A 57,671-nucleotide genomic window follows, 5' to 3' on the forward strand; every position below is an offset into this window, starting at 1 on the left:
AATCAATGGAGACATCACTACAACCATATCAGACCACATAGTTCACTGGGTTATATGTCACCAGTGGCATTTAAAAACAAAGCAGCATAGGATGAAAAATCTCATCGAGGAAATGGTTCTAATGATGGGGAAAGGTCAGATACTCTCCTTGTACTATTAGCATTTGAAATGGGAATTGTGGGCCTGCTCGACATCCATCTGTCTGGTTAATTTAAGGTTTTAACCTACTAACCAAATCAAAACAACTGCCGTTTATTTAATCAAGATACGGCACGGGCCAATCCTCCCCTCTGTGAAGCCGAGCATTGGAAGGTTTAATCGAATAAGGTCGAAGCCTGTTTGAGGCCTGAAAGGCCGAGTTCTGCAGCCCTCGATTAAAGCTGAAACGCACAGGGAACCGGGCTAAGCCCGGCAAGCAGTGGGGCTGCAGGGGATTGATAAGGGGAGATCAGCCTCTCCCCTTATCTCGTCTTTTGACGAAAGGAAATAAACCTAGAAGTAATCTGCCTGTCCGCATAGAATCTACCTCGATCGAGAACTAATGAGGCACACAAGATCACTCATATAAGCAAATCTTATTCTTATCCAAATCCCTGATATACGCCGAATACCTCCCCGAACGCACACAAGGCTCACCTTCACTAACGCCCCCCAATTCAAGGCCCAATTTATACAATCGATCCACTTCTTGAGCAGAGCCAACGTTAAAGCCCAGCATCGTACCATTGCCATTTGATGCCTCTTCCCCATCAAAAGGCTCAGCCACAGCAAACATAAAATCGTCTTTCGCCCACAGAGTCATGCGACCTTCAGTGTGAATCTTGTTTAACCCACAACCTTCAAAAAATGTGTCATAGAAAGTGACGGCTTTTTGTTTGTTATTTGTACCAAATACAAAGTAATTCATTTTCATCGGAAATTGCTTCCATCTATAAAAGTTAAATACAACATCCACCAACTGAATTCTAAAAGCGATTAGCGTGACTATTGCAGATAAGTAAAGCGGATACAAAGTCATAACTGTTCATAGCCATTTGTTCAGCGCCATGATGTTTCAGCCTATGTATTTGTGACACAATCAAGCTAACAAACTAACAGCTCAGGTCGCCCGCTAACTTGTTCTAAATATTCATATAAACCCAATGATCTCAAAACTATATATTCTCAGCCTGGTTACTCTGTTTGCTATTGCCGGCTGCTCGGCGAACCAAAGCCTTTATTATCAAGGTAAAGCAGCTTATGACGAAGGTGAATTCGACCTTGCTGCCCAACTATGGCAAGAGTCACTGTCAAACCCGAAGTCTCTCAACGCGTTAGGCCAGCTTGCTGAACATGGAGTTGGTGCTACTCCATTAGATACTAAGCGCGCTTCAACCTTGTATATGCAAGCAACCAGACAAGGTATTCATGAAGCCGCCTCAAATCTGGGTACCCTACTAGTAAACGAGGGTTACCAGAAAGACGGAATTCTATGGTTAAGATATGCCGCGCGCTGGGGCATAAGATCAGCACAGATAAAGCTTTATAACCTTAGGCAATCCATACCCTATACAGACCTGTCAGCGGCAGCGATGGCTTATGATGAGCTTCCCTACGATGAGATGAAACAGAAGCGTAAAGCGTTTATTGAACAAAGCTATGACAACTTTATCCAGTCTCTAAGCGAATCAAAGGAACGGCTCTCTTTATCTGATTAAGCTGTTACGTGAAAGGGCTAACCTTTCCAAGTAACAGATGTTAATTAGCGTTTAGATCCAAAACCTAGCCAAACTGCCACTCAGTCGATAAGCCTGGAATATCCGTATTAAACGCCTCCGGCGGCATCCTCGATGAAAGCATTTCAGCAAAGATTTTCCAAACCTCAGCTACGGGTACGCTTCCTTCCAACCGTTCCTGCAACTCAAACGAATCACCCACCTTCAACTGCCCCTCTTCGATCACACGGTAATACCAACCGCTGATCGCCTGTGACATCAGTACCGGTGCCATATGACCATTGCCGAATCTGTGGTTTACCTTCCAGCAAGGTCTACGGGGTTGCGATACCTGTACCAGCGCTTCTCCTATTTTTAGAATGTCACCAATATGCACCTGCTGGTCATCAATACCAGTACTCGAGATATTCTCTCCGATGCTACCGGGTAAAAATTCGCTTTCTAAATGACCGAATGCTTGCTTAAGGATGGCGTAGTTATCAGCAGGAAAATGGTACAGCGCTTTCTCTGGCCCACCGTGGACACGGCGATCAACCTGCATATCCCCTTCCAACCCAGTTTTGGATAGAAAACAGCTATCGACTGGTTCTTTGAAAATACCCGTCGGCGTATCATCCGGTCCGATAGGTTTCGGCTGACCGATATAGATACCTTCGATACTTCCCGTGTAACCCTGCATAACTTTGCTCCATCTTTAAATAACATATAAGCAAACGCCCAATGAAATTAAGCATAGCCAAGGATCACAAAAAACAGACTGGTTAATTAATAGCAGGAAGCTAATCAAAACGGTGTAAGCCTAGGGGACTAAGCAGATCGAGGCTCAATCCGAGTTCCACCAAGTAAAATAATCCCGTCGACTAAGAGAATTCCACTCAGTAAAGCTTTTCAGTCTACCCTTAAGGATAAGTATGGCGATTGAGGGCTGATATATGCTGAAGCATGTTAAGGCAGAACTCGAAGACCCGATTCTTAAAGTCATGGCAAGTTTCAAAGCCTCTCCAGCTAAGAACAAACATGATTTAGGTATCGGTGTATATCGTGATAGTAGCGGAGCAACACCAATCTTTAAGGCCGTAAAAGAGGCTGAGCTAATTCTGCAAAAGAATGAGAAGAGTAAAGCTTACCTTGGCCCTATAGGTGATGTTGAATTCAACCGATTGCTACGTCAGATGCTCTTTTCCGGTACGCCTCTGTTAGATTCTGATTCGATACAGTCTATCCAAACGCCAGGAGGAACTGGGGCACTGCGTATTGCTGGGGAGCTATTAAACCGTGCAATTCCCGGCGCAAAACTCTGGTTGTCAGACCCTGCTTGGTCCACCCATAAACCTATCTTCACCGGTGCCGGGTTAACAACAGCGACTTATCGCTACTTTGATGCTCATAGCAAACAACTCGACTTTACGAGACTGTGTGATGATCTGAACTCAATTCCCGAGGGTGATGTAGTTCTACTGCAGAGCTGTGGTCATAACCCCAGCGGATGTAACCTGACGAAGGAACAGTGGTATCAAGTTTCTCAGCTGATGGCTGAGCGTAAACTGCTCCCTCTTCTAGATCTGGCATATCACGGTTGGGATCAGGGACTGGATGGTGATCTGGTATCACTCACCGCCATTGAGTCGTGCCACGATGAATGGATGCTCTGCTACTCCGCCTCTAAAACCTTCAGTCTGTATAACGATCGCACCGGGGCTTTGATAGTTCGCAGCGTTAACGCAGATGTGTCTATACAGGTGCTTAACCTGACTCTGAATTTGGTATGCGCTAATTACTACATGCCCCCTGCTCATGGTGCGTCTGTAGTTCGCACGATTCTCTCAAGTGCAGAATTAACCGATATGTGGCAGCAAGAACTGGACGCTGCGCGTTCTCGTGTAGAAGAGTGTCGCCAGCGCTTTATTCAGGCACTACAAGCAAAAGGATCTGAGGCTTATGATTTTCTTAAAGGACAGCGTGGGCTTTTCGTTTATCTTGGATTAGATGAGAAACAGCTGGATTGGCTGAGGCAGGAACATGCTCTGTATTTTGGCCCAGGGGGACGCTTGAATATTGCTGGGCTGAATCGTCAGAATTTACCCCAGATCTGTGATGCACTTCTGGATCTGGAACAGATTGATGCCCGCTCATTGAAATAGATAGAAACCTGCCGCATGAAGGGGAGTCATACGGCAGGCCAAAAGTAGCTAGCTATTTAGCAGAGCCTTTAGCGGGTTTAGAAAGAGCCCTCAGCGCTTCTAAAAAGAATAGTTAGCGATCAAACGTACCTCATTGATATCGTCATACGCATCCGCGTTTACATTGGAAAGGCGCATATGTAGATTCAATCCCTGCAGAGAACCACTCTGTAGCTGATAAACAACATCAACGTTAGTCTCTGCTTCATCAACAGTGTTGCCACTGTCAGTGTAATCACCCCAGGTGTGACGCGCCATCAGAGATAAGCCTTTAACACTGCTGACAGCATAATCAGCCCGTAGCTGCCAGGAGTCTTCATCCTGACGGTTGAAATCCATAATCTGTACCGAGTGGCTAGTTTGCAACACGTTGTCATCATCGCCACCCCAAGTGAAATCATACCCAGTGTCGCCTGAAATAGTTTGATAAGCAGCAGACAGTTTCAAGTTATCGAACTGATATGAAGCAGCCAGATTAGTCAGATTAGAATCAAATGCGGCATTTGTCCCCTCACCTTCACCATTGTAGTGGGTCAGGCTCAGTGCAACGTTTTCGTTAACCTGGAAACCCGCATTGAGGAAAGCCTGCTGCTTGTAACCATCCGCATCACCATAGGCTGCAGCCAAAGTTAAACCGTTTTCCAAAGCCAGATCACCACCCACAATCACAATGCCGTAATCATCACCATTGGCATCGGTATATTTCGTAAAGGATGTATCTGTTTTAGATGAAGCACGATCAGTATACAGTGCGTAAACCTGACCTTTCTCGAACTGATTAGTCAGTTGAATCGCCTGTGTAGAAGAAGGCGTTGCTCGACTATCGGAATCACTCAGCAGCACGGTGCCAATCACCCAACGGCCTACACGAATAGAGATTGAATCGTTGAAGCTATAATCCGCATAGATCTGACCCAGCTTGGCATAGCTGTTACCATCATCTGAATCCAACAGACCTGTCAGGTGAGCATCACCATCATCAGTCAGTTTTAGGTTAGCAAATAGGGATGCGCCCAGATTCAGGTTGTCAGTTGCCTGCCCTACGTAATCAACACGCAAAGCCTGTGTTAGTGCTTCACGGCTTGCTGCACTGCCTTCGCTGAAATCACGGTTGAAGTAGAAGGTACGCAGATCAACATTCACATCAGCCAGAACCGCAGGGGCTTAGGTCAGTAAAGTTGTTGCCGCAAGAGTTAACGCAAGAGGTTTTAAAGTAGTTTTTAGCATCGTTATATTTAGACCTACTTAATCATTTAGTTATTTTTATATTTGAAACAGTGGCTACTGTTTCCATTTCGAGAGCACAAAGCTCCCCTTCATTCTCAATGAGAACAAAACTTAAAATGGGAAAAAGGCGGGGTAGAGCTACCCCGCAAAAGCGTCCAACAGATGTTGGATGCACACCAATAAAAATCTTGCATTACGCCCTAGATGTCCCATAGCGGTGTTAAATCCCTTCTCTAAATGCTCGTTTACGTACAGTAAACTGTGCTTTCTCGAATGAATTTGCCTTGCTCTGAAACATCTATCCTCGTAATGCCAAGCTCTTTAAAAGGGTGCAGTCTGCCAGTGGCTGACAGACTGCGGAGAAGATGTGAGAAATGGGATTCACATCTCCCAGGGAACGTTCGACTTTAAGAATCAGCGAACAAACCTGAGTGAATTCACTGACTCCCTTTTAACTAGTCCCGGTAAGCATCAATGCCTGGGCAGGAACAGATAAAATTACGATCCCCGTAAACGTTGTCGATGCGGTTAGTCGCAGGCCAGAACTTGTTCAGGCGGGTTGCCTCATTCGGGAATACGGCTTCTTCGCGACTGTATGGACGATCCCATTCAGCGCTCATCACATCAGCTTGCGTGTGTGGCGCATTGCACAGCGGGTTGTTGTCCGCAGGCCATACACCAGATTGAACTTTGTTGATCTCTTCGCGGATCTGCACCATCGCATCGACAAAGCGATCAATCTCTGTTTTCGATTCAGATTCGGTTGGTTCGATCATCAACGTGCCAGCCACTGGGAATGACATAGTCGGCGCGTGGAAACCATAATCCATCAGACGCTTAGCGATATCTTCCTCAGATACCCCGCTCTCCTCTTTCACCGGACGGATATCAACAATGCACTCATGGGCAACTTTGTCATTGCGTCCGCGATAGAGAACCGGATAGTGCTCAGCCAATTTGTCTGTCATGTAATTGGCATTCAGGATCGCCAGCTCAGTAGAGCGTTTCAGACCGGACTTACCCAGCATTTTGATGTATGCCCAGGTGATTGGCAGGATCGCACCGCTACCGTATGGCGCTGCTGAAACCGCACCGTTGTCACCGCTGACAACACCCGTTGCGCTGACTTTATGGCCCGGCAGGTAAGGAGCCAGGTGACTTTTAACACCAATCGGCCCTACACCTGGACCACCGCCGCCGTGCGGGATAGCGAAGGTTTTATGCAGGTTAAGGTGGGAAACATCGGAACCGATCAAACCTGGTTTCGAGATACCTACCTGGGCATTCATGTTGGCACCGTCCATATAAACCTGACCACCGTTTTTATGGATGATGCTGCAGATCTCTACGATCTCTTCTTCGTAAACACCATGAGTAGATGGGTAAGTGATCATCAACGCAGATAGATCATCTTTGTGCAGAGTTGCCTTAGCGCGCAGATCAGCTACATCAACGTTACCGTTTTCGTCACACTCTACGATTACCACTTTCATACCCATCATCGCTGCGGATGCAGGGTTAGTACCGTGTGCAGAGGATGGGATCAGACAGATATCGCGATGACCTTCACCGTTGGCTTCCTGATACTTACGGATCGCTAGCAGACCTGCATATTCGCCCTGTGCACCAGAGTTAGGCTGCATGGATACGTTGTCATATCCGGTGATTTCGACCAGAGCCGCTTCCAGCTCGTTGATCATCTCCAGATAACCTTGGGTCTGGTTTTCTGGTGCAAACGGATGGATGTTTGCAAATTCAGGCCAGGTAACCGGGATCATCTCTGCCGTAGCATTTAGCTTCATAGTGCAAGAACCCAGAGGGATCATGCCGTGAACCAACGAGTAGTCTTTGTTTTCCAATTTCTTCAGGTAACGCAGCATATCGGTTTCGCTGTGATAGCTGTTGAAAGTCGGGTGAGTCAGAATTGCATCTTCACGGCGCTGTGCAGCGCTAATACCTGTGTCAGCTCCTGATGAGATAGCTGTATCCAATTCAGTAATAGACAGGCCATGACCTTGACCCAAAATCACGTCAAACAGCTGTGCTACATCGTCAGCAGAAGTGGTTTCATCCAGGGAGATACCCAACTTGTTATCACCTACTAGACGGAGATTACAGCCAGCATCCAGTGCGCGCTGGTAGATCTCATCACGCCCTTCAACAAAAGACAGAGTCAGGGTATCGAAGTAGGTATCGTTTAGCTGAACACCCTTCTCTTTCAAACCATTTGCCAAAATAGAAGTCAGACGGTGTACACGCTCTGCGATTGTTTTCAGGCCTTCTGGGCCGTGATAAACCGCATAGAAAGATGCCATATTTGCCAGCAGAGCCTGTGCTGTACAGATATTCGATGTCGCCTTTTCACGACGAATATGCTGCTCACGGGTCTGCATCGCCATACGCAGCGCTTGATTACCATTAGCATCGATAGAAACACCAATGATTCGACCCGGAACTGAACGCTTCAGCTTTTCAGAGGAAGCGAAGAACGCAGCGTGTGGGCCACCAAAGCCCATCGGCACACCAAATCGCTGAGAGGAACCTAGTACAACGTCTGCCCCCATTTCACCAGGTGATTTCAGCAGTACCAGTGCCAGAGGATCTGCAGCGACAGATACCATCGCTTTCAGATCTTTAGCTTTTCCGATCAGCGACTGGATATCTTTAATATCCCCGTAACTGCCAGGGTACTGCAACTGAACACCAAACGGATCAGCTGATTCAAGATCTGTTTCCGGGTTACCTACGACTACTTCGTAACCGAAATATTCTGCACGAGTTTTAATGACATCAATCGTCTGCGGGTGAACATCATCAGCTACAAAATAGATATTGCTCTTCTTACGGTTGGAACGTTTACACAACGTCATCGCTTCTGCAGCGGCCGTTGCTTCATCCAGCAGAGAAGCATTTGCCAGTTCCATACCGGTCAGGTCCATCACCATCTGCTGATAGTTCAGCAGTGCTTCCAGACGACCTTGTGCAATCTCTGGCTGGTACGGAGTGTAAGCGGTGTACCATGCTGGGTTTTCCAGCACATTACGCAGGATTACGTTTGGCACCAGGGTATTGCTATAACCCATCCCGATATAGGATTTATTGACAACATTCTTTGCTGCCAGCTGTTTCAGGTATGCCAGTGTGTCAGCTTCAGTGACACTGTCATCCATGTCCAGCGCATCATCCAGACGGATGGAATCAGGAACCGTTTGAGTTATCAGTTCGTTCAGAGAATTAAAGCCCAAAGAGGACAGCATCTCTTTAGTCTGTGCCGAATCCGGGCCAACATGACGACGGGTAAAATCAGTCGTCTGTTCTAGATCACTCAAAGTGCGAGTTTCTACTGTCATAACAATAACCTGTTGTAATTCTTATTATCGAAAGCCATGTGGCTCTGCGATGAGATATTGGGGTGCGAAGCGGTCCTGCACTACCGCTTCGCCTACGGAATCTGAGAATTAATCCTGCAGACTCCTTTGCAAAAACCGATTGGGGACAGTGGAAATCAGATAGCAGGTTGATTAGTCCTACAAGTCTGGCTCCCAGATCAATCAGCCTTCTTCTGCAATCGTTGCTGCGTAAGCATCTGCATTCAGCAGTTTGCTCAGCTCAGATGAATCAGACAGTTTGATCTTAACGATCCAACCATCTGTGTAAGGCTCGCCATTCAGAGTCTCTGGTTCATCTTCCAGCGCTTCGTTTACTTCCAGTACTTCACCAGAAACTGGAGAGTAGATATCAGAAGCGGCTTTTACAGATTCAACCAGGGAGAACTCTTCTCCGGTTTCAACTTCGCGACCAATCTCAGGTAGCTCAACAAAAACCACATCACCCAGTAGCTCCTGTGCGTGGTCAGAGATACCCAGAGTGATAGTGCCGTCACCGTTATCCAGAACCCATTCGTGGCTTGGAGTAAAAAGGTAGTTAGATGGAATGCTCATAATCTTTTTTCCTATAACTTTTGGTTTTTCGGTATAGAGTAATTAACGATATAAAGGGAATTTCTTGCACAGCTCTTCAACTTGAGCACGTACTTCAGCTTCCACTTTTGAGTTGTCATCTGGGTTAGCTACCAAGCCATCCAGTACATCACTGATCAGGTTACCGATCAGTTTGAATTCTTCAGGACCAAAACCGCGGCTAGTGCCTGCTGGTGTGCCCAGGCGGATACCGGACGTCACCATCGGTTTTTCAGGGTCAAACGGGATACCGTTTTTGTTACATGTGATACCAGCACGCTCTAGCGCTTCATCTGCTGCATTACCTTTAAGCCCTTTAGGGCGCAGATCTACCAGCATCAGGTGAGTATCAGTTCCACCAGTTACGATGTCGCAACCACGCTCAACCATGACACCCGCCAATACGCGTGCGTTTTCAACAACACGATCAATGTAAGCTTTGAACTCAGGCTGCAACGCTTCACCGAAAGCAACTGCTTTAGCAGCGATAACGTGCATCAATGGACCACCCTGCAGACCAGGGAATACGGCAGAGTTGATCTTCTTACCCAGATCCAGATCGTTAGACAGGATCATGCCGCCACGAGGGCCACGTAGAGTTTTGTGGGTTGTAGTTGTTACAACATGAGCATGCGGCAGTGGTGATGGGTGCGCACCGGTCGCAACCAGACCTGCAATATGAGCCATATCCACAAACAGGTAGGCACCCACTTTGTCAGCGATCTCACGGAAACGTGCAAAGTCGATCTGACGCGGAATAGCTGAGCCGCCAGCGATGATCATTATTGGCTGGCACTCTACTGCCAACTTCTCAACTTCATCGTAATCGATACGGCTATCTTCACGGGATACACCGTACTGCACAGCGTTAAACCATTTGCCAGATAGTGCCGGACGCGCACCGTGAGTCAGGTGACCACCTGCATCCAGAGACATACCCATTACGGTGTCACCCGGCTGCAGCAAAGCCAGCATTACAGCACCGTTTGCCTGCGCACCTGAGTGGGGCTGTACGTTAACGAACTCACAACCGAACAGCTGCTTCGCACGTTCAATTGCAAGACCTTCCGCTTTATCGACATACTCACAACCACCGTAGTAACGGCGGCCAGGGTAACCTTCAGCGTACTTGTTAGTCAGAACAGTACCCTGCGCCTGCATAACCGCTTTGGATACGATATTTTCAGAAGCGATCAGCTCAATGCCCATCTCCTGACGATCAAACTCTTCATCTACTGCGGCAAGCAGCTCTGCATCCCGTTCAGCCAGATTTTGAGTAAAAAAAGCTTCGCAAACAGTGTCGTTGCGATACAGATCACTGTGACTCATGATTTTATTCTCGTATTTTTGTTTTAGTAGGGCCTGTTCACACTATTTTTGTTGCCGATGTTGTGACTAAAAAGCCTCCAATTTAGGCGCGAGGAACGCTGTTTGGTCATTCCAAATGAGAGACGAGCAACGACAAGTGGTGGCTTTTTAGCCTCAACCCGAAGGGCTGGGGCCATTTTTGCACCCAACTGCGTTCTCAGTCGTTCATGTAGAATCACTACATATCTCTCCTTCCGCCTTGCTGGTCACAAAAATAGCCACCAGCAGCGATAACAAAATTAGTATGAATAGGCCCTTGATTCAGCGGCCGCGGTTAACATGCAACCACGTTAACGGCCAACCCACCTTGAGAGGTTTCTTTATATTTGTCCTGCATATCAAGACCGGTCTGTCGCATGGTCTCGATTACAGAATCCAGAGGAACGTGGTGTTCACCATCGCCACGCAATGCCAGACGTGCCGCGTTAATCGCCTTAACTGTGCCCATGGTATTTCGTTCGATACATGGCACCTGCACCAGTCCACCAATCGGATCACAAGTCAGGCCCAGGTTATGCTCCATTCCAATTTCAGCAGCATTTTCTATCTGCTGATTGGTCCCACCCATCACTGCACACAAAGCACCAGCAGCCATGGAACAAGCAACACCGATTTCGCCCTGGCAGCCCACTTCAGCTGCAGAGATCGATGCGTTCTTTTTATAGAGCATGCCGATAGCAGCGGAGGTCGCCAGGAAATCAAAAATACCCTGCTTGTTGGAACCAGGAACGAAACGGTCGTAATAAGCCAAAACTGCAGGAATAACACCTGCTGCACCATTAGTTGGCGCTGTGACAACACGTCCACCTGCAGCGTTCTCTTCATTAACTGCAATGGCAAACAGGTTGACCCAGTCCATGACTGTCAGTTGATCTTTAAGGGCAGCTTCAGGGCTTGATTTCAGCTCTTCATAAAGCTCATGGGCACGACGTTTAACATGCAGACCGCCCGGTAATTCACCCTCTTCTCTGCAACCACGTTTGATGCAGTTGTCCATCACCTGCCAGATGTTCCAGAGTTTCTCCTCCAGCACATTCTGCTCATGCCAAGTCAGCTCATTTGCCAGAACGATCTCGGCAATACTTCTGCCCTCTTTCTCACAGATATCCAGAAGCTCTGCACCGTTATCAAAGTGGAAAGGCAGTTTGAACTCAGGCTCAAGATCAGCTTTATCCTGACCCGCTTCAGCATCACTTAGGACAAAACCACCACCAACAGAGTAGAAAATATTGTCATGCAGAATAATTCCAGCCTGATCGTAGGCTTTGAAATGCATACCATTGGGATGTTTTGGTAGGGACTGACCGAAATTGAATGGAAGATCAGTCTCCGGGTTGAACCTGATCAGGTGATCACCTGCAAGATTCAGCTGACAGCTAGTTCTGATCTCTTCTACATAGTGAGGGACTTTATCTGGATCAACCAGATCTGGCTTCTCACCTAACAGGCCAACCATTACCGCTACATCAGTGGCATGGCCTTTACCGGTCATCGCCAATGAACCGAATAAACCTACGTGTACTGAAGCGACAGCTTCAAGCTGCTCGCGCTCACGTAGCTCGTCCAGAAAACGATTAGCCGCCACAACAGGTCCCACTGTGTGAGAACTTGAAGGGCCTATGCCGATCTTGTAGAGATCAAAAATACTTAATGGCATGTTACCATCTCCGCAGCGGTTCAACCGCTCTTTTTATTTTAGTCGTTCTTCTTAGCCGGTGAGTTACTGCCTAATAGTTATGACAGTCTCTACCCAAGAAAATTCTGTGTTTCCTATCCGAGAAATCGAACAGTTTTTGAACTATTTCTCGTCAATCTGGTTTCAGACTAGCAGTGCTTTTTCTTATAATCAACAAAAAGTTTCCTATTGGAAACACGGTTTTTTACTTTAAATCCTCCTTTTAGAGTAAAAAACTCTCTGTATTCAGATTGTTAATTTTGCTTAGCCTACCATCTCAAATTTTTCTCAAGTTATATAAGCTACTGTTTATAAACAATTTTAATAAATAACCCTCACTTTCTTGACCCTATACCTAAATTTTTCGTTGCATTAAATTTCCTTTTGAACTAGCTTTGTTTCCTATTGGAAACTTTATTCCCAAGTAACTCTTTGCTCCATTTATCTCAACTTATGAGACCTTAAGCAGCAACGAAGTCACTTAATAAACATAAAGAAGCTTTAAGAAAGCAGAAAGTTCCAATCAACCTGTCTGGTCGATTACCAAGTGCAAGCGGACAAACAGGTGCCAAGAGAAAGCAAATAAAAATAACAACCCTTGATGGAGTCGGTTTATGGAAACATTAACCTCTATAATTGGCGCAATTAACGGAGTCGTATGGGGCCCGTTGATGCTCGTTCTTATTCTCGGTGTAGGTCTATTCCTAATGCTGGGATTACGTCTAATGCCTCTTTTAAAATTAGGCACAGGCTTTAAGCTTCTGTTCGAAGGCCGTAACACCAGGAAGGGTGAAGAAAAAGATGGTGAGATCTCACCATTCCAGGCTTTGATGACAGCTCTCTCCGCTACCGTAGGTACAGGTAACATCGCTGGTGTTGCAACCGCTGTATTCCTGGGTGGCCCCGGTGCCCTATTCTGGATGTGGTGTACCGCTCTGGTAGGTATGGCTACCAAATTCTCCGAAGCCGTTCTGGCAGTTAAATACCGTGAAGTTGATGAAGAAGGTAACCACGTTGGTGGTCCGATGTATTACATCAAAAACGGTCTGGGTGCTAAATGGGCATGGCTGGGCACCGCCTTTGCGATCTTTGGCGCAATCGCTGCGTTCGGTATCGGCAACACGGTACAGTCCAACTCTGTTGCCGATGTGCTTCACTCCAATTTTGGTCTGGATGTATGGGTAACCGGCCTGATCCTGATGGTTCTGGTTGGCGCAGTACTGATTGGAGGTATTAAACGTATCGGTGCTGTTGCCGGTTCTCTTGTTCCTCTGATGGCTATTGCTTATTTGGGTGCAGGTCTGGTCGTACTGGCTATTAATGCTGACGCAATCCCAGCAGCACTTGATCTAGTCTTCACACACGCCTTCTCTCCTGCTGCCGCTGAAGGTGGTTTCGCAGGCGCTGCTGTATGGGCGGCTATCCGCTTTGGTGTAGCACGTGGCGTATTCTCCAACGAAGCAGGTCTGGGTTCTGCACCAATCGCTCACGCAGCATCGCAGACTAAGAACCCTGTTCGTCAGGGCCTGATCGCTATGTTGGGTACATTCATCGATACCATCATTATCTGTTCTATCACAGGTCTGGTAATCATTACTTCCGGTGCTTGGACATCAGGTGAGTCCGGTGCAGCGCTAACTTCTGCGGCATTCGCTCAAGCTCTGCCTGGTGTAGGTAACTATCTGGTTGCTATCTCACTTGCGGTCTTCGCCTTCACAACCATCATCGGTTGGTCTTTCTACGGCGAACGTTGCGTTGAGTTCCTGTTAGGTGTCAAAGCGATCAAACCTTACCGTCTGCTTTGGATCGTTGCTGTGCCTGTTGGCGCAACGACAGGTCTGGATTTCATCTGGCTTGTTGCAGATACCCTGAATGCAATGATGGCTATTCCTAACCTGATTGCTCTGGCTCTGCTTAGCCCTGTTGTATTCCGTCTGACTAAAGAGTACTTCGCTCGTAACGGTGGTCCGGCAGAAACAACAACTAATCAGGAAGCTTAAACGCTTCCCCCTGCTGTCGTGCCATCACGGCTGGTCCGACAGCTCTCTACTCCCATACTGTTTTTCGAAAAGGTTCCGGCTGCACCCTGAGCTTTTTCCACAAACTGTATTTTGAACAACAACGCCATCAGCAATGGCGCAAGAAATAAGAATAATGGAGAAAACGATGTCAGAACTGAGCAAAACACCTCTATTCGATCTGCATGTGGAACTGGGTGGCAAGATGGTCCCATTCGCAGGGTTTGAAATGCCGGTTCAGTATCCGTTGGGTGTAAAGAAAGAGCACCTGCATACACGCGATCAGGCTGGCCTGTTTGATGTATCCCACATGGGCCAGGTAATTCTGCGCGGCGAGAACGCAGCAGCAGAACTGGAGAAACTGGTACCAGTAGACATTATCGATCTACCAGCAGGAAAACAGCGCTACGCCCTATTCACTAATGAAGACGGCGGAATTATGGATGACCTGATGGTTACTAACTACGGCGATCATCTGTACGTGGTGGTTAACGCAGCATGTAAAGAGCAGGACATCGCGCATATGCGTGCCAATCTGGGTGAAGGCGTTGAACTGGAAGTCTTGGAAGATCGTGCACTAGTTGCACTGCAGGGACCAACAGCCGCACAGGCACTTTCCCGTATCTGCCCAGAAGTAAATGAGCTGGTATTTATGGATTCCCGTCACATCACAATCGACGGTGTTGATTGTTTCGTAAGCCGTTCTGGTTACACAGGTGAAGATGGCTATGAGATCTCTATCCCTGCAGCCGAAGCAGAGCGTCTGTGTCGTTTGTTCCTGGAACAGCCAGAAGTGGAATTTATCGGCCTGGGTGCGCGTGACTCTCTACGCCTTGAATCAGGTCTGTGTCTGTATGGTCACGATCTGGACCAGAGCACGACACCTATTGAAAGTAGCCTGATCTGGGCAATCAGTAAGAACCGTCGCGCTGATGGTGAACGTGCCGGTGGTTTCCCTGGCGCGGAAAAGATTCTTGATCAGATCGCTAACAAGAACTACGAGCGTAAACGTGTAGGTCTTCTTGCGTCCGGCAAAGCACCAATCCGAGAAGGTGCAGAACTGGTTAATGCCGATGGTGTAAAAGTCGGCACTGTTACCAGCGGCAGCTTCGGTCCAACCGTAGGCAAACCTGTGGCAATGGGTTATGTGGAAACTGAGTACTCCGCTCTGGAAACTGAGTTGTTTGCACTGGTTCGTGGCAAACAGATGCCAATGGTTGTTTCCCGCGCTCCATTTATTGAGCAGCGTTACTACCGCGGTTAACTCTTAATTATTTACGAATTGTCTCTACGTCGATAAGGCAGTTGGAGACCGTTTCTATCAGTAGGATCAACGGTCTCCCTTTTTAACTTGAGGTACGGATTATGGAACTGATTCCACTTACTCCACTAAAAGAACTCAAAGGTGAATCAAAGATGTCCCGGTTACGGCATAAGCCAGACCCGGAACGTGAACGCCTGCGTAAACCGGAATGGATCCGTATCGATGCTCGCTCAAACGCCAATGTTAAGAAGGTTAAACAGCAGCTACGTGATCTGAAACTACATACAGTGTGTGAAGAAGCTTCCTGCCCTAACCTAGCAGAATGTTTCAGCCACAAAACAGCAACACTGATGATCATGGGTGCAATCTGCACTCGCCGTTGTCCGTTCTGTGACGTAGCTCACGGTCGCCCGATGCCTTTAGACCCAGATGAACCAAAGAATGTGGCCTCTACCATCAAAAAACTGGGGCTTAAGTATGTGGTCATCACCTCGGTAGATCGTGATGACCTGCGTGATGGTGGCGCTTCCCATTTTGCCGAAGTTGTAAAAGAAGCACGTCTGATCAGCGATTCGTTAAAAGTTGAGATTCTGGTTCCGGATTTCCGAGGAAAAATGGACCCGGCACTGGAAGCACTTTCACAACAGATTCCCGATGTGTTGAACCACAATCTGGAAACTGTACCGCGTCTATATGAAAGCGTGCGTCCTGGGGCGGATTACCACTGGTCTTTGAACCTTCTCTATCAGTTCAAACGACTGCATCCTGGGGTTGATACTAAATCTGGCCTGATGGTTGGTTTAGGTGAGACCAAAGAAGAGATCATTGAGGTAATGAAAGACCTCCAGGCTAACGGCGTTGATATGCTGACCATCGGTCAGTATCTGCAACCAAGTAAACATCACCTGGCAGTTGAACGCTATGTAACGCCGGAAGAGTTTAAAGAGTACGAAGAGATCGGCTACGAACTCGGTTTTAAGAATGTAGCCAGCGGCCCGATGGTTCGCTCTTCATACCACGCTGACCTGCAAGCCAAAAATCTGGCAAGTAATTAATCTGTAATGGAGTTGACGTTATGACGATTGAGCAGCACACCCTACAGACAAACGACTTTGAGAATTACGGCACATTGGTACATCTGAATGTGCAGGCGGCGGTCGATAACGATCGCCGTATCAACAGTATTATCGTACGAGAACGTCCTTTCATCGGTGATCTGGCTCTGGATGCGGAGCCAGATAAACAGTTGCTGATAGCACTGGGTGAAGTGATGAGCGTTTCTCAACCACTGACGGTAAACCGCATTTCCTGCATGGGGCGATTGGCGATCCTATGGGTTAATGAGAACAGCTGGTTGGTATTGCCCGCAGCGGGAGCACATGAATCAGTGACTCAGGCACTGTATGAAACTTTCGGTAGCGACCTTACTTTAGATGAGCCCGAATCAGGACAGCTATCGGCGCAGCTAACACCTGCAGCAATTAACTATCTGCTCAGCAGTTCCAACACCCGTCGGTTCAGTGAATTGAACGTATCGGAAGAGGTCCTTTCTAAAGGAGTAAATATCCTGACACTAAAAGAGACGCAGGATTACGACATTCTAGTACGCAAAAGCTGTGCAGAAAGCCTGTGGGAATGGCTGCAACAGAACACTCAATCTCAACACTCTTTAAAGCATTAAGGAACCCTAAGCGATGTCGGTTTATACCTCAGTTAGTTTTTCTGAACTGGAAACATACCTGCAGCATTACTCTGTAGGTAATCTGGTCAGATTTGAGGGAATCTCTGCTGGGGTAGAGAACAGCAATTTTTTTGTCTATACCGACACAGGCAAATTTGTACTGACTCTGGTTGAGTCTGTTGAAGAAGAGAAACTACCGTTTATTCTTAATCTGGTTGATCACCTGGCAGCAAATGACCTGCCCTGCGCCCAACCGATCCATCTAAATGATGGACAACTATTTGGCCTACTTAACCAGAAGCCAGCTGTTTTGATGAACTGCCTGGAAGGAGAACCACTCGGAACACCAAATAAAAATCAGGCTGCAGTTATTGGCCAGACACTGGCACAATTCCACCATCTCTCTTCCTCGATGGAGATGGAGCACTATACCCATATTCCGCAGTGGTGTTCTGAACTCGCAGCCAGGCTATTCCCCAAACTCTGCAAAGAGAAGCAAACACTACTCCAACACGCGCTAATGGAAGCCGGTGATATCGACTGGACTACGCTCCCCAGTGGACCAGTCCATGCAGACCTGTTCCCAGATAATGCCATGTTCGTTGAAGATAAGTTGTCCGGCTTGATCGACTTTTACCATGCCTGCAGCACACCCTACTTATATGACTTGAGCGTTACCCTTAACGCATGGTGTTTTGAAGAACAAACATCCGAGTTTGATAACCAGAAAGCGCAAACACTCCTCAGCCACTATCAGGAGATCCGCCCTTTAGATCCGATGGAAGCCGATCTATTGCCAGTAATGATGCGTACGGCTGCATTGCGCTTCTGGTTATCACGTTTACGGGATTTTCATTTTCCAGCCACCGGTGAACAGGTAACTCAAAAGAACCCTGTCGGCAAAGAAAACCTGCTTAAGGCCTTACAAAACATAGAGTTAATTAAATAGTTACGCACTAAAACAATGCATAATCAGCTCTAAATAAAAATAAGTAATTTCCCTAAAAGAAATTAATATAAAGAAAAAATTACTCTAATTTTCATGCACCAAATTGGACTTGCTGTTCTGCATCACAGCTACAGCCCTGATGAATTCTAGATTTACCTACTTGAACCGTTCTCAATTTTCGCTAATGCAACATGAATAAAATTTCATGAGTGATTGTTCATAGTGAATTTTTATCGTTCTTTCGTATTAGATAAACGTTCAACACTCTCCTACACTCATCTCTACCGGTGAAGATAGCGCACCGGAAATGCCAGCACACGCAAGAAAACATAAAGATAAAAATAAGCCTAAATGGCACGAGGAAGAGAGATGTTAACGTACGAAGAATGCTTAGAGCTAAGTGATCTTACAGCAGACGAAGTTGACGCAATTGCCGAACATGAACACATGGACCCAATGATAGCAATGGCCTTGGGTCACTATATGATCACCCATGAGGGCGAACAGAAGATTAAAAAGATCATCATGGATGATATTGAGAAAGCGCAGCGTGATCGAAACTACGCCCACGCTGAAATGTTGCAGAAAGTTCTCCAGCACTTTATTGCAACACACCCTGAACATAATACCCGTCGAGCTGCTGCTTAAGTTCATAGCCTTAACAGCAGTGAGGTAACCGTCCCCCCCTTCAATACCGGTAGCGGGTGCGTTTGCACCCCAAGCCGGTGTGTTTTTTGATAGCCATCAACTTCTGTACAGCCGATTGATGCTAGACTTCTAGCAAATTCTGTATCCCACTTGATTTAAGTTTATTCATGCCCGGCATTCGCCCAAATCCAGCTAAACGAGCTGTTCCAAAGGATCATCAAGATAGCTATATCTATCAGATCCGTAACAGCCTCTATATTAACCTGACAGATCGCTGCACTCTTGCCTGCCAGTTCTGTCCGAAACATAACGGCTCAACTGAAGTTAAGGGACATGAACTGTTTCTTAGTAAAAGACCCGAACCTAAGCAGATCATTCAGGAAATTGGCGATCCTACCTGCTACGATGAGATTGTCTTCTGCGGTTATGGCGAACCTACTATCCGCCTGAAAGCACTGTTAGAGATCGCTAGTTGGGTAAAACAACAAGGTGGTAAAACCCGTATCAATACAGATGGCCTGGGCAGTCTCTTCCACAAGCGAGATATAGTGCCTGAACTGGCTGAATGTATTGACGCTCTCTCCGTATCCCTGAATGCTCAAAACGAAGAGGTATACCAGCGACACTGCTTACCAAGTCTGCCGAACTCTTACGAAGCGGTGAAAGCGTTTATCAGTAGCGCCAGTAAGATGATTCCAGAAGTACATGTCTCAGCTATCAATGGCCTTGAGGATGTAGATGTAATTCAGTGCAAGGAGATTACTGAGCAGTGTGGTGCAACTTTCCGCCAAAGGGAGTTGGATGTAGTCGGTTAATCTACGCTTTAATTTGCTCAGCATAGATATCACTACATAGATAGCACTGCACAGCGGGGCTCATCACTCATTCAACAAACCTTAAACTCGTGATTTGCCCCACTATTCCATTATGCGTTAGGTGAATGGCTAGTTTTGTTGCGGAACATTTCTAAGATCCAGTGTATACGGATATTCATTAGAGAAAACCTCATCACACAACGGAGCAGGTTTAGCTGGCCTATCATCTGGTGAGAACTCCCTAATCACCCGAGCACCGGTAGTCGCATCAAAGTCTCCAGGCGTATGCCCGAATTCATCGTAACGCGATACTCTGCGTGCTTCCGCTTCATGGCTATTCACTGGATAGGTATCATAACTACGTCCACCCTGATGGCTGACATGGTAGGTGCAGCCTCCAATGCTCTGCCCGTTCCAGGTATCGACTAAATCAAAGGTCAGAGGCGTATGTATTCCTATCGTTGGATGCAGCGCTGAAGGAGGCTGCCATGCCCGGTACCGGACACCCGCAACATATTCACCATTACGCCCTGTTTTACGCAGTGGGATTCGGTGACCGTTACATGTCACCATATAACGACCTTCATCCAGCCCGGTAAGCTTAATCTGCAAACGTTCTACAGAAGAATCCACATACCGCGAAGTACCAAAGCTACCAATCTCTTCACCCAGTACATGCCAGGGTTCAATAGCCCAGCGCAGTTCCATATTCACATTATCGATCTGAACACGGCCATAATGCGGATAGCGGAACTCCTCAAAAGGCGCCAACCAGTCTAACTGGAAAGGAATACCATGTTCCTGAAGGTCCTTCACGACAGTTTTAAGATCCGCCCAGGCATAATGGGGCAGCATAAATTTATCGTGTAGTTCGGTTCCCCAGCGGGCCAAAGGTTTTTGGTAAGGCTCATCCCAGAAACGAGCGATCAAACTACGAATAAGCAGTGCCTGTACCAACGCCATACGCGAGTGTGGCGGCATTTCAAAACCACGGAATTCAAGCAACCCCTGGCGCCCACTCGCACTACCCGGCGCATAGAGTTTATCAATACAGAACTCAGCTCGATGTGTATTGCCTGTCATATCAACCAACAGGTTTCGAAGAATCCGATCAACCAACCAGGGTTGATCGATAATCCCCTCAGGCATCTGCTTAAAGGCAATTTCGAGTTCATAAAGCATCTCATCTCGAGCTTCATCAACTCGTGGGGCCTGACTGGTTGGGCCAATAAACATACCGGAGAATACATACGACAAACCTGGATGATGTTGCCAGTAAGTTATCAGGCTACGTAACAGATCAGGGCGGCGCAGGAGAGGACTGTCAGCCGGAGTATTTGCACCGATAGTTATATGATTGCCCCCACCCGTGCCAGTATGACGGCCGTCCAACATAAATTTTTCTGTTCCAAGACGACATTCGTGGGCAGATTGGTAAAGACGAGTGGTGTTATCCACCAGCTCACTCCAACTCTCAGAAGGGTGTATATTTACCTCAATTACCCCAGGATCTGGTGTTACCAGTAATTTTTTAAGTCTGCTGTCTTTAGGTGGCTCGTACCCTTCCAACACTACCGGCATATCAAGATCTGCAGCAGTTTTTTCGATCGTGGCAATCAGTTGTAAGAAATGCTCGAGATAAGTGATGGGCGGCAGGAACAGATACAATTTACCATCACGAGGTTCAACACAGAGAGCAGTACGAATGACTTCTGCTCGATGGCTACTCATCTCATCCGATGGTTTCATTTCACTGAGCTGATCTGTTGCCTCAGTGAAATAGTCCGGTTTTGGTAATGGCCGGGAAAACTCAAACGGGTCGGCTTCTACCTGTGGTTCACGTTCCTCAGGAACCTGATAAGGTAGCGAATCAAGCGGCAGACGGAAACCCATAGGCGAGTCCCCCGGGATCAGCACCACCTGCTCACGCTTCATAGGCCACGGAGAGGAATACCACTCAGAGCAGCCAAAATCCCACGCAAGAGGCAGAATAAATCCACTCGCACTGGTAAGACCACGTTGCAGCAGTTTAGCTATTCGCTTGCGCTCCAGATCGCTATCCAGATCCGCCTTTAAAGGATCGACATTGCCGGGCAGGCTCTGTTCCTTCCAGAGAAAATACAGGGCATCTTCATAGGCAGGCAGTACAAATTCTTCATCAAGCTGAAGGTTCTTACTTAGCTGAGTAATGAACTTTTCTGCATCATCAAGGCCGTGTCCATAATCTTTATCTACCCTCGCCAACAACGAAGGCTTATTCCAAAGAGGTTCGCCATCTTCACGCCAGAAGCAACCAAGTGCCCAACGGGGAATCTCTTCCCCCGGGTACCACTTACCCTGACCATAATGCAGTAATCCACCTGGGGCATATTCTTCTCTAAGACGAAGCAGAAGATCCTTAGCCAGCTTTAACTTATCTGCCCCCAGAGCTTCAGTGTTCCACTGCTCTGATTCCATATCATCAACCGAGACAAAGGTGGGTTCCCCCCCCATAGTCAGGCGGACATCCTGCTCACTCAACTTCTGATCCACAGCATCACCCAGTTGCATAATCTCTTGCCATTGCTGATCACTGTAGGGCTTGGTCACCCGCGGATCTTCATGGATACGAGTGACTTTATTTTCGTGCTCAAATTCGACTTCGCATGGGCTGGTAGCGCCTGTGACCGGGGCTGCAGATACAGGGTCAGGAGTACAAGCAAGGGGAATATGGCCTTCACCAGCAAACAAACCGGATGTTGGATCAAGACCAATCCAACCGGCCCCAGGGATATAAACCTCACACCAGGCGTGTAGGTCAGTAAAGTCCTCTTCTGCACCTACAGGTCCCTCAAGAGGCTTCACATCGGGCTTTAACTGGACCAGATAACCTGATGTAAAACGGGCAGCCAGCCCTAGTTTTCGTAGAATCTGCACCAGCAACCAGGCAGTATCTCGACAGGAACCCTTTTTGATAGATAAGGTTTTCTCACAGGTTTGAACACCAGGCTCCATGCGGATGCCGTACTCAATCTGCTTTTCCAGCTTTTGGTTTAGCTCGACAAGAAAGTCATTAATGGGCCTTGGTTTCTTGTCGATCTTACCTAACCACTTTTTCAGCAAGGGGCCTTGTTCTGTACACTTGAGATAAGGCAGTAATTCTTTTTTAAGCTGAGCATCATATTTAAATGGGAATTTCTCAGCGTATTCCTCAACAAAGAAATCGAAAGGGTTTATCACAGTCATATCTGCAATCACTTCGACTTCGATACTAAGTTCATCTGTTTTCTCAGGGAAAACGAGTCTAGCCTGATAATTACCAAACGGGTCCTGCTGCCAGTTCAGGAAGTGCTTCTCAGGCGTTATTTTCAGTGAGTATCCATGAATATGGGTACGAGAATGCGGCGCTGGCCTTAAACGCAAAACATGCGGGAAAAGGCTCGTTCTGCGATCAAACTTATATTTGGTCTTATGATTTAAGGCTACCCTTATTGCCATTCCTTATGCTCCTAAGCTGTGCGCAGAGATTGTCGGGTTAGAATTCCTGAACTAAAAAAAATGAACCAATGACTGAATTGAACCCACCTTGGCTATTTTTTAATCGATCAGATAAATCTGTTTATCCCATTGTGATCAGAGTTAAAGCTCTTTTTTGTTGCGCTTTATCTAAAGACAGCAAGCTTTAAGCCAATTCATATTCCCCTGCTATATCCCTAGCAAATAAGAACCAGACTTAAATGCCATAGCTACAGGGCACCAGAGCAGACTAAGCCCACCTTTTTCATTTAATGGCCTGATATTTGCTGAGGTCTATATAAGTCAAAAATGAATAGAAACAACGGTCAAAAAATGGCCATGAGCACCAAGGTATGGCGGTCGTAGAGCCTTGAGTGCACTTGCTGCACCGCAATAGTGCGCATGTAAAAGGTCAGATCTTAGGAAGTAATGGGTATGAAGAATATTTGGGATGGGTATGAGGCGGAAGCGCATTTCGATGAGCTGATATCTGCAAAAGGGGATGCTCGTCAAGCCGCAGAAAAATTGGTTCGACATGTCTCTGAAATGGAACAGGGGGAACTGGATAAACGCCGCCAAATGGCAGAAGCGACTATTCAGGAGATGGGGATTTCATTCACGGTTTACACCGAAGAAGGCAATATCGACAGGGCCTGGCCATTCGATATTATCCCCCGAACAATTCCTTCTGATGAATGGAAACAGGCAGAGAAAGGCCTTAAGCAAAGGCTGCGCGCGCTGAATATGTTTATAGATGATCTCTACCACGATCAAAACATTATTCGCGATGGCGTTGTCCCTGAACATGTGATCAAAGAATCACCCAACTATCTACCCGAGTGCAAAGGCGTAAGCCCAGCTTATGGCGTGTGGGCGCATATCTGTGGTACTGACCTGGTCAGAGATGGAAATGGCAAATTCTTTGTTCTCGAGGACAACCTACGCGTACCGTCTGGCGTATCTTATATGCTCGAAAACCGAGCGATCACCAAGCGGGTATTACCGGAGATATTTGAAAAAGAGAATATCCTGCCACTGGATGATTACTGCGCGCAGCTTTTCGATATGCTGGCTTCTCTCTCCCCTCGAAAAGTCGAAGAGCCGGAGATAGTGGTCTTAACCCCTGGTATTTTTAACTCGGCTTATTTTGAACATGCGTTTCTAGCCCAGCAGATGGGAGCCGAGCTTGTAGAAGGCAGCGACCTGTTTGTAGAAGATGATTGCGTCTACATGAAGACAATAGCAGGTCCGGAACGCGTGGATGTCATCTACCGTAGAATTGATGACGCATTTATCGATCCGGAGGTTTTCCGAGAAGATTCTGCTTTAGGTGTTCCCGGCCTGATAGGTGCGTGGAAAAAAGGCAATGTTGCTATCGCTAATGCACCAGGCGCCGGTGTTGCTGATGATAAGGTTGTTTATGCCTATGTCCCAGAAATCATCAAATATTATCTGAATGAGGAACCGATTCTTTCCAATGTGGACACTTATCTGTGTGAAGTTCCTGAGCAAAGAGAATACGTGCTAGCCAATCTGGATAAACTGGTTGTAAAACCTGCCAATGAATCTGGTGGTTATGGGATGTTAGTGGGACCGCATTCAACCAAAAAGGATCAGGCAAAATTTGCTCAACTCATTCAGGAAAACCCTCGAAATTATATCGCCCAACCCACGCTAAACCTGTCTACAGCCCCAACATTGATCGGGCCACAAAACCTTGAACCCCGACATCTGGATCTGCGTCCTTTTATTCTTCAAGGCAAAGACTCTTATGTAACAACCGGCGGATTAACCCGCGTCGCAATGAAAAAAGGCTCACTGGTGGTGAACTCATCACAGGGTGGCGGAAGTAAAGACACCTGGATCGTAGATACGGAGGCTGAATAATGATGTTATCTCGCGTAGCTGAAAGAATTTACTGGGGCGCTCGATATCTGGAGCGAGTCGAGAATATTGCTCGTTTAGTCAGTGTCTATGACAACCTACTTTTCGATCTGCCGAAAAAAACCAATATCAGTTGGTACAACCTGATCCGCATAAACAGTAATGCTGAAACCTTTAGCGAACGTTATAAGGTCCAGAATGAACACAACGTGGTTAAGTTTCTGTTAGCAGATGATACGAACCCTGGTTCACTACTCTCTTCGCTTAAACAAGTGAAAGAGAACATCCGAACCACAAGGGATGTTGTACCGCAGGATACTTGGGAACAGATTAATGAGCTGGACCTATATGCACGAAATCACATTCAACAAGGCATCAGTCGTACCAACAGGCACCAGTTCCTGAACACTATTATTCAGCGTTGCCAGGAGATTACCGGCCTGTTTGAAGGTGCTATGAGTCGCGATGCAACATGGCAGTTTGTCGTGCTGGGTAGAAATATCGAGCGGGCAGATATGACCACACGCATTCTCGATGCTGGCGCGTCAATCATGCTGCAGCCTGACGAAAGCATACAGGCCAATCTGGCCCAAGTTGTTTGGGGTAACGTACTACGTTCTGTAAGCGGTTATATGAACTATCGCCGTGGAGTAAGGACAGCCGTACAATCGAAAAAAGTTGCCCGGTTCCTCCTTGAGGATCCCCACTTCCCTCGAACACTGAGGTTCTGCATCGAAGAGATGAGTACCGCTGCTGAAAAACTTCCTAGATCAACCAATGTTTTACGTGGCATCGAAACGGTCAAACAACTCCACTACCCGTTGGATAATGGGGAACAGTTGAACGAGTCATTCCGGGATTACCTAAATGATCTACAGATCTGTGTTTCTGAACTTCATAACGATTTCAGTGACAATTGGTTTGCATTCAACCCGAGCGTTTCTGCTGCTGCACTAACCACAGGTAAAGTCAGCGATATCCAGATGGCACGACAGGGATAGAATAAATGCCCAAAGCCGCATTTAAGCGGCTTTTTTTATTCATATGCCTGTAGCTGTATAGAAGGCAGACTTTCTTTAAACAGCCGCTATAATGTGCGCAATCCAAGTCAGCTAATGAGTCCGTCAGTGCAAAATCAATCACAAACCATAGTGGAAGAGCAATCGAGCGGCTATTCAGTCCCCGATGGCCACTATAACGAGGCGTTTGATCTCAATCAGCCACGTTCGCATTGGCAGTATCTGCTCGACAGCATTCAAGCGTTGGGCAATGACGGCCTTCAGGATCGTTACAAAAAAGCAGCTCGAATTCTGCGTGATGATGGCGCCACATATAATCTGGCCAGCAGCCCGTTAGAAAGAAAGACCTGGGAACTAGATCCTATCCCGATGCTCATCCCCAGTGAAGAATGGGGAATCATCGAAGCAGGTCTGACAGAGCGCGCTGAACTACTGAATCTCATTCTTAAAGATATCTACGGCCCAAGGGAGCTGATTCGTCAGTCGATCATTCCGCCAGAAATAATCTATAACCACCCTGGTTTTTTACGTCAGTGCCAAGGGATAACCCTACCCGGTGAACATCAGTTAACGCTGCATGCTGCTGATATGGTGCGTGACTCAGATGGCCGGATAGTGATTATTGGTGATCGTACTCAATCCCCTAGCGGGGCTGGTTATGCGTTGGAAAACCGTACGGTACTGTCACGTGTTCTACCCAGTCTGTTTCGTGATAGTCAGGTACACCGGCTATCGCTGTTTTTTCAATCTCTGAGAAATACGCTTTCCTCGTTAGCAGAGGATAAAACAGACGACCCTTTAATCGTTATTCTTACACCAGGCGCATACAGCGAAACCTACTTCGAACACACATATCTATCAAACTACCTTGGTTATCCCCTTGTACAGGGTAGCGACCTTATCGTGCGAGATGGCTCGGTGTGGCTTAAATCCCTGAATGGTTTAAGCAAAGTGGACGTCATTCTTAGGCGTGTTGACGATATCTACTGCGACCCGGTTGAGCTGAAATCCGATTCATATTTGGGGATACCTGGCCTAGTCGAAGTGATCCGTGCTGGCAATGTAGTAGTCAGTAATCCTCTCGGATCCGGTATTCTGGAAACGCCAGCGTTGCTGAAATATATGCCTCAGATAAGCCAGCATTTCCTTGGCAGAGAGCTAAAACTTCCATCAGTCTCTACCTGGTGGTGTGGTGATAAAGATGATCTTAGTTTTATTAAGGCAAATCTTGATTCATTAATCATCAAACCCGCTATGCGTCAGCAAGATAATCCAAGTGTTTACGGACATCTGCTGACAGAGGAAAGTAAAGCTGAAGTGTTGGCGCGTATTGAGGCAACCCCGCATGATTTTGTAGCTCAAAGCTATGTTGCGCCTTCCTATCTTCCTGCATGGCAGGATAAAGAGATCATCACCCGCCCATCCATCTTCAGAAGCTTTACGGTATCCAATCAGGTCGCTAACCAAAGCACCTATACCGTAATGGCAGGCGGCCTTACCCGAGTTGGTTTAAGTCAACAGGATACCGTTGTCACCAACCAGGCGGGATCACAAAGCAAAGACACCTGGATCCAGGCATCCGAGCCAGAAAAACAAACCTCATTAATTGAGGAGCACACTGGAATTACCGATTTGGCACATGAAACAAACCTGCCAAGTCGAGTGATTGAGAATCTTTTCTGGATGGGACGCTACGCAGAAAGAGCTGAGTCCAACATGCGTCTGATGCGTACTGTATTTATGCAGATGAATGGTATTGATCCGCTACCGGAACAATCCAAAAACATACTGCTTAAAGCGTTATCACAGCAGACCAATTGCCTACCGGGCTTTATGGACGAAGCAAAACTGAATAATCCCGATCAGGAACTGATCGATATTATTCTGGATAACAATAACTCAAACAGTATTCGATCAAGTCTACTTGCACTCTTAACCTGCTCCGAAGAGGTTAAAGAGATGCTCTCGGCAGATACTCACAGGATCATCAATGACCTGAGAGATAACCTGTTTGAGTTGGAACGCTCCTATATCAGCGGGCTTCCTTCTGCACCTGAAGAATCCCTTGATCCACTAGTAACAACTCTGCTTGCTATGTCTGGCCTAAGCCATGAAAGCATGCTTCAGGGTGTGGGCTGGAAATTTCAGGAGATCGGTCGACGTAGCGAACGCGTTCTGCAAACAGCCCGCTTATTGCAGTTATTACTAACAACAGCGCTACCCCGCTCTCAACAACAGCAGATGCTGGAAACAGTGCTGTTGAGCGTGGAAGCACTGATCACCTTTAGAAGACGCTACAGAACCCATACCGATGTTGCACATGGTCTGGAACTATTGATGCTGGATGAAACCAACCCTCGTTCCATCCTTTATCAATTACAACGCTTGAAAACACATTTCTCAGATCTGCCACAACCGGATTCACTCAAACCAGGGTTGAGCCCGGGTGAAAAACTACTGATCAAATCGCTGAATGATATCCAACTAGCGGATCTGGAAGAGCTGGCCAAATATGACGCCGACACTCAATCTCGCATGCAGCTCCACAAGTTGCTCGATGAAGTGATCGCTCATGTGGAAGAGTTCTCTTCCGTGCTCAGCGATCAATACTTTGACCACCAGTCAGGCCCTCAGCAGCTGGCAGAAACTCAAGGGATTGTATTTCTATGATCTACCGAATCAGACATATCACAGAATACCTTTATCACAGCCCTGTTTCTCTCTGCTATAACCAGGCTCACCTGCTACCGCGCAGCACGGATTACCAGAACTGCCAGAAAATGCAGGTCAATATCACGCCTAAGCCAAGCTACTTTTCACAGCGAGAAGATTATTTTGGCAATAACTATTTCTATTTCTCTCTGCAAAATCATCACAAGAAACTGGTTATCGATGTCACCACTGAAATTGATACCCAATCGGAACGTGCTTCTGTGGATCTGGATCTCGGTAATACCTGTTCTCAAGCGAGACAGCTTTTAGAGCAATCGGATACTGCAGAAGTTATAGAAGCAAAAGAGTTCCTGCTCGACTCACCGATGATTAAAGTTAGCACTGAACTCAGAGAGTATGCCGCCGAACTATTTGACGACAACCGCCCACTGCTGTCTGCAGTACGCGAGTTAACCAGTAAAATCTTTAACGAATTCAAATACGACCCTAACTCCACAACTGTAGCTACGCCCCTGCATGAAGCTTTAGAGAAAAAAAGCGGCGTTTGTCAGGACTTCGCCCATGTAGCTATCGGCTGTTTAAGAGCAATGGGTTACCCGGCTCGATATGTCAGCGGTTACCTGGAAACGTTACCGCCGCCAGGAGAAGAAAAACTGATCGGAGCTGATGCGTCGCATGCATGGTTTGCAGTTTACTCCCCTGGTGAAGGCTGGTTCGAGTTTGATCCGACCAACGATAACATTCCAGCAGACCAACACATCACCACGGCCTGGGGACGGGACTACTCAGATGTCACACCACTACGTGGGGTAATATTCGACGGAGGCAATAGCCAGGAGTTAAATGTCTCTGTGGATGTGCAACGGCTTGCATAGGTTTACATGTAAGCTCGACAACTTCGACGAAATACACTATCTCACCTATTTCGTCCCTTTCCTCGATGAGGGAAAACCACCTCACCGCCATCGACGGGCAGAATACTGATCTGCTCTGGCTCACCTTGATCATTAAGTAGAACCTTACCAAGCGCACTTCGATTATAGACACGCTGCTCGGGGTGCCCCTGAGGTATGCGTGAACGGATCTGCATACGGCGACGTTTAGTAAACCAGTTTAGTGGGGAGCGACTACCGTAGAGCCAGCGATTAAGGCGATCAAATAGGCGCAGCAGCTTATGCGGGAATTCGTTTTTAAATCCGCTACAGGTCACCTGCCAGATATCCGGGCTGTTCTTGCGGAAACGAATTTTAATATCGTATGCAAATGAGTAGTGCACATCACCGGAGAGAATCACAAAATTTTGCGGTGTTTTAGGATGACGGAAGATATTCAGAATCACATTGGCCGATCCTTCGTGGGCCATCCAGTTTTCTGCATCCACCATAAGCGACTGCCCAAAGAATGTGAAGATCCGCTGTACGGTTTCAATCAGCTTCATACCAAATATTGGAGCCGGAGATACCAGAATCACTGAAGGTTCCCCCATTAACTCCTGCTGAAGTTCCGACAGGGCTTCCCAATCCATCAAACCTGATGGTTTAGCCATACTGCTCTCAGACCACCAGCGTTTAGTTCGTGTATCCAGCACCACCAGCTTAGGAGATGTGGGCAAACTATAGCTCCAGGACTCAAACTCAAGAATCTGTGTAACCAGATCTTTACGCTGCGGATTAGTATCCAACGTATCAGAGTTTTCCAGCTGTTTATTCCATTGCTCCGGGAACTTCTCTGGCGCATTACCCCAGCCCTGACAGAGCCAGTAGCCGATCAAAGCGTTGCCCAGAATCCGACGGGAGAATGGATGCCCATAGGCTGCTTCTTCCCAACCTCGGGTCAGGTTCCAGTCATCAGTCACATCATGATCATCAAAGATCATATATACAGGAAGATGGGCTAAAGCACGTTGCACCTTATCCAAACCCGCCGCAAAGTTTTCTACCTGTTTTTGCTCATCCAGATAGAGATCGGTGTACTTGTTATCTACATCGGAGATGCCTAAACGAATAAATGACCACAACTGCGGTGACCACACCAACAGATACATAGCGATCACTTCTGACAACGTGATCAGATGATTGTGCGCAGTATCCGCTGTAAAGATCGGCTTGCGTGCTCCACCAAAGAAGCGATCTTTTAACTCTTGATTAGCCTCAGTATGCGGTAGAAGTTCTTCTCGCTGATAGTAACAATATTGACTCTGATAAAGCTGCTCACTGTTGCTGACCGTCGCGCCTTCAATTATCTCTGGAGCTAAACCAAGCAACTTAATGACCTGATGAATTGCAGAAAGCGTTGGCCCTGCAACATCATCAGCATAGATCTGATCCCCTGACATCATTAACAAAGCGGGACGCTTGGCCACATTATGCTGAGACTCAGATAAAACCTCATCAACTCGAAGTAAAGCATCATCAGAATCATAATGGGGTTTACGGCAGGAACCATGCAGGATCTGATCGATTTTAGTTTTAAGGACAAAACCCGGACGGGATTCTCCATCGTAAAGAAGATGAGGTAACAACTCCCCTAAATTTTTGGTTTCGCTATCTACCGTACAATGCAGGTCATAACCAAGCCACTCGTTAACGGGCAACTCGGATTCAGGTCGGTAATTGATTAGATGAATATAAGCATGTTCACCAACCTGAACCGATTGAGTCATTTCAGCACACTCAATCTCTGTCTGGCGCTCATCCCCTTGATACAGACTAAGTGTCGCCTGCAAAGGCTCACGAGTGACCAACCATAACACCATATGGTCTGGTTCTAACCTGCGCATGATTGGGCCAGCAATAATATAAGGAAGTGATTCGTGTGCCATATAAAAGAGGTGCCATCTATAAAACTTATATAAGCCATAGTCTAGCGAGGCTGATTACCTGTAATCAAACCCTTTAACCGTTATTAACAATCGATTACCCATATACGCCAACTGATCCACTTATCTATCATGTTCAAAAGCAGAAGCCAAAGGCTCCTTCATCGCTAAAAGTCCCTATTTTTAGGTGACAAACCCTCTCAAGCCATTCACCTAACCTTTACTCCATCAGCACACGCAGTACGCGGTAAGTGCAAAACCAACAATAACAACGTTAGGCCCTGCGATAGGCTAAGAGGATTATGTAATGCAATATCATCTCAATGGATTCAAACCAGGTAACTATCAGATTCCAGACTCCGTGCGTGAACCGGCCTCACCACCCCCTATTGTCGAAATGCCAAAAGAAGTCGATGTTTTGATTGTTGGCTGCGGCCCTGCTGGACTCGCGTTGGCAAGGCAGCTATCCGAGTTCGCAGATATAACCACCTGCATCGTTGAACAAAAATCTGGTCCTCTTCTTTTTGGGCAAGCTGATGGAATAAGCTGCCGCACAATGGAGATCATGAAAGCTTTCAATAGCAGTGAACTTGTTAAGGAAACTTACCAACTTCATCAGAATGCTTTCTGGGAGCCAGATACGGAACATCCTGAAAATATCAAACGCACACATAAAGTAGCTGACGCTAGGCTTGGCCTGTCCGAGTTTACTCACGGTGTGGTTAATCAGGCTCGTTTACATGACCTTTTGCTTGAAGGCATGGAAAGTTCTGTAGCCCACTTGATTCCTCACTATAACCGCCGGTTACTTGAGTTAGATGTTGACGCAAACCTGACTCAGGACCTAAACGCTTATCCAATATCGGCAACATTCGAGAGAAACGACGCAACCCAATCAGCCAAAGTCGAAACAGTTCGCGCCAAATATGTGGTCGGTTGCGATGGCGCCAGAAGCGCAGTACGTAGGAACCTATCCATAAATCTGGAAGGTGATTCGGCCAATAAAGCCTGGGGGGTTATGGATGTCCTGCTTGTAACAGATTTCCCAGATATACGAGTAAAGAGCTTTATCCAATCTAAAGACAACGGTGCTGTAATGCTGGTCCCCCGAGAAGGTGGTTATCTGGTGAGGCTCTATGTGGAACTTGATCTGTTAGATAAAGACCAAAGAGCATCGAATCTTGATCTTAGCGTCGAAGATATTATCGCTAAGGCTCAATTGATCATGAACCCTTACAAACTTGATGTGAAGGAAGTTGCTTGGTGGTCAATCTATGAAGTTGGCCAACGTGTGGCGGATCGTTTTGATGATAGGCCTCTGGATAATGCAGAAAACCTGATCCCACGTGCATTTGTTGCCGGTGATGCCTGCCATACACATAGCCCTAAGGGTGGCTGGGGCTTGAATACATCCCTGCCAGACACCTTCAATCTGGGTTGGAAGCTAGCTGCTGTATTACAAGGCAAAGCGCAACCTGAATTGCTACAAACTTATACAACAGAACGCCGAAAAGTAGCCCACATGCTGATCAACGCAGATAGGGAGATGTCAGCATTAGTGGCGACTCGCCCTTCAGCGAAGAACGGTCATTCTCAGAGCAAAACGGACACCGCAGATATTGAGAAGTTCATTGCGCGTCAGAATGGTTTTATTGCTGGCACATCTATCCAGTACGACCCTTCATACCTCTGCACCGGCCAGGAAAACCAGCACTTAGCCGATGGTTTCAAAATCGGGCAGCGATTCCATTCTGCTGAAGCGGCTCGTATATCAGATGGTAGACCACAACATTTAGGGCATTTGAACAAAGCTGATGGCCGCTGGCGTATTTTCGTATTTGGCAGTGAGCAAAACCCTGTAGATCCAACTTCAGACTCAAGCAAACTTATTAATTTTTTAGCTTGTTCTGCGGATTCACCCGTAAATAAATACACCCCATCAGGTTCAGATATCGACTCGGTCATTGATGTTTATGCGGTGTTCCAACAACAAGGAATTTCCATTGAAGAGATGCCTGATTACTTATGGCCCGCCAAAGGTAAATATGGTCTGAGAGATTACGAAAAAGTATTCTGCTCTATAAAAGAGCGGGATATTTTTGAGCAACGCGAAATCAACCGCGCTCAGGGTTGTATGGTCGTGGTTAGACCTGATCAGCATATCGCCACGATCTTACCTCTAGATGCTTATCAGGAATTAAGCGAGTTCTTTGGCAAATTTATGATCGAGTGAGGCTGCATCTAAACCTGGAGCGCTATCAATAATAGTAATTTGGATAGCGCTCACTTTTGTTATTATTCCAGCAACTCGGCTGAGAAGACTGATGTTTTCGGATGGAAAGTAAACCAGGCAAACCAGAAGGCGTTCACCGCTGGTTTAGATTGTTGGTTCGGGGATAGAAAAACCTCCCCCGTTCTGTTCTTAGCGTTAAACCGCAAGAGCAACTCTTCGCCATTAAATTGATCCTGTAACTCATTGCCTGATAGTTTCGCAAGCTCAGCAAAAGGATAGGCTTTGAACTTTCCATTTACCTCTATTCCCAATACCCGCTCTTTGGGATGATACTGACGGCTCAGGAATTCGACAGGGAAATAAAGGGCTGGGCTCTGATCATAATCACCATAAGGGCTAGTGGAATAATCACGAGAGTAACCAGCGTTGCGGCTTAGTACCTCGCCTTTTGGGTAGCGTTGTTTCCAATCACCCCAGCGCATCTGGTTAAGGGTTAGCTGCGTAAGTTTGTTTCCAGCTAAAGGTCCGCTCACCGCTTGGCTCATAATCTGCGACCAGAGCGAATCCGTCTGGCGGTCATAAAGCAAAACATCGCTGTTATAGAGTAAGCCTGAAACACCAAACTCTAAAACCCGCCCCCCTATTGCAGAAGAAAAAGCCATTCCGGTTCCACATAAGGGGCAGTAGCTGATCACAACAGATTGATTACCTAAACGATCATTAACAATCTCATGCCAGTTAAGAATAGCGATAGGATAAGCTCTGGAGATTCCATTTAGTTCAAGACTAAGCACCATATCCGTATCAGACAGCCAGTTACTCTTATCTATAGTGACAAATTCCGGCTTATCAATTGAGGGAATGCCATCCCTGGCGGGACCTCCCGGTAGTATCTTTTCCTGCGAGATCTGACTATTCGTCAGATCAAAGCCATTATTCTCTTCGGCAAGCAGCTCACAGCTTTTCAGACACAATAGCGTCACGAAAACAGCGATAAGAAAAGCTAATAAACTTACCCTTGAGATCATCAGGTTCTCCAAATTAAGCGGATATTGCTTATTTGAGTGTGGAGAGCGGTAATAATTCAAAATGATTTTACTGGCGTGATATGATGCGCGCAGATTTCACCGACAATAGATACACACTGATGAAAAACAATTTTTACTACGATCTGGAATCCGCTGAATTAGGCACTTCAACTGATCTGTCCGCCGCGCTGGATAACCTGAGATATAACGAAGATGGTCTGATCCCTGCTATTGCACAACAGAATGATACCGGCGAAGTTCTGATGATGGCCTGGATGAACCGCGCATCTATTGAAGAGACACTGAAGACTGGCCAGGTTTGTTACTGGTCTCGCTCTCGCCAGACATACTGGCGTAAAGGTGAAAGCTCAGGTCATGTACAGAAACTGGTGGAGATGCGTATTGATTGTGACGGCGATACCCTGCTCTGCCTGGTTAACCAGAAAGGTCCTGCTTGTCATACTGAACGCTCTAACTGTTTCTTCCACTCAGTAAAAGATGACAAGATAGAAATTATCGCTGAGCCTTGCTGTAAATAAAGCTCCCGCCTAAGAAAGATCAGCTCTCACTCCTACTGTAGGGGAGCTGATTACTCCTTCACGTCAGCCTCCGTTCTTATGCCTCAATGTTAGGGCCTGTTAACAGATCGTCTACACTTAATGATTATCTGATAACAGGAGAGTGAAATGGCCGACAGCTCATGGATACTCACGGCAAGCTGCCCCAGCCAACTGGGTACTGTCGATGCAGTGACTGGTTTTCTCTACCAGAATGAACACTATATAGAAGAACTTCACTCCTTTGATGATAAGCAAAGTAAACATTTTTTTATCCGGGCGTGTTTCAGCACCAATAGCCACTTTGATCAGAATACATTCCGTCAGCGCTTCTCTCCTAGAGCCGAAAAGTTTGAAATGCAATGGGAGTTACAACCGAGTGATCACAAGCCCAGAGTTGTAATTCTGGTATCTAAATTTGATCACTGTCTCAATGACCTGCTCTACAAAAACAAGATTGGGCAGTTAAACATCGATATACCCGCAATTATCTCTAATCATCCCGACCTGAAAGCTCTGGCCGACTGGCATCAGATCCCTTATTACCACCTTCCTATCACGCCACAAAGCAAACCACAGCAGGAACAGCAACTCTGGCAAATAATTCGGGACTCCAAAGCAGATCTCGTTGTCTTAGCCCGATATATGCAAGTGCTTTCTGATGAACTCAGCCAAAAGCTGGAAGGCTGGGCGATAAATATCCATCATTCACTTCTTCCGGGCTTTAAAGGGGCAAAACCCTATCACCAGGCTTATGAAAAAGGTGTAAAAACGGTGGGGGCTACCGCACACTATATCAATGCAGATCTCGACGAGGGTCCTATCATTGCACAAGGCATAGAACCTGTTGACCATACCTACTATCCGGAAGATCTTATCGCTAAAGGAAGGGATATTGAGCGCATTACACTCTCCCGAGCCGTGAAATACCATATTGAGAAACGGGTCTTTCTCAATGGTAACAGGACAGTGGTTTTTAAAGAGTAGAGGTAATATACAAACTTAGAGACTGTACAGCAGTCAGCAAGACCGCTGTACTGAGCTCAGCCCTTACTTAAGAATATCCTTAGCAAAATCCTGCTGACGAATAGTCTGGATATAGTTCAGTACATTTTCGTGCTTGGCCACCAGCGGTTTACCTACCTCTGCACCTTCGATGTAATCGATAATTGGGATCAAAATTAGATCCGCAGCTGTGAGTTCGTTACCACAAATATATGGGTTATCTGCCAGCTGATCGGCAACCACTGATAGTGCATTTTGGATGCCAGGAATGCCTGCTTCTACTTTATCCATTCTTACCGTTCCGTTTTCACCTTTCGGAAAAATGAACTCTAGAAGTACTTTACGCACAATTTCAAAATCGACATAGATTCCGCTGATACCACTCCACGCTTCAACCTGAGCTTGGGCATAAGGGTCTGTTGGATATAGCTTAGTGCCACCGTATTCATTTTCGAGGTAATGCAGAATCGCAACGGTTTCTGGGATAGGCCCTTTCTCAGTAAGAAGCACTGGAAATTTGGTATAGGGATGAATCGCTTTATGGCCCGGGGTATGAAAACCTACCTCTTCCCCATCCACTTGTGTAGTTACCTCGTAAGGCAATCCTTTAAGCTCGCAAGCCATCATTACACTGCGCACAAATGTACTAAAAGATGGTCCATAAATTCGGATTGGTGCAGTCATGTTTAACTCCTGTTATTCAATTCGGTTAAGCCATTCACTTAACTACCTGAACTCCACTTTATTGGCCGACACAATATGTTCAAGAACATATTTTGAACTTATGCCATACTCCGCTTTAAGCAAAACAGGAGTAGTTTTATGGGTTGGACGGCTGAACAAAAGCAACAGAGTCGAAAGAAGATTATCGATAGCGCCGCAGAACTCTTTACCAAAGATGGCTTTGATAAAGTCGCGATTAATGATGTGATGAAACATGCCGGTCTCACCCGAGGCGCGTTTTACAATCACTTTGAATCTAAGAGCGAACTCTATGCCGAAGCGATTTTAAGTGCCGCTCACCTGGCCAAAAGCCATACGGTGGAACGTTCAGGTTTTCAGCTATCAGATATTATTGAAACCTATCTCAGCGACAAACACAGAAACGGTGAGTTCTGTTGCCCTTTAGCTTTTCTAACGACTGATATTCACCAACGGGACGATCAGGTCCGCACCACTTACACCCGCGTACTCAAAGGCTTTATCAATAACATCAACGAGTTTAATGAGGGTAAGCCTAAGCTTAATGAAAGCGAAGCAATTAAGAAGGCAGTATTAATGATCGGTGGTGTTGCGATTGCCAGAGCCGTCAATGAAGACGATTTTGCTGAGCAGTTATTAAGTGCTTGCCGTGAAGGGGTAAACGGCAGATAACGGCAGGCTAAAACGAATAAACCCCAAAAAGAAAAACCGGCTAAAAGCGTTAGTTGCTCGTAGCCGGTTTTCGTTGACCTTAGCTGTTATAAGCCGGTCTTATAATATTACTTACCCCAGGAATCGCGAAGGCCTGTAGTACGGTTAAAGACCAACTTCTCTTCCGTAGAGTCTGAATCAACACAGAAGTAGCCAGTACGTTCAAACTGGTAACGGCTCTGAACATCCGCATTCGCCAGCCCAACTTCACAACGGCTTTCATTCAGCACGACAAGAGATTCTGGATTAATAAATTCCAGGAAGTCCTTCTCTTTATCGCCTGTTGGGTTCGCTTCGCTGAATAGACGATCATACTCACGTACTTCACAGGCAACAGAGTTATCTGCAGATACCCAGTGCACAACACCTTTGGCTTTGTAACCTTCAGGGTTTGCACCTTTAGTAGCCGGATCGTATGAACATTTCAGCTCGATCACATTGCCTTCTTCATCTTTGATAACTTCATCACAAGTAATCACGTATGAACCACGCAGACGAACGGCAACACCTTGAGTCAGACGCTTCCACTTGCGAGGAGGAACTTCAGCGAAATCATCCTGTTCGATAAGAAGATTCTTAGTGAAAGGCACTTTACGCATGCCCATGCTCTCATCCTTAGGATGATTCGGTAGCTCAAACCACTCTTCCTGACCTTCGTCATAGTTGGTGATAGTCACTTTCAACGGACGTACTACACACATTGCACGTGGAGCATTCTTGTCCAGATCTTCACGAACAAAATACTCAAATTGCGCCATATCAACTGTGCCGTCTGTTTTGGCTACAGCCAGACTGTCGCAGAAATTACGAACTGCCTGTGGAGAATAACCACGACGACGTAGGCCTGAGATTGTTGGCATACGAGGATCATCCCAACCATTTACATGGTTCTCGTCTACCAACTGTTTCAGCTTACGCTTACTGGTCACTGTGTAGTTCAGGTTCAGACGGCCAAACTCATACTGAGCAGGTTTGGAAGGAACAGGTAGGTTTTCGATAAACCATTCATACAGTGGACGGTGATCTGCGAATTCCAGCGTACAGATAGAGTGTGTAACACCTTCAATTGCATCTTCCTGACCATGTGCGAAATCGTAACTCGGATAGATACACCATTTATCACCGGTCTGGTGGTGCGACTCTTTGCGGATACGATAAAGGATAGGATCACGCAGGTTCATGTTTGATGAAGCCATATCGATCTTGGCACGTAGCACACAGCTACCTTCATCAAACTCACCTTTTCTCATACGCTCAAGCAGATCAAGGTTTTCCTCTGCAGAACGATTGCGATACGGACTTTCTTTACCCGGCTCAGTTGCCCAGCCACGGTATTCACGTGCTTCATCAGGGCTCAGGTCACAAACGTAAGCTTTGCCTTCGCGAACCAGATGCTGTGCCCACTCATAGAAAGTATCAAAGTAATTGGATGCATAACGTACATCGCCAGACCATTTAAAGCCGAGCCACTCTACGTCCTGCTTGATAGCGTCAACGTATTCCTGCTCTTCTTTGGTCGGGTTAGTGTCATCAAAACGCAGATTACATTCACCGTTATACTTTTCAGCCGTGCCAAAGTTCAGGCAGATCGACTTAGCATGTCCGATATGCAGATAACCGTTAGGCTCTGGAGGGAAACGGGTAACAACCTTACCGCCATGGGTTCCTGCTTCTAGATCCTGTTCGATAATCTGGTGAATAAAGTTAGTTGGTTTACTGCTTTCTGTATCACTCATAAGAAACGTCTTATCAATCCCGGCAACGTACGTAAAAAATATCGCGACATTATAAACGGATGCCATCCATAAATGGCAGTTTTATCCGACATTTACCCTAACAAAAATAACTTTGGTCAGACCATATATGTTGATACCAAGCCGAGAGGACTAAACCCTAAGATTCACACCCCCACATCGAAAGAACAAACTAGGGATGCGTTTCTTTAAGACTTGCGTATAATGTCGCGGTCAACGGCGAAGAAATGGACTATTACTACAATGATTATTCTCCATACGAATTTCGGTGATATCTCTCTTGAACTGGACCACGAGAAAGCACCAAAAACGGCAGAAAACTTCGAGCAGTACGTTAAAGATGGCTTCTATGACGGTGTAATTTTTCACCGTGTTATTAATGGATTTATGATTCAGGGTGGTGGCTTCGAACCGGGCATGGTTCAGAAAACCACACGCGAAGTAATTGAAAATGAAGCAGATAATGGTCTGTCCAACGCATCAGGTACTATTGCGATGGCACGTACAATGGACCCACACAGCGCTTCCGCTCAATTCTTTATCAATGTTTCCGACAATACGTTCCTTGACCACACTGCAAAAACAACTGAAGGCTGGGGTTACGCAGTATTCGGTAAAGTTGTTGGCGGTATGGACGTAGTTAACAAGATCAAAGCATCCTCTACAACAATGCGTGCTGGTCACCAGGATGTTCCTGTTGAAGATATTATTATCGAATCAGCAGAACTGGTTGTAGAAGAAGACGAAGAGAACAACGAAGAGTAATAGCCACGCTATATGTCTGTTTATTTTGTATCAGACCTTCATCTGAAACCTGAACGCCCGGACCTTAGCCGGGCGTTTTCATATTTCCTCAACAGCACCGCTCAAAATGCCAGTGAGCTTTATTTGCTTGGCGATATCTTTGAGGCGTGGATTGGGGATGATGCCCCTACTCCGGGTCTGGAAGAAGTTCTGACGGAATTAAAGAACCTATCCGACAACGGCTGTAAGATTTACTTTCAACACGGTAATCGGGATTTTCTGGTTGGTGAACAGTTCTGCAAAACTATTGGCGCTGAATTACTTCCAGAACAGATAGTTCTGTCACTGCCAGTCGGCGATGCTGTAATCCTGCACGGTGATCAGTTGTGTACTGATGATACCGAGTATATGCAGTTCCGCGGACTGGTTCGCAACCCCGCATGGCAAAAAAACTTCCTCAGTAAATCACTTGAAGAACGTCTCGCTATCGCGCGTCAGCTCCGAGATACCAGTAAGCAGAGAACCACTGAAAAGTCAGAATACATAACCGATGTAAATACTGATGCAGTGACACAAACTCTGGCGGAAAGTGGCGTAAATCTGATGATTCACGGCCACACCCACCGCCCTGCGATTCACAAACTTGAAGACGCCACACGCATTGTTTTGGGGGACTGGGATAAGCAGGGCTGGTATCTGAAGGTAGACGACTCGGGTTATGACCTTGTGAGCTTTGAAATCGACTAAAATTCAAGATCGAAAAAAAGGCCGTTAAACGGCCTTTTTATTATGCATCCAAAAATGTTGGTGCCCCGCTATGGAAACGAAACTCATCATCTGGTGATTCGATAAGCTCTCTTTCCTCTTCACGGAAAAACGCAACACGCTCATCAATAGGTTCGCCCGCATAATCTGCAGCCAAGCCAAGATAGTCTTGGTAATGACGCCCTTCTGACTTCAACAACGACCGATAAAACTTAGCCAATTCGTCATCCAGGAAAGGGGCAAGTTTGGCAAAACGTTCACAGGAGCGTGCTTCTATATATGCACCGATAATTAACAGATCAATCAAACGACCTGGTTCCGAGGTACGCACGTGTTTACGCATCCCCGCAGCATAACGAGCGGGTGACATATGATCATATACCACACCCCGGTCCTGCATGATCGCTAGCACCTGCTCGAAGTGAATTAGCTCTTCACGCGCCAAACGAGACATCTTATTCAGCAGATCCAAACGGTCCACATAACGGAACATCAGATTCATCGCTGTGGACGCTGCTTTCTTCTCACAGTGGGCGTGATCAATCAGCAAAATATCCTGATTCTGAAGAGCCGCTTGAATCCAGCTATCTGGAGTTTCACAAGCAAGGAATTGTTTAATCTCGTCTAGAGCATCCATCTAATAAACCTGAGTATCGAAAAATCAAAGTCGCGTATTATATCCACCCGGGAGATGCTATGTAACATCATCAGTATTTATTGCTGTACATATTGATCTACTACAATAGAAACAGCCCCTCAATTTTAGATGTAATCATGAAATTACTTTTTGCCTTCGCAACTTGCTTACTACTTACCACTTCACTACAGGCTGAAAACTTGGTTGTTGGCGTGCATTCCAATTATGTAAATGAACATTTCCAAATCGCAGCGGACAAAGAAGGTTATCAGACAGTACTGGATGTAGATGACTGCCCTCCTCTCCACTCAGAGGAGCTTAAAAATATTCAACGCATTACAATGGATATCATGCTGATATGCCACGCTCTAAAAGAATCTGGCATAGCAAATAAAATCGAACTAGTGGCATACCCTAACGTAGAACGAGGGCTGCAAATGTCATTGTCAGGCTCTACTGATATGGTGGCTCAGACACTTTTTCTGAGCGACCACCCAGAATACAACAACATGCTGATCACTGATCCGGTGATTCGACAAGGTGAATTTCAGGTTGGTGTGTTTACCACGCGTAACCGAAGCGATATTTTATCAAAAAGAGAGTTATCCGAATTCCAGAAACTCCGAGCAGTTACTGTTAAGAGCTGGAAGACCGATCAAAAAGCCATGAAGAATCTGAATATCCAGCAGGTTCTCACACTCCCAACCAGAGAACTCTTATCAAAATTTATCGCCAATAATCGTGCGGATTTCACATTCTCATATCTGAAAGAGCCAATAGTCACTCGTATCGGGGGTGAATTAATAAGAATTCCTAACGTCAAAGTCAGCTTTCCTGATACCCGTTCATTCTTCATACCTAAACGAAATCACGCACTGCATAACGCTATGCAGAAGCAACTAAGGAATCTAAGAGCACTAAATCCAGATGCCTTGAGAGCGGCCTACTTACACGCTGGTTTTATAACAGAGGAATACGAAAGCTGGAAAGATCTATCCACCAGTAGAATTCCCTAGAGACAGCCGATTCCAGCCACTAGATGAACAGTGCTGTAGCCCAACTGGATAATGCAGGTAAAGAGTTACAACACGTAATCTCTCTCTTTAAACGCTAGTGCTGAAAGCACCGCTCGATTAACCTGAACAATAAAAAGGGCGACACTTAGTCGCCCTTTTTATTTGTAAGTGATATCTAACCTAGCGCTCTGTAGTAACCAGTTTTAATGCTAATCCAACGAAAACCACACTGGCCAATTTGTGAATCCACCCCTCCAGGTTAGGAGAGTTTTGCAACAGAACACGGATAGAACCCGACAGCACCGCAATAAAACTCATGACAAGAAAACCGATCACAATGAATATGCCGCCTAGCTGGAGTAGCTGTAAGCTGATTGCACCCTGTGACGGATCCGCAAACTGCGGTAGGAAAGCCATAAAGAAGATGGCCAACTTAGGGTTCGTGGCACTCATTAGAATACCGCGCTTATATAAAGCGGTATTACTCAATTTAGGCAGCTGCTTGTTATCAAGATGGCTACGGCCAGCCTGAAACGCCTGCCAAGCCAGGTAGAGCAGATAACAAACACCCACTACTTTTAATGCGGTGAAGGCAACGACACTGACCTGAAATATAGCAGCCAGCCCCAAAGTCACCAGCAACGTATGCCCGATCAATCCAGTACATAAACCGAGAGTAACGATGATGCCTGCTTTTCTGCCATGCATAGCAGATTGCATAAGAACAAAAATATTGTCAGGACCGGGAGCAAAGCTTAGCAGGACTGAAGCCATACCGAAGGCAAGTAAGGTCTCATAACTCAACACTATCTGTTTCCTTAGGTTCATGAAATATCCTGTAACAGGATAAGGCTCCAGATATAAAAAACGCAACACCGCTTTGTTAACAAATCAGCGGTATTGCGTTATTCGGGGTACTACTGAGAGAGCTTAGTCGAACAGTGTGTACTCAACACCCTCAGTCATCATACCAACCAGATTAATCTGGTTCTCTTCACTATTGATAAATCCATTTACCGCTACAGCTCGAGATGCGCCAGAGTCCAGATAGTTAACCCAGGCATTCAGGCCATCAGTGTCAGAGTCACGGCCCAGTACATTTTGGTACAGCCCTTCGATAAACTCCGTATTACTGGTCACTCCCTGGGCAAGCTTTTCACTGCTGTTTAGGAATGCTTCAATTGTGGCGATTTCAGAGAAGTTATTATCTTCAATGTAGTTAACCCATGCACCCAATTCATCCGCATCAGCTTCACGATCCAACACTGCATGATAAACACTGTGCAGGAAAGCAGCATCGCTATCGGAGTCATAAGAAACAGCAGTGGTTGAATCACCCAGTTGATCCAGATTGATCAATGCAGTTGTACCGGATACTTCGAAGGCAACAGCCAATTGTGGTGTGCCTGAAGTTGAGTTTTCAGCATCAATGAACTGGATTACTTCTGGGGATAGATTGCCGTACTCTTCTGCATCAATGTAACCAATGTACTCTGAGTTAGCTGGATCTGTGATGTTGTAAACCATGATGCCGTTATCTCGCTCAAGGCCAATAAATGCATAATGGCTGTCACCAACTGCACCTACGGCAATCGCCTCAGGCTCAGGACCTTTATCATCGGAACGGCCATCAACTTCGCCATCATCCTGATTGAATTTTTCCGGACGAATCTGAGCCAGAATCTGCTGGAATTGATCGCCACTATCAAAGATTTCGTTTCCATCAGCGTCATAAATAGTGAATGAACGAGAACCGTAGGAGAACAGCTGATCGTAATCGCCATCACCATCAGTATCACCATCTACAGTTGATACTTTTAAACGACCCAATACAGCTTCGTCTTGCAGTTCAGCCGCATTAGGGAATGCAGTTTCATCCAGTGTCAGATCCTTGATACGCTCATCTTCATCACGAGCATCACCTTCATTTGCTGTCGCGAAATAAGTAGTGCCATCAATCTCGAAGCTAGTAAGAGCGTCCGGCATACGCATACCAAAGATTGGGTAGGTATCGATGTTAATTGCATCATCTTTGTTAGATGCATCAAGACCATTACCACTTATACTATGATCAGTTGTACCCAGCGGTAATAGCTCAGCAACAGTTGCCGTTTCAATATCAATCACAGCCACTGCATTATTTTCCTGTAAGGAAACAAAGGCTTGAGTACCATCCGGGCTAACAGCAATATATTCAGGTTCAAAATCCTGAGAAGCCGAGTTACCCGGGAAAATACGAATACCCTGCTCTCTTAGTGTATCTTCCTGTCCATCGTACTGAGTGAAATCAATCAGTGTGACTGCCGCATTAACCAGACCATCACTCAAATCAACTATTGCTACTCCACCTTCAGGATCAACTCCACCCTCAACCGGTTCAGCTTCGATGGCTACAAGAATTTTCTGGCCATCCGGAGTGAAGGTAAGCATATCAGGCAAGACACCTTTAGCATCAAGGCGGCTCAATAGAATACCGTTCTCAGCATCAAACAGCGCAATACTGCCTTCTTGAGCATCGCTGGATTCAATTGCAACAGCAATCAAACCATTTTTAATCGCTACAGAATTCACGCCGTCGTAGTTCTTAACTACAGTCAGGTCTATAGCCTTAACCAGCTCGCCGCTTACAGCATCAAAAATATCAATTTTGCCTTCTTCACCGTTGGTTACGTAAAGGCGGCCGTTTTCCTGTGCTACTACCTCAGAGCCTCCCTCACCAGTCTGGCTGTCGAAGATCTGCTGAAAGGACGTGCGTAAAATATCCATGTCTTGTTCCTTGGCTTACTCAATTTATTGTCGTTGGTTGAGAAAACTTCAGACTAGATAAGTAACATTAACTTTCAGTGACAGGTTGATGACGAGGGAATGAATCCATCTACAGCTTAATAAGGGCTCATGTGCTCACGATTAAAGCTTCAACTCGCAAAGATTGAGGTAAAAAACAGGCGAAATTACAAAATGTGAGTTGAAGATTTAGGTTGATGAAAAAAAAACCAAAAAAAGCGTCATTTCCTTGTAATTTTTCTTCTAAATGTCATCAAAAAGTCTGTATAATGTCGCGCAATTTTTGGAACCTCACCTTAGTCGAGTAAAGAAATGACAGACTTAACCAAGTACAGAAACATTGGTATTTTCGCGCACGTAGATGCGGGTAAAACCACTACAACAGAACGTATCCTGAAGCTTACTGGTAAGATCCATAAGATGGGTGACGTTCACGATGGCGAAGCTACTACTGACTTCATGGAACAGGAAGCTGAGCGTGGTATCACAATCCAGTCTGCAGCGACTACTTGTTTCTGGAAAGATCACCGCATGAACATCATCGATACTCCAGGCCACGTTGACTTCACAGTTGAAGTATACCGTTCCCTGAAAGTACTGGATGGTGGTGTTGGTGTATTCTGTGGTTCCGGTGGTGTAGAGCCTCAGTCTGAAACTAACTGGCGTTACGCGAACGAGTCTGAAGTAGCTCGTTTGATCTTCGTAAACAAGCTGGACCGTCTGGGTGCTGACTTCTACCGTGTTGTAGACCAGGTTAAAAACGTACTGGGTGCTAACCCACTGGTTATGACTCTGCCAATCGGCCGTGAAGACGGTTTCACAGGTGTTGTAGACGTTCTGACTCAGAAAGCTTACATCTGGGATGATTCTGGTCTGCCAGAAAACTACGAAGTAACTGACATCCCTGCTGACCTGGTTGATGACGCTGCTGCTTACCGTGAAGAACTGATCGAAACTGCTCTGGAGCAAGACGAAGATCTGATGATGGAGTACCTGGAAGAAGGTACTGAGCCATCTATGGAAGACATCAAACGTTGCATCCGTGAAGGTACACGTAAACTGGACTTCTTCCCGACTTTCTGTGGTTCTGCATACAAGAACAAAGGTATCCAGCTGGTTCTGGACGCTGTTGTTGACTACCTACCTGACCCAGTTGAAGTTGACGCTCAGCCACTGACTGATGCAGAAACTGGTGAACCAACTGGCGAAGTCGCTACAGTATCTGTAGATGAGCCATTCCGTGCACTGGCATTCAAGATCATGGATGACCGTTTCGGCGCTCTGACTTTCGTACGTGTATACTCCGGTGTTCTTAACAAGGGTGACACAATCCTTAACTCTTACACTGGTAAAACTGAGCGTATCGGCCGTATGGTTGAGATGCACGCTGATGACCGTACTGAGCTGGATTCAGCACAGGCTGGTGACATCATCGCAATTGTTGGTATGAAGAACGTTCAGACTGGTCACACGCTGTGTGATCCTAAGAACCCTTGTACTCTTGAGCCAATGATCTTCCCAGAGCCAGTAATCTCTATTGCTGTTACTCCTAAGGACAAAGGTTCTACTGAGAAAATGGGTATCGCTATCGGTAAGATGGTTGCAGAAGATCCATCTTTCGTAGTTGAAACTGACGAAGATTCCGGTGAAACAATCCTGAAAGGTATGGGTGAACTTCACCTGGATATCAAAGTAGACATCCTGAAGCGTACTTACGGCGTTGAGCTGGAAGTTGGTAAGCCACAGGTTGCATACCGTGAAACTATCACACAGTCTGTTGAAGACAGCTACACGCACAAGAAGCAGTCTGGTGGTTCTGGTCAATACGGTAAGATCGACTACCGCATCAAGCCAGGTGAGCCAAACTCTGGCTTCACGTTCACTTCTACAGTAGTAGGCGGTAACGTACCTAAAGAATTCTTCCCAGCGATCGAAAAAGGTTTCGCTGGAATGATGGAAGAAGGTGTACTGGCAGGCTTCCCTGTACTGGACGTTGAAATCGAACTGTTCGACGGTGGCTACCACGCGGTTGACTCCTCTGCAGTAGCATTCGAAATCGCTGCAAAAGGCGCATTCCGTCAGTCTATCCCTAAAGCAGGTGCACAGCTGCTGGAACCAATCATGAAGGTTGACGTATTCACTCCAGAAGACAACGTGGGTGATGTTATCGGTGACCTGAACCGTCGTCGCGGTATGATCAAGGACCAGGAAGCAGGCACAACTGGCGTACGCATCAAAGCAGACGTTCCTCTGTCTGAGATGTTCGGTTACATCGGTCACCTGCGTACAATTACTTCTGGCCGTGGTCAGTTCTCCATGGAATTCGAACGTTATGCAGCTTGCCCGCAGAACGTTGCTGATGAAGTAATCGCTGAAGTTAAAGCTAAAAACGAAGCTAAGTAATCTAATTTCTTAATTCGAATAAAAAGCCCGGTGAGAAATCACCGGGCTTTTTTGTTTGTATCGAGTTACAAGCTACAAGCTACAAGCTACAAGCTACAAGCTACAAGCTACAAGCTACACACCATCGTTATTCCAGCGCAGGCTGGAATCCAGCCCTTTTAAATTCCTTTTCTACTTGTTGGAGCGATGTCCTCATCGCGATAAAAACTCGCCACTAGAAGCACCTCCTACAAATCCAGCTTTTCCTAGCAGCCAAAGGCGTTCTCGCCCCTAGCAGGCGCAGCCGTTCTAGCAGCTGACATAGTCAGCGTTCTCCTGGCTTCGCCAGGATCACGCGTGCTTCACATTCATCGTAATATCGGCAGTAAAACAGGTCTCCCCCGCATCATCCAAAGCCGCCACGGGAACAACCACTTCACCCGGCTCTGAGAAATCGACTTCCTGTGCATCACAAACCACTTTAAGATCGGTTTTGGCTTTCGCCACATACTCAACACTCATGCCTTGCGGAATCCAACGTGCACCCGCGGGAATAGAAGCATCCGTCGTCATACCTGCCACTAGCTCAGCAGCATTACACATCGCAATCGCATGTACAGTTCCCAAATGGTTATGAACCTTCTTCTGGTTACGTAGTACCAACTCACAGTAACCCTCTTTGAAATCCACAATCTCAGGATCAATCGTCGCAAAGTAAGGTGCAACCTGACCAATCCCCTGTGAAAACATCTCATTACCCATCTGCTTATACATAGCTAAAAACTGACTCATTACACATCCTCATCTTTGATTATCATTTTGCTAGAATCGAAAAGTTAGAACCGCAAGATTGCTGTATTAAGGAACCGCTGGACTACCTCAAGCTCAGCTTCATCAAAACCATCGGTCAATCTGCTGTTTAACTGCCCCAATAAAGGCGGTACGAGAGGCAGAACCTCCCTCCCCTTATCAGTCATAAACAAACACCAGGCCCGACCATCAGACTCACTTTGATGCCGCGCAATTAATCCATGCTTCTGCATACGGCCAACCAAACCAGAAACAGCAGGCTTATTAAGCCCAAGGGCTTTACCCAACTCCTTCTGCGGGCAACCTTCGTTCTTAGTAAGAAAAAGCAAAGCCGCCACCTGAGTAACCGGCACACCTAACTGCTTCTCAGCCTCAGCATCCACATGCTGAAACACCTTATGCCGAGCCATATTCAGAAGAAAAAATAAGCGTTGATCCACGGACAATCCCTTAATTAGTTTGCTAACGAATCAAATAGTACGCACATGAACTACTTTTCAAATAACAGAACAATTCAATATTTCAGGAAGGATGAAGGAAAACGTAAGTGCAGTTTTGACTGGAGCAATCAACTCATGCCATGATGCATGGACCAGGGAGATCTTAGGTAACTACTCTTGAAGGGATGTTTTAGGCACTTTATTTCAATGAGCTTTGGGCTGAAATGGTTAACCCGTAGATATATGTCAGATTGACGCTTTTTATCTGAAAGAAAATATCTAGTTTGGCTTAATACCCTTTACTAACAGTAGCTTACGCTAAGGTTTCGAAAATAAGTTTCTGAGATATATGTCAAATTGACGCAATTAATTGCATCAATCTGTCATATATTTAGCTGTTAGCACTACTTAATCCATATATAACAGAATGATTTCAAGGAAGAAAAATGAGTATCTTATCCAGATTTTTTGGCAAACAAGAGGCTGAATCTGACAGCAACTTGATCTTAAATGATCAAATAGAGTCTCCTCTCAGTTTGCAGGTTCTTTTCAGCAATAGCTTTGCTTTTAATTCGTCTAGTTTTGAGAGTAAGTTTCGTTCATACCACCCAAGTCTCTCAGAAGCAAAAATTGAGCTCGATGAAGAATTAAAGCAACAAGGGAGCCTAATCGGATTAATCGGTTGGGGCGAGCATGTTATTCAAATTGTAGGTTTCGATCATGCTATGCCCGCAGAGGCTGTAGAACAGTGTATAGCCCCTTCACACTACAGGCAGGATTTAAAGTTACAGGCCAAAGCGCATAAGAGTCATATCATCCTGTATTACAAAGGCTACGATGACAATCCAATAAATCAATATGCATCAATGGCTCTTGTTGCTGGTTTCTTATCCTACTTCGGTGCGATTGTTGTAACGAACGAAAGTGCTTTAACTTCCTTCCCAACAATAGCCCTCAATAGGGATAACGTTGATGGAGACATAGTTGAACTCATTCAGAGCCTTCCTTTACTCATTCTTTTTTGTGGGATCGTGAAGTATAAGGTTGATGGGATTGATGGAGTTTGGTTAAGAACATATGGCGCTCAACTGCTTGGGTTACCAGATATGGCGTCCCTAGCAAGGGATCATTCTATTAGCCAGAGCATATTTGATATTTTCAGTAATGTGTTTGGTTACCTGTTGAACTCAGGAGTGAAGTTTTCTGAAGGAAATACAATGCAAGTGGGTGAAGATCTATTCATGAAGTTGCGCTTGCCATCAAGAGAAGAATATTTCCTCAATGGTGAGAATGAGTTATTTGTTGTTGAGTTTATTACTCAGTCTGAAATCAACCAGTGCTAACAAGCAAAGGCAATATCGCCCGCGAGCGGGCTGGACTCGCTTCGCTCGCCGTTGCTTTGGGCGTTATGCATCAAAGAACGGAAGGAGTCGTACAAGTGATTGACAATGAAAATCATCCGGTATGGGGTGTTTATGATTTATACCGAAGTGCAAAGTTAAATGTCCGTTATTACTCGGCGCGACTTCATAGAATTGAATCCACAAACATTGGCATGGAGTTAGTGATCGCAGCCTGCGCCCCGTCATCTGCCATTGCTGCACTATGGTTTTGGGATACGCCATTTGGTGCGCTTGTCTGGAAATTATTAGGAGTTATTGCTGCAATCGCAGCGGTAGCAAAGCCAATCATGATGCTGCCAAAGAAGATGAAAGCGTATAACGAAGTTCTCGCTGGGTATAGAGCACTTGAACATGATCTATATGAAATAAAAGAAATAATATCTCAGAATCAAAAATACGGTAGAGAGCAACAAATGGATTTTAAAAAAGCACTAAAAAGAAAAGGGGTGCTGGCTGCGAAAGATCCAGAAACAAAAAAGGACAAAAAATTAATTTCCAAGTTAGCGTTAGAGATAAAACAAGAGCTGCCCGTTACTGCTTTCTATGTGCCATTAACATAGTTTTTTGAGAGACCGGAGGTTATTTTGCAATGAGTGATAAAATAGTCAGAGAGCTAGCATTGCTTAAAAGCGATCTCATGGATCAAATCATATCAGATGAAATTTCATCTGATATGAGGCAACCGATAAAGGAAGCCATTGTGCAAATTGATTTAGCCACAACTCGAGCAGTGATGCTGGATACTGGCTCCATCGAAGTTACTCAAGAGTATCGCGATCTATTAGAACAAGTAAATAAAACAAGACTGAATATACGTGGGCTTACCAATGATGGACAGGAATTAGAAAAGGTTATTGTTCACACTCAGTCGGTGCTAGGCAAGCTAGATCGTGTTGTTGCTTTTGTTGAACCTGACGAACCATGGCCGAGAAAGTAATACATCACAATACACCCGATCTATCTGACAAGGAAGGGAGATGTAAATGTTAAGCATCAAAAAGATGGACGTAGGTCCTATTGTGGGACATGCGGATATGGATCACGTTCGCCTATGGGGTAGGGCTTCATACGAAAAACTTGCTACTGGAGAGCCAAGACGTGCGTTTGGAGTAGCACGAATAAAAAAAATAGACAGCGGCGATTATGGTTCTCCCGTGTACTTCAAGATGAATCCAAATTTTGATATGAGTGGAGTGGCTATATTCTGTGGGCTCAAGCCCGATACAAAATATGCATATCAAATGGGTTGGTTTTATTCTGATAAGGAGCTTGAAGAATTAAACCTAGACTTGCATATCGATTGGGGCAATTCCGACATTGGTGAATTTGTTACATCTAGTGATAATTCATCTGATGAGAAGCAGTTCATTTTTGGATCTTGTAGATATCTACTCCGTTTGTTTGAAGGAAGCTGGTTTGACAGCCGTGGAGATAAAACATTCCGTTCCATTTTGAGACAGATAGATGATGGAGATAGCGTAGATAAGTTTTTGATGGTTGGAGATCAAATTTATGCGGATGACCTGAACTTTCTATCTCCAGATAAGCAAGTAGATGAGTATCTCTCTAGGTATCGTGATGTATTTTCACAGAAATATATGAAGAAACTAATGAGTAAAGTTTCTACTTACATGACTCTAGATGATCATGAAATTGAGGATAATTGGCCTAGTAAGGCTGAACCTAGAGACATGATGGTTAAATATCCAGCAGCTATCCACTCTTATCAAATTTACCAAATGAGCCATAGCCCTATTATTCCGATTGATGCGCAATGTAAACTTCAGGGGGTACCTGAAGGCTTTTATTACTGCTTCAAGGACGGATGTAGTGATTTTTTTGTTACTGATACACGTACGGAAAGAGATCTTGAAGATAGGGAAATAATTAGCGAGTTTCAAATGGAATCTCTTCTTCAATGCTAAGTGATGGAAGTGAAAGGATTAAGTTTGTTGTAACATCTGTCCCCTTCTTCCCCGACTTAAAAAAGCAGAATAATGATAAATGGAGTGGCTTTTTAAGCCAACGAGATCAAATTATTGAGCATATCCGAAACAATCAAATTAAAAAGGTAGTGTTTTTGTCTGGTGATGTTCATTGCTCAATGGCTGCAGAGCTAGATATAAGTTTAGCAGAAGAAGAATCTCACAAAATATATTCTGTCATATCTTCATCTTTTTATTGGCCATACCCACACATGAAGCGTCGTAAGTTTAAGCTATCAGGCTTTGTAGCTTCTGAAGATAATACAAATGCATATAAACTTGGAGAAATTTCAGACGTATTTTCAGGCAATAACTTTACTAGAATCAAAGCATCACAGGAGGCTTTAAACATATTTGTATATGAGCGAAAGGGCAACTTAGAACATCAGCATAAATTTTTGTTTGAAAATGCATAACAACGCGCTCAAGTGATGACGCGCTTTGCGCGCCACTTAGCTGAGCGTTATACGTTCTCTAGTTAAGGAGTAGATTATGACTTATGGAACAACCAGATATGGGGAGAGCGTTTATGAAGAAGTATCCTCAGCTATCACACAGTCTGAAATTATTCCCCCGGATGCCAAAAAGGCCTTAAAAGATTTCCTGAATGATACATTCGGAGATCTCTGGTCATCTCTTGACGACATATTGAATATGTCTCCACCAACAGAATTGCTTAATTATTGGGATTTACTAATAGAGTTAGTAAAGGCATTAATGTAATGAAGCGTTTTCGGTTTAATGTATAACAAAGCGCTCAACTTTCAGCCCAGTTTCGCTGGTCTTGGACTGTCGCTGCTACGCAGCGCCAGCCCGTTGGCGCGGAGTTATAAAAAGGAGTAGAAACATGGATCAAGGTTTGATCAACCGACATAAAGGTATGTCGGCTGAAAACATCATGAAAGTTAAGGAAATCGCACTAGTAGCTCCGACGACTTCTAAGAGAAAAAACGATGAAGAGTTTGAGTTTACATTCACAACGACTGGATTCACCGATCCGGAATGGCGTGACATTTTCAAAAAGCACTATGGGTCTGAGAAGGCAAGATTTCATGGTAGTGAATTCACGCTAACATGTAAGGCAACAGATTTAGAATCAGAAATTTCTAGGGTAAAGCTTCTAATCATGTCTACTAATGAAGATTATCAAAAGAAACGAGAAGAACTAATCCGTATTATTGAAGAAAATAAAATAGCAGAGAAAGAAGCTGCTATTAACAAGAACCTAGAAGAAAGCGAGGTTCAAGAAATGTTCAGCAACTTCAAAGTCTAACAATTGCATAACAAGCGCAAGCACAAACTAATCCACTACAAATATTCCGCTGTTACGGGCGTTCAATGTGCAACATGAAGAAACGGATTAGGCTTCTATCAACGTTGAGTCTTTTAAGTATTCCTATATTGGTCATCCCGACAGAACTGATCTGGGGCACAGCTGTCAGTTTGATAACATTCTTCGGTGCTGTATTCGTGTTAGTTACTTTGCAGCACTTTTTGCTCAAGTGCCCTAATTGTGGACACAATATATTAAAGATGAGAAAGGCTTATCACCTTTGGTACTCAAAAAACTGTAGGTATTGCGGGGTGCTATTGGATGATTAAACATTTAACAAGTAGCTGTAGCGGATCATCGCTGCGTCCCTCCACTAAGCTAAGCGTTATGTTTCAAGGGAGAGTTTTGAATGAGTATGGAAGACATACAGAAAGAGATAGAATGTTGGGCATCTCGTCCTACATGGTTTAGTCCACACCCGAGTGATACTAAGGAGCTTCGTAAAGCTATATCAAATCTCAAACACTCGAAACACTTCCCCAGCGAAGAAGAATTAACCGAAGCAATTTATCAGCGGGTTAAAGATTTACCTGCAATGCTTGGAACTCCAGAAAACATAGAAAAAAGTGCAAGAGAATTCGCTGCTAAAATTTTTGCAAAACTGTAAATAAAACATAACAAAAACATCAAAAGTCGCCCTACGGGCTTGGACCACAACTTCGCTGCGGCCCTTTATGTTGGGCATTATACGTAAATATGAAATCCGACGAATACAAGCAAGTGTGTAGCTTAACCAACGTGCTACCTAGAAATATTCTAGAGGAAACAGAGGTTATTCTTTCTAAAGCGAATATGCCTGAATCAGGGATTGTAAAAAATGCTCTGTGTAATGGTGTTATTGAATTTCCTAAGCAATACCAAGGAGATTTCAAGTCGAGCTACCACAGAGTCACATGCTCAGCGGAAGAAGCAGAAAGAATTGCAGATTATTTATTTGAAAAAGAGGCTGAGTCGGTGCCGGTAAGTGGAATCACCACATATGAAACATCTAGGCTCGTAAACTTAGTTAACATCTGGCACGAGCTAGCAGAGTATGTCCAACGATGAACGTATAACAAGAAAAGGCATCCGACGCATTCTGCCTGGCTGCTTTAAGCGTTATTTTTCATAAGGACACGTTGTGATTCATTGGCCCGCGATCATTAAGTACGAAGGTGAAAGTGAACTAACATTCATTTCTAGTGAATCAGAATGGGAGTGTGATCCAGACCTTCACTTCTTCTCGTACGAAGATCGTGATGTACTTATAGATTCTGCAGGGGAGATATATACCCTGGATCAAAGAATAGATAATTGTATTCAGCCTAAATCTACAGGCCGATATTTCGATAAAAATGATGTTCTTGAAATAGTAAAAGAGCACTTTTCATTTATTGGTCAGTGTTGTGTCTCTAAATTCGCAATTAATACAATTGCTGAAGGAATAGCAATTGTTGGTTCAGTCGCCGAAAAATAAAGTGAAGTGGTTTTGAATAGAATTAATCCGAGAAAGCTTCTCAATAGTAAATGGTCAGCGGTAAAGCCAGTAAATAAAGAAAAGCACTTTCTGGTTACCGAAGTTGAATTCGATGAAGAAGGCGTAGTTACCCATTGTCTGATAGAAGCGATAATTTCAAAACGATCCCAAGTTATCGATTGGGAGGTTCTTAAAAATGATGCCATCTGGTTGTTGGGTTGGAAATAGTTATTGTGAGTGACTTTGCGCACCTAACCAAGCAAATAAAAGGAACCAATGCGGACAAAACCCTATAACTTCCATCAGAAAAGCTTTTTCTAGTATTCGTACTTACTGACAATCGAGTCAAAGGTTCCATCTGCCTTCATCTGTTCCATCGCTAACCTGACCTGTTCCACAAATTCAGGCGATACTCTCAACTTTGAGAACAGCAGATAAGTTGACCAGGACAACACCTCCATACGCTCACCTTGGTGTAAAACAATATCAATTTTGTCTTCAAGCCCCTTCTCTTGGAGGTAGAACATGACAGGCAGAAGGTCACCAACAAACATATCCACGCGTTCATTCAATAATTGCCTTACACTCTGTTCAGTAGAGTTAGCCAATTCAACTTTGTGGAAACGATGACTGTCTAAAGCCTGCCTGAAAGCACCACTGCCATATAAATAGCCCGCTCTAATAGAGATATCTTTGTCATCGACATTTGAAAAATCGGGTTTTACTCCAAACTGATCGGTTTTTCGTTTAAACAACACATAACTTTGCTGAATTAGGACACTATCAACGTAATATCCCCATTTCTTTCTAGGTTCGTTTTTACCAGCATTAAACAGAAGATCACGTTCTCCATGTTCAGTCACAAAGACGGCTCGCTTCCAAGGGAAAAACCTAAATTCGATCTGTTCGACACCGACTCGATGCAGGGCCTCTTTGACAATATCTACAGCAAGCCCTTTAGGCTTCCCATCTTCACGATACTCGTAGGGTGGGTAATGAAGCGTAGTAGCCAAAATTACTTCAGGGTTCTTTTCAGCTGCCACAGCAGAAGAACACAGCATACAAAACAATATCGTTCCGGCTATGTATCGATTTAAGCCCATCAAACCTGCCTCAGGTATCTACACTATCTAAAAAGTATTATGCATATTACGGATAGATCAAATCTGGAGGCGCACTCATTCAAGGTGCAAAGCCTCCAAAATTAGGCAAGCCCGGAGCTTGGCGTTATAGTGCCTTAGGCATCCTTAATAATTACTCTATGGAATTAGCACTGTTGGTCCTTCTCTTGAAGCTCACTGAGAATAAAAGTTCAGCAGGTAACATTATCTAGGGAACCTAGTAAGTTTTTAGGAATTGCCCTTTATATAAAACACAACAAGAAAAGCAATCTAACGCTTAATAAGCGCTTGTTTTTGACGTTAACGAGACACGAAATCATGCAACCTATATTCACTTCTGTAGATGAGCTAAATACACACACAGAACTATTCTACGATCCAGAAAGAGCAGATAGTGAAAACACGGGACCATTCATTATTGTTTGCGATGATTTTTACCCGGACCCAATCGCTGTCAGAGAACTTGCTCTAAAAAATAAGTTTTTTCGATACAAACCACCACTAGCAGAACAAGTTGGTGAAGAAATCGCCGCACAATATGATGATCCAAAAATTGTTTGGGAATCCTCAGCAATATTGCGATATTTGGGAACAACGGTTAAAAACCCTCAATCAGGTTATCGCCACTCAACACCAGAAGTTCGCGATTTACTTAGCAGGGTTATTGATGAGCACATTGTCACTGATACCTGGGATACCTTAGGTGACTGGTGGAATGGTGCATTTCACCTTCAATACGAAGCTGGTGAGAATGTTCATCGCGTCATTCATCACCACTATAGAGAGGGTGATGTAGTGCCACGAGGCTGGAGCGGCTTAGTTTATTTATCTCCGGAAGCACCCAAACAACACGGCACAACAATTTGGAAAAATAAAAAAACTAACCTTTGTATTGCCCCAGAAGGTGACCAATACGAGCAAGATACAGATCAATTTGAGCTTGCCCTCTCAATTGAAAATCGATTCAACCGCCTGGTGCTATTTCGGGAAAATGTTCTGCATCGTGCAGGGCATGGCTTCGGTACTACGCCAGAAACAGCACGTTTAATGCAGACGTTTTTCTTTAAGGCGGTTCAAAGCAAAGCTAAAAATTAGCTCAAACAGGGAAAAGGGATAAACAGAGTCCGAGAGGACAAACGCATTAAACAGATCAGCACCCTTTTAAATTGGCAAATGATCGCGCTAAACAAATCAGCAAAAGCACATAGCAAACTTATGAAAGATTTAGCTTTAAACGACCTGATCAACGAAACGATTCACGTTCAGATCAAATACTTTGATACAGACAAGTCTACCGTTCTGCATGAAAACAAATTTAGTGGTCGCGTTATAAAAACCGATCCTAACGAAGGCATATCGATACAGCCTGATGAAGATAAAAATGCTGTTGCGGTAATACCTCCATCCATAGAAGCGC

Annotated in this window: 53 protein-coding genes (1 of these 53 running past the window's edge); 35 read left to right on the top strand and 18 right to left on the bottom strand. The window is 45.4% G+C overall.

The window, feature by feature from the left end; all coding sequences use genetic code 11:
• A partial coding sequence (locus GY843_RS21055) for an integrase core domain-containing protein (RefSeq protein WP_367183783.1) occupies positions 1-90 on the top strand: 90 nt, incomplete at its 5' end.
• 466 nt (positions 91-556) lie between these two features.
• On the opposite strand, the gene GY843_RS13795 is transcribed toward GY843_RS21055, so the two are convergent.
• Positions 557-913 carry a VOC family protein gene (locus GY843_RS13795; RefSeq protein ID WP_297310513.1) on the bottom strand — a complete coding sequence of 119 codons (357 nt, stop codon included), beginning with the start codon at positions 911-913 and terminating at the stop codon, positions 557-559.
• 229 nt (positions 914-1,142) lie between these two features.
• Between GY843_RS13795 and GY843_RS13800 the strand changes: the two genes are divergently transcribed.
• Entirely contained in the window at positions 1,143-1,697 is a 555-nt protein-coding gene (locus GY843_RS13800; RefSeq protein ID WP_297310514.1) for a hypothetical protein, read from the top strand.
• A 64-nt stretch (positions 1,698-1,761) separates the two neighbouring features.
• Here GY843_RS13800 and GY843_RS13805 read toward each other — a convergent pair whose 3' ends face one another.
• The gene (locus tag GY843_RS13805; protein WP_297310515.1) at positions 1,762-2,394 is read right to left on the bottom strand and encodes an MOSC domain-containing protein; all 633 of its coding nucleotides are present in this window, start codon (positions 2,392-2,394) and stop codon (positions 1,762-1,764) included.
• 253 nt (positions 2,395-2,647) lie between these two features.
• Here GY843_RS13805 and GY843_RS13810 point away from each other — a divergent pair, with 253 nt between their 5' ends.
• The gene (locus GY843_RS13810; RefSeq protein WP_297310516.1) at positions 2,648-3,856 is read left to right on the top strand and encodes an aromatic amino acid transaminase; all 1,209 of its coding nucleotides are present in this window, start codon (positions 2,648-2,650) and stop codon (positions 3,854-3,856) included.
• A gap of 99 nt (positions 3,857-3,955) precedes the next feature.
• Here the strand turns inward: GY843_RS13810 and GY843_RS13815 are convergent, their stop codons facing one another.
• The 5 genes from GY843_RS13815 to GY843_RS13835 form a co-directional block, all read right to left on the bottom strand.
• Positions 3,956-5,038, bottom strand: a complete 1,083-nt coding sequence (locus tag GY843_RS13815; RefSeq protein ID WP_297310517.1) for an OprD family outer membrane porin — start codon at positions 5,036-5,038, stop codon at positions 3,956-3,958.
• A gap of 539 nt (positions 5,039-5,577) precedes the next feature.
• Entirely contained in the window at positions 5,578-8,472 is a 2,895-nt protein-coding gene (gene gcvP / locus GY843_RS13820; protein WP_297310518.1) for an aminomethyl-transferring glycine dehydrogenase, read from the bottom strand.
• Positions 8,473-8,673: 201 nt separating this feature from the next.
• Positions 8,674-9,066 (bottom strand): glycine cleavage system protein GcvH, encoded by a 393-nt coding sequence (gene gcvH, locus GY843_RS13825; protein WP_297310578.1) that lies wholly within the window; start codon positions 9,064-9,066, stop codon positions 8,674-8,676.
• Between the two features lie 39 nt (positions 9,067-9,105).
• Complete coding sequence (locus tag GY843_RS13830; RefSeq protein ID WP_297310519.1) at positions 9,106-10,410, bottom strand: serine hydroxymethyltransferase; 1,305 nt, start codon at positions 10,408-10,410, stop codon at positions 9,106-9,108.
• A gap of 313 nt (positions 10,411-10,723) precedes the next feature.
• Positions 10,724-12,106, bottom strand: coding sequence for an L-serine ammonia-lyase (locus GY843_RS13835; protein ID WP_297310520.1), 1,383 nt, complete (start codon positions 12,104-12,106; stop codon positions 10,724-10,726).
• A 632-nt stretch (positions 12,107-12,738) separates the two neighbouring features.
• Between GY843_RS13835 and GY843_RS13840 the strand changes: the two genes are divergently transcribed.
• The 7 genes from GY843_RS13840 to GY843_RS13870 all read left to right on the top strand — a co-directional run bounded on the left by GY843_RS13840 (position 12,739) and on the right by GY843_RS13870 (position 19,499).
• On the top strand, positions 12,739-14,124 hold the full coding sequence (locus GY843_RS13840) for a sodium:alanine symporter family protein (RefSeq protein ID WP_297310521.1): 1,386 nt from the start codon (positions 12,739-12,741) through the stop codon (positions 14,122-14,124).
• A gap of 166 nt (positions 14,125-14,290) precedes the next feature.
• On the top strand, positions 14,291-15,406 hold the full coding sequence (gene gcvT / locus GY843_RS13845) for a glycine cleavage system aminomethyltransferase GcvT (protein ID WP_297310522.1): 1,116 nt from the start codon (positions 14,291-14,293) through the stop codon (positions 15,404-15,406).
• A gap of 101 nt (positions 15,407-15,507) precedes the next feature.
• Positions 15,508-16,461, top strand: coding sequence for a lipoyl synthase (gene lipA / locus GY843_RS13850; protein WP_297310523.1), 954 nt, complete (start codon positions 15,508-15,510; stop codon positions 16,459-16,461).
• Positions 16,462-16,481: 20 nt separating this feature from the next.
• Positions 16,482-17,087, top strand: coding sequence for a sarcosine oxidase subunit gamma family protein (locus GY843_RS13855; RefSeq protein ID WP_297310524.1), 606 nt, complete (start codon positions 16,482-16,484; stop codon positions 17,085-17,087).
• A gap of 13 nt (positions 17,088-17,100) precedes the next feature.
• Positions 17,101-18,036, top strand: coding sequence for a homoserine kinase (locus GY843_RS13860; protein ID WP_297310525.1), 936 nt, complete (start codon positions 17,101-17,103; stop codon positions 18,034-18,036).
• Between the two features lie 369 nt (positions 18,037-18,405).
• A complete protein-coding gene (locus GY843_RS13865) occupies positions 18,406-18,684 on the top strand; it encodes a hypothetical protein (protein WP_297310526.1) in 279 nt (92 codons plus the stop codon).
• 167 nt (positions 18,685-18,851) lie between these two features.
• The gene (locus GY843_RS13870; protein ID WP_297310527.1) at positions 18,852-19,499 is read left to right on the top strand and encodes a TatD family nuclease-associated radical SAM protein; all 648 of its coding nucleotides are present in this window, start codon (positions 18,852-18,854) and stop codon (positions 19,497-19,499) included.
• Between the two features lie 129 nt (positions 19,500-19,628).
• Here GY843_RS13870 and GY843_RS13875 read toward each other — a convergent pair whose 3' ends face one another.
• Entirely contained in the window at positions 19,629-22,976 is a 3,348-nt protein-coding gene (locus tag GY843_RS13875; RefSeq protein ID WP_297310528.1) for a DUF2126 domain-containing protein, read from the bottom strand.
• A 453-nt stretch (positions 22,977-23,429) separates the two neighbouring features.
• Here GY843_RS13875 and GY843_RS13880 point away from each other — a divergent pair, with 453 nt between their 5' ends.
• The 4 genes from GY843_RS13880 (at position 23,430) to GY843_RS13895 (ending at position 29,445) form a co-directional block, all read left to right on the top strand.
• Positions 23,430-24,881 carry a circularly permuted type 2 ATP-grasp protein gene (locus GY843_RS13880; protein WP_297310529.1) on the top strand — a complete coding sequence of 484 codons (1,452 nt, stop codon included), beginning with the start codon at positions 23,430-23,432 and terminating at the stop codon, positions 24,879-24,881.
• Positions 24,881-25,879: an alpha-E domain-containing protein gene (locus tag GY843_RS13885; RefSeq protein ID WP_297310530.1), complete on the top strand. Its 999-nt coding sequence runs from the start codon at positions 24,881-24,883 to the stop codon at positions 25,877-25,879. The genes GY843_RS13880 and GY843_RS13885 overlap by 1 nt, the downstream gene beginning before the upstream one ends.
• A 114-nt stretch (positions 25,880-25,993) precedes the next feature.
• Complete coding sequence (locus GY843_RS13890) at positions 25,994-28,567, top strand: circularly permuted type 2 ATP-grasp protein (RefSeq protein WP_297310531.1); 2,574 nt, start codon at positions 25,994-25,996, stop codon at positions 28,565-28,567.
• Positions 28,564-29,445 carry a transglutaminase family protein gene (locus tag GY843_RS13895; protein WP_297310532.1) on the top strand — a complete coding sequence of 294 codons (882 nt, stop codon included), beginning with the start codon at positions 28,564-28,566 and terminating at the stop codon, positions 29,443-29,445. Before GY843_RS13890 ends, GY843_RS13895 begins: the two co-directional genes overlap by 4 nt.
• A 41-nt stretch (positions 29,446-29,486) precedes the next feature.
• Here the strand turns inward: GY843_RS13895 and GY843_RS13900 are convergent, their stop codons facing one another.
• The gene (locus GY843_RS13900) at positions 29,487-31,349 is read right to left on the bottom strand and encodes an alkaline phosphatase D family protein (RefSeq protein WP_297310533.1); all 1,863 of its coding nucleotides are present in this window, start codon (positions 31,347-31,349) and stop codon (positions 29,487-29,489) included.
• Positions 31,350-31,695: 346 nt separating this feature from the next.
• On the opposite strand from GY843_RS13900, the gene GY843_RS13905 reads away from it, so the two are divergent.
• Positions 31,696-33,621 (top strand): FAD-dependent monooxygenase, encoded by a 1,926-nt coding sequence (locus tag GY843_RS13905; protein WP_297310534.1) that lies wholly within the window; start codon positions 31,696-31,698, stop codon positions 33,619-33,621.
• A 62-nt stretch (positions 33,622-33,683) separates the two neighbouring features.
• Here the strand turns inward: GY843_RS13905 and GY843_RS13910 are convergent, their stop codons facing one another.
• The gene (locus GY843_RS13910; RefSeq protein ID WP_297310535.1) at positions 33,684-34,649 is read right to left on the bottom strand and encodes a DUF3179 domain-containing protein; all 966 of its coding nucleotides are present in this window, start codon (positions 34,647-34,649) and stop codon (positions 33,684-33,686) included.
• 119 nt (positions 34,650-34,768) lie between these two features.
• Here GY843_RS13910 and hisI point away from each other — a divergent pair, with 119 nt between their 5' ends.
• Positions 34,769-35,188 carry a phosphoribosyl-AMP cyclohydrolase gene (gene hisI, locus GY843_RS13915; protein ID WP_297310536.1) on the top strand — a complete coding sequence of 140 codons (420 nt, stop codon included), beginning with the start codon at positions 34,769-34,771 and terminating at the stop codon, positions 35,186-35,188.
• Positions 35,189-35,335: 147 nt separating this feature from the next.
• The gene (gene purU / locus GY843_RS13920; RefSeq protein WP_297310537.1) at positions 35,336-36,193 is read left to right on the top strand and encodes a formyltetrahydrofolate deformylase; all 858 of its coding nucleotides are present in this window, start codon (positions 35,336-35,338) and stop codon (positions 36,191-36,193) included.
• 63 nt (positions 36,194-36,256) lie between these two features.
• Here purU and GY843_RS13925 read toward each other — a convergent pair whose 3' ends face one another.
• Positions 36,257-36,895 (bottom strand): glutathione S-transferase family protein, encoded by a 639-nt coding sequence (locus GY843_RS13925; protein ID WP_297310538.1) that lies wholly within the window; start codon positions 36,893-36,895, stop codon positions 36,257-36,259.
• 138 nt (positions 36,896-37,033) lie between these two features.
• Between GY843_RS13925 and GY843_RS13930 the strand changes: the two genes are divergently transcribed.
• Positions 37,034-37,585, top strand: coding sequence for a TetR/AcrR family transcriptional regulator (locus GY843_RS13930; RefSeq protein ID WP_297310539.1), 552 nt, complete (start codon positions 37,034-37,036; stop codon positions 37,583-37,585).
• A 107-nt stretch (positions 37,586-37,692) separates the two neighbouring features.
• On the opposite strand, the gene GY843_RS13935 is transcribed toward GY843_RS13930, so the two are convergent.
• Entirely contained in the window at positions 37,693-39,360 is a 1,668-nt protein-coding gene (locus GY843_RS13935; RefSeq protein WP_297310540.1) for a glutamine--tRNA ligase/YqeY domain fusion protein, read from the bottom strand.
• Positions 39,361-39,621: 261 nt separating this feature from the next.
• On the opposite strand from GY843_RS13935, the gene GY843_RS13940 reads away from it, so the two are divergent.
• Together GY843_RS13940 and GY843_RS13945 are read left to right on the top strand one after the other, a co-directional pair.
• Positions 39,622-40,143 carry a peptidylprolyl isomerase gene (locus GY843_RS13940; RefSeq protein WP_297310579.1) on the top strand — a complete coding sequence of 174 codons (522 nt, stop codon included), beginning with the start codon at positions 39,622-39,624 and terminating at the stop codon, positions 40,141-40,143.
• 12 nt (positions 40,144-40,155) lie between these two features.
• Positions 40,156-40,869 (top strand): UDP-2,3-diacylglucosamine diphosphatase, encoded by a 714-nt coding sequence (locus GY843_RS13945; RefSeq protein ID WP_297310541.1) that lies wholly within the window; start codon positions 40,156-40,158, stop codon positions 40,867-40,869.
• Between the two features lie 40 nt (positions 40,870-40,909).
• On the opposite strand, the gene GY843_RS13950 is transcribed toward GY843_RS13945, so the two are convergent.
• Positions 40,910-41,524: a tRNA isopentenyl-2-thiomethyl-A-37 hydroxylase MiaE gene (locus tag GY843_RS13950; RefSeq protein ID WP_297310542.1), complete on the bottom strand. Its 615-nt coding sequence runs from the start codon at positions 41,522-41,524 to the stop codon at positions 40,910-40,912.
• Between the two features lie 137 nt (positions 41,525-41,661).
• Here GY843_RS13950 and GY843_RS13955 point away from each other — a divergent pair, with 137 nt between their 5' ends.
• A complete protein-coding gene (locus GY843_RS13955) occupies positions 41,662-42,540 on the top strand; it encodes a hypothetical protein (protein WP_297310543.1) in 879 nt (292 codons plus the stop codon).
• A 180-nt stretch (positions 42,541-42,720) separates the two neighbouring features.
• On the opposite strand, the gene GY843_RS13960 is transcribed toward GY843_RS13955, so the two are convergent.
• Entirely contained in the window at positions 42,721-43,368 is a 648-nt protein-coding gene (locus tag GY843_RS13960; protein ID WP_297310544.1) for a LysE family translocator, read from the bottom strand.
• Positions 43,369-43,470: 102 nt separating this feature from the next.
• Positions 43,471-45,306, bottom strand: a complete 1,836-nt coding sequence (locus GY843_RS13965) for a choice-of-anchor I family protein (RefSeq protein WP_297310545.1) — start codon at positions 45,304-45,306, stop codon at positions 43,471-43,473.
• A gap of 330 nt (positions 45,307-45,636) precedes the next feature.
• Between GY843_RS13965 and fusA the strand changes: the two genes are divergently transcribed.
• Positions 45,637-47,727, top strand: coding sequence for an elongation factor G (fusA, locus tag GY843_RS13970; RefSeq protein WP_297310546.1), 2,091 nt, complete (start codon positions 45,637-45,639; stop codon positions 47,725-47,727).
• Between the two features lie 330 nt (positions 47,728-48,057).
• Here the strand turns inward: fusA and GY843_RS13975 are convergent, their stop codons facing one another.
• Entirely contained in the window at positions 48,058-48,498 is a 441-nt protein-coding gene (locus GY843_RS13975; RefSeq protein WP_297310547.1) for a hotdog fold domain-containing protein, read from the bottom strand.
• Positions 48,499-48,542: 44 nt separating this feature from the next.
• Positions 48,543-48,956 (bottom strand): MarR family winged helix-turn-helix transcriptional regulator, encoded by a 414-nt coding sequence (locus GY843_RS13980; RefSeq protein ID WP_297310548.1) that lies wholly within the window; start codon positions 48,954-48,956, stop codon positions 48,543-48,545.
• Between the two features lie 446 nt (positions 48,957-49,402).
• Here GY843_RS13980 and GY843_RS13985 point away from each other — a divergent pair, with 446 nt between their 5' ends.
• The 11 genes from GY843_RS13985 to GY843_RS14035 all read left to right on the top strand — a co-directional run bounded on the left by GY843_RS13985 (position 49,403) and on the right by GY843_RS14035 (position 55,361).
• Positions 49,403-50,299 (top strand): DUF4261 domain-containing protein, encoded by an 897-nt coding sequence (locus GY843_RS13985; RefSeq protein ID WP_297310549.1) that lies wholly within the window; start codon positions 49,403-49,405, stop codon positions 50,297-50,299.
• A gap of 95 nt (positions 50,300-50,394) precedes the next feature.
• Entirely contained in the window at positions 50,395-50,919 is a 525-nt protein-coding gene (locus GY843_RS13990; RefSeq protein ID WP_297310550.1) for a hypothetical protein, read from the top strand.
• Positions 50,920-50,948: 29 nt separating this feature from the next.
• A complete protein-coding gene (locus GY843_RS13995) occupies positions 50,949-51,296 on the top strand; it encodes a hypothetical protein (protein ID WP_297310551.1) in 348 nt (115 codons plus the stop codon).
• Between the two features lie 46 nt (positions 51,297-51,342).
• On the top strand, positions 51,343-52,284 hold the full coding sequence (locus GY843_RS14000; RefSeq protein ID WP_297310552.1) for an alkaline phosphatase D family protein: 942 nt from the start codon (positions 51,343-51,345) through the stop codon (positions 52,282-52,284).
• Entirely contained in the window at positions 52,278-52,760 is a 483-nt protein-coding gene (locus tag GY843_RS14005; protein ID WP_297310553.1) for an alkaline phosphatase D family protein, read from the top strand. Before GY843_RS14000 ends, GY843_RS14005 begins: the two co-directional genes overlap by 7 nt.
• Before the next feature lie 76 nt (positions 52,761-52,836).
• Complete coding sequence (locus GY843_RS14010) at positions 52,837-53,067, top strand: hypothetical protein (protein ID WP_297310554.1); 231 nt, start codon at positions 52,837-52,839, stop codon at positions 53,065-53,067.
• A 124-nt stretch (positions 53,068-53,191) separates the two neighbouring features.
• A complete protein-coding gene (locus GY843_RS14015) occupies positions 53,192-53,617 on the top strand; it encodes a hypothetical protein (RefSeq protein ID WP_297310555.1) in 426 nt (141 codons plus the stop codon).
• Positions 53,618-54,026: 409 nt separating this feature from the next.
• Entirely contained in the window at positions 54,027-54,284 is a 258-nt protein-coding gene (locus GY843_RS14020; RefSeq protein ID WP_297310556.1) for a hypothetical protein, read from the top strand.
• 89 nt (positions 54,285-54,373) lie between these two features.
• The gene (locus tag GY843_RS14025) at positions 54,374-54,724 is read left to right on the top strand and encodes a hypothetical protein (RefSeq protein WP_297310557.1); all 351 of its coding nucleotides are present in this window, start codon (positions 54,374-54,376) and stop codon (positions 54,722-54,724) included.
• A gap of 73 nt (positions 54,725-54,797) precedes the next feature.
• The gene (locus tag GY843_RS14030) at positions 54,798-55,133 is read left to right on the top strand and encodes a DUF4144 family protein (RefSeq protein ID WP_297310558.1); all 336 of its coding nucleotides are present in this window, start codon (positions 54,798-54,800) and stop codon (positions 55,131-55,133) included.
• 6 nt (positions 55,134-55,139) lie between these two features.
• Positions 55,140-55,361, top strand: a complete 222-nt coding sequence (locus GY843_RS14035; protein ID WP_367183851.1) for a TIGR02450 family Trp-rich protein — start codon at positions 55,140-55,142, stop codon at positions 55,359-55,361.
• 89 nt (positions 55,362-55,450) lie between these two features.
• Here the strand turns inward: GY843_RS14035 and GY843_RS14040 are convergent, their stop codons facing one another.
• The gene (locus GY843_RS14040; protein WP_297310560.1) at positions 55,451-56,236 is read right to left on the bottom strand and encodes an ABC transporter substrate-binding protein; all 786 of its coding nucleotides are present in this window, start codon (positions 56,234-56,236) and stop codon (positions 55,451-55,453) included.
• 336 nt (positions 56,237-56,572) lie between these two features.
• Between GY843_RS14040 and GY843_RS14045 the strand changes: the two genes are divergently transcribed.
• Both GY843_RS14045 and GY843_RS14050 read left to right on the top strand, forming a co-directional pair.
• Positions 56,573-57,349: a DUF6445 family protein gene (locus GY843_RS14045; RefSeq protein ID WP_297310561.1), complete on the top strand. Its 777-nt coding sequence runs from the start codon at positions 56,573-56,575 to the stop codon at positions 57,347-57,349.
• Positions 57,350-57,469: 120 nt separating this feature from the next.
• Positions 57,470-57,671: the 5' portion of a hypothetical protein gene (locus GY843_RS14050; protein ID WP_297310562.1), read on the top strand. It continues 119 nt past the right edge of the window; only the first 202 of its 321 coding nucleotides appear in the window; the start codon lies at positions 57,470-57,472; its stop codon lies beyond the right edge, outside the window.

Origin of the sequence: Neptuniibacter sp. (assembly GCF_024231755.1) — a bacterium.
Taxonomy (GTDB): domain Bacteria; phylum Pseudomonadota; class Gammaproteobacteria; order Pseudomonadales; family Balneatricaceae; genus Neptuniibacter.

What these genes read in the sequence shown, in the direction of transcription:
- GY843_RS13940 (WP_297310579.1), top strand. Translation starts at nt 39,622, where the DNA reads ATGATTATTCTCCATACGAATTTCGGTGATATCTCTCTTGAACTGGAC.
- GY843_RS13810 (WP_297310516.1), top strand. Translation starts at nt 2,648, where the DNA reads ATGCTGAAGCATGTTAAGGCAGAACTCGAAGACCCGATTCTTAAAGTC.
- GY843_RS13890 (WP_297310531.1), top strand. Translation starts at nt 25,994, where the DNA reads ATGAGTCCGTCAGTGCAAAATCAATCACAAACCATAGTGGAAGAGCAA.
- GY843_RS13975 (WP_297310547.1), bottom strand. Translation starts at nt 48,498, where the DNA reads ATGAGTCAGTTTTTAGCTATGTATAAGCAGATGGGTAATGAGATGTTT.
- GY843_RS14010 (WP_297310554.1), top strand. Translation starts at nt 52,837, where the DNA reads ATGACTTATGGAACAACCAGATATGGGGAGAGCGTTTATGAAGAAGTA.
- GY843_RS13880 (WP_297310529.1), top strand. Translation starts at nt 23,430, where the DNA reads ATGAAGAATATTTGGGATGGGTATGAGGCGGAAGCGCATTTCGATGAG.
- GY843_RS14020 (WP_297310556.1), top strand. Translation starts at nt 54,027, where the DNA reads ATGAGTATGGAAGACATACAGAAAGAGATAGAATGTTGGGCATCTCGT.
- GY843_RS13795 (WP_297310513.1), bottom strand. Translation starts at nt 913, where the DNA reads ATGAAAATGAATTACTTTGTATTTGGTACAAATAACAAACAAAAAGCC.
- GY843_RS13935 (WP_297310540.1), bottom strand. Translation starts at nt 39,360, where the DNA reads ATGAGTGATACAGAAAGCAGTAAACCAACTAACTTTATTCACCAGATT.
- GY843_RS13925 (WP_297310538.1), bottom strand. Translation starts at nt 36,895, where the DNA reads ATGACTGCACCAATCCGAATTTATGGACCATCTTTTAGTACATTTGTG.
- GY843_RS14015 (WP_297310555.1), top strand. Translation starts at nt 53,192, where the DNA reads ATGGATCAAGGTTTGATCAACCGACATAAAGGTATGTCGGCTGAAAAC.
- GY843_RS13905 (WP_297310534.1), top strand. Translation starts at nt 31,696, where the DNA reads ATGCAATATCATCTCAATGGATTCAAACCAGGTAACTATCAGATTCCA.
- GY843_RS13830 (WP_297310519.1), bottom strand. Translation starts at nt 10,410, where the DNA reads ATGAGTCACAGTGATCTGTATCGCAACGACACTGTTTGCGAAGCTTTT.
- gcvT (WP_297310522.1), top strand. Translation starts at nt 14,291, where the DNA reads ATGTCAGAACTGAGCAAAACACCTCTATTCGATCTGCATGTGGAACTG.
- GY843_RS14000 (WP_297310552.1), top strand. Translation starts at nt 51,343, where the DNA reads ATGTTAAGCATCAAAAAGATGGACGTAGGTCCTATTGTGGGACATGCG.
- GY843_RS13985 (WP_297310549.1), top strand. Translation starts at nt 49,403, where the DNA reads ATGAGTATCTTATCCAGATTTTTTGGCAAACAAGAGGCTGAATCTGAC.
- GY843_RS13840 (WP_297310521.1), top strand. Translation starts at nt 12,739, where the DNA reads ATGGAAACATTAACCTCTATAATTGGCGCAATTAACGGAGTCGTATGG.
- GY843_RS13910 (WP_297310535.1), bottom strand. Translation starts at nt 34,649, where the DNA reads ATGATCTCAAGGGTAAGTTTATTAGCTTTTCTTATCGCTGTTTTCGTG.
- GY843_RS14040 (WP_297310560.1), bottom strand. Translation starts at nt 56,236, where the DNA reads ATGGGCTTAAATCGATACATAGCCGGAACGATATTGTTTTGTATGCTG.
- GY843_RS13875 (WP_297310528.1), bottom strand. Translation starts at nt 22,976, where the DNA reads ATGGCAATAAGGGTAGCCTTAAATCATAAGACCAAATATAAGTTTGAT.
- GY843_RS13885 (WP_297310530.1), top strand. Translation starts at nt 24,881, where the DNA reads ATGATGTTATCTCGCGTAGCTGAAAGAATTTACTGGGGCGCTCGATAT.
- GY843_RS13960 (WP_297310544.1), bottom strand. Translation starts at nt 43,368, where the DNA reads ATGAACCTAAGGAAACAGATAGTGTTGAGTTATGAGACCTTACTTGCC.
- hisI (WP_297310536.1), top strand. Translation starts at nt 34,769, where the DNA reads ATGAAAAACAATTTTTACTACGATCTGGAATCCGCTGAATTAGGCACT.
- GY843_RS14025 (WP_297310557.1), top strand. Translation starts at nt 54,374, where the DNA reads ATGAAATCCGACGAATACAAGCAAGTGTGTAGCTTAACCAACGTGCTA.
- GY843_RS13895 (WP_297310532.1), top strand. Translation starts at nt 28,564, where the DNA reads ATGATCTACCGAATCAGACATATCACAGAATACCTTTATCACAGCCCT.
- GY843_RS13800 (WP_297310514.1), top strand. Translation starts at nt 1,143, where the DNA reads ATGATCTCAAAACTATATATTCTCAGCCTGGTTACTCTGTTTGCTATT.
- GY843_RS13855 (WP_297310524.1), top strand. Translation starts at nt 16,482, where the DNA reads ATGACGATTGAGCAGCACACCCTACAGACAAACGACTTTGAGAATTAC.
- GY843_RS13805 (WP_297310515.1), bottom strand. Translation starts at nt 2,394, where the DNA reads ATGCAGGGTTACACGGGAAGTATCGAAGGTATCTATATCGGTCAGCCG.
- GY843_RS13930 (WP_297310539.1), top strand. Translation starts at nt 37,034, where the DNA reads ATGGGTTGGACGGCTGAACAAAAGCAACAGAGTCGAAAGAAGATTATC.
- GY843_RS13870 (WP_297310527.1), top strand. Translation starts at nt 18,852, where the DNA reads ATGCCCGGCATTCGCCCAAATCCAGCTAAACGAGCTGTTCCAAAGGAT.
- GY843_RS13955 (WP_297310543.1), top strand. Translation starts at nt 41,662, where the DNA reads ATGAAATTACTTTTTGCCTTCGCAACTTGCTTACTACTTACCACTTCA.
- GY843_RS13950 (WP_297310542.1), bottom strand. Translation starts at nt 41,524, where the DNA reads ATGGATGCTCTAGACGAGATTAAACAATTCCTTGCTTGTGAAACTCCA.
- lipA (WP_297310523.1), top strand. Translation starts at nt 15,508, where the DNA reads ATGGAACTGATTCCACTTACTCCACTAAAAGAACTCAAAGGTGAATCA.
- GY843_RS13865 (WP_297310526.1), top strand. Translation starts at nt 18,406, where the DNA reads ATGTTAACGTACGAAGAATGCTTAGAGCTAAGTGATCTTACAGCAGAC.
- GY843_RS13900 (WP_297310533.1), bottom strand. Translation starts at nt 31,349, where the DNA reads ATGCGCAGGTTAGAACCAGACCATATGGTGTTATGGTTGGTCACTCGT.
- GY843_RS14045 (WP_297310561.1), top strand. Translation starts at nt 56,573, where the DNA reads ATGCAACCTATATTCACTTCTGTAGATGAGCTAAATACACACACAGAA.
- GY843_RS13860 (WP_297310525.1), top strand. Translation starts at nt 17,101, where the DNA reads ATGTCGGTTTATACCTCAGTTAGTTTTTCTGAACTGGAAACATACCTG.
- fusA (WP_297310546.1), top strand. Translation starts at nt 45,637, where the DNA reads ATGACAGACTTAACCAAGTACAGAAACATTGGTATTTTCGCGCACGTA.
- GY843_RS13835 (WP_297310520.1), bottom strand. Translation starts at nt 12,106, where the DNA reads ATGCCATTAAGTATTTTTGATCTCTACAAGATCGGCATAGGCCCTTCA.
- purU (WP_297310537.1), top strand. Translation starts at nt 35,336, where the DNA reads ATGGCCGACAGCTCATGGATACTCACGGCAAGCTGCCCCAGCCAACTG.
- GY843_RS13945 (WP_297310541.1), top strand. Translation starts at nt 40,156, where the DNA reads ATGTCTGTTTATTTTGTATCAGACCTTCATCTGAAACCTGAACGCCCG.
- GY843_RS13995 (WP_297310551.1), top strand. Translation starts at nt 50,949, where the DNA reads ATGAGTGATAAAATAGTCAGAGAGCTAGCATTGCTTAAAAGCGATCTC.
- gcvP (WP_297310518.1), bottom strand. Translation starts at nt 8,472, where the DNA reads ATGACAGTAGAAACTCGCACTTTGAGTGATCTAGAACAGACGACTGAT.
- GY843_RS13965 (WP_297310545.1), bottom strand. Translation starts at nt 45,306, where the DNA reads ATGGATATTTTACGCACGTCCTTTCAGCAGATCTTCGACAGCCAGACT.
- GY843_RS14005 (WP_297310553.1), top strand. Translation starts at nt 52,278, where the DNA reads ATGCTAAGTGATGGAAGTGAAAGGATTAAGTTTGTTGTAACATCTGTC.